The organism is Parasutterella muris, assembly GCF_009767915.1.
Classification (GTDB): Bacteria; Pseudomonadota; Gammaproteobacteria; order Burkholderiales; family Burkholderiaceae_F; genus Parasutterella; species Parasutterella muris.
Map to the genome: position 1 here is coordinate 1 of NZ_WSRP01000023.1, position 44,619 is coordinate 44,619.

The window sequence follows — 44,619 nt, forward strand, 5'->3', positions numbered from 1 at the left end:
GGCTGTTTGAGCTCAGCAGCGGAAACAACGTCACGAGTCTGCAGTTCGTTGATGAAGCGCTTGCCGTCCTGGTTGACGAGGATGGCGCCGTTGCCGCGAACCGCTTCAGTGATCATTTCGCCGTTGTTGGGAACTACGGTCGGGTGAGTCTGGATCTGGGACATGTCGACTGTGTCGGCACCGGCCTTTTCACCAAGAGTGATACCGTCACCGGTAGCGCCCGGATGGTTGGTTGTGCCAAAGCCCTTGAGCTTGGGATTGATCTTTGTCAGCAGATCCTGATTGGCGCCGAAACCGCCCGCAGCGATAACGACAGCCTTAGCATTGATGGTCTTAACGCCGTTCTTGCCTTTGTACTGAATACCGACAACCTTGCCGTTCTTAACGATAAGTTTTTCAACTTTGGCGTTGGTTCTGACGTCAATGCCTTTGTCCTTAGCGGCAGTGGCAAGAGCCTTAACAACGTTGGCACCGACGAAGCCTCCGCCCACGGGACGGTGAGCGCGTTTGTTGGTGGCGCCGGCGAGCATGCCGACGTCAGTCAGATCGCCTTCTTTCAGGCTGTTGATGAAGTCAACAGAGTATTTGGCGTTGTCTGTGAGGACGTGTACGAGATCCGGATTGTTCAGGTACTTGCCGCCCTTCATTGTGTCGTTGAAGTGTGTCTCGATGGAGTCTTTGATTCCGGCCTTTTCCTGCGGTTTGGTTTCAGCAGCGTTCAGACCGCCGGCTGCGCGGTTTGTGTTGCCGCCGACAAAAGCCATTTTTTCAAGAACGATGACTTTTTTGCCCAGATCATGAGCAGTTACAGCGGCAGAAAGACCTGCGCCGCCTGCACCGACAACGACGACGTCCGCGTTTTCAGCGGCGACGGCGGGTACAGCGAAAACAGCAGATACAGCAGCAGCCAGAATTACCTTTTTCATTGTTTCTCCTCTTTGAGAATGTGTTGAGAATGGTAATGATTTTAATTACCGCGCTGAGATTAATCCATATGCAGATTGTTGAAAAAACAACAGTTACAGAAGGAATTAGAAGAAAATTTTTGAGAAAAAACGAATATCACGAGGCGGGTGTCATTTACTTTGTGTTCCTCTCATGAGAGGGAGGGTGTTTCTTTTTTGAGACTGAAAAGCGCATCCGCTGCGGCCCTGCTGAGCGGATTGGCGTCGGAAAATAATCAGATAGGATTATTGCTGAGTAGACTGACTGAGCTGCTGAGCAGAAGACATGAAAAAAAGCCGCACTCTGGAGGATAAGTGCGGCTTAATCGGCTGTATCGGATTAAGTGTTACTTTTGCCAGCCGAAGTACTCACAAACCGTGTCCCAAGCCACGTTCTGGAGAAATCTTGCCGTTTTTTCATCGACTTTTTCGATGCCGAAGAAATTCAGCCCGACCGGAGAGCGGTGGTACATAGAAGCAAAGACGACGCAGGCTTCAAGGTAGGTACCTTCCGGAGACGGATGAGTTTTATCCGCGCGGTAGAGTTCCAGTTTCGGATCCTGTTTAATCGCTTCGGCAAAAGCTAGGCCAACCGGGATGACCATGGCGTTAGCCTCGTTGCCGACCTTGGTCGTAGCATCCGCAAGCTGCTGAGTCATTTCCGGCTTGTTCTTGCGCGCCCAAGTCATCATTAAGAGCGGCTGAATGCCGATGCACTGCAGATCATAGGAATGCTGCTTGGCATATTTTTCGAAAATGTCTTTGCGCTGCGGGTTAATCGGTCCGGTGCTGTTGTCCTGAAGCACAACGGCGTCAAAGACTTTTTCCTTGCGGAAATCAAAGGTTTTGATCTTGCCGCCGTCGCTGTGGTCAACATAGGTAGACGCCATGCCGGAGGGACGAACGAGTTCCCAGACATTGAACCAGCCGAGATCGGCTGCACCGATGGTTACCATGCGGTTTCTGCGGACCTTTAAGCCGGCGGCCTTGATCAGTCCGTTAACGTTGCCGGACAGGCCGCTTGAGTAATAGGTATAGGAATTGCCGACAAGCATGTAGCTTTCGGGCGCTTTGATCTCTGTGACTTTAGGTTTAATAGAGCATTCCAGAGATTGTGCGGAAAAAGGCAGAATGCAGGCAAAAGCAACCGCTGCGGCTGTTAGGATTCTCATCATCGCTCCTTAGGAAAGTGTAAGCAGTATGATTGTCGTCACGACAGCCGCGGCAGAAAAGGTCTGATTCACAAACTGATTTTGCAAAGCATGCAAAATTTCAGATCTTTTCGCAAAATATAAAAATCCGGTTATTTTCCGAAAATAATTTTTTCCAAGCCCTTGGTATCCGTTCCGGAGAAGATGGGCAGATATTTGCCGTCGTTGTTTTTGAAGACGCCGAGCGGCACAACTGTCAGACCGCTCCATCGTGCGATTTTGGCATTTGACCATACTTCAGCGCGGAACTTCTTGTCGACCTCTTTGCCGGCAGGATTAATGCCGCGGAAGTCCGGATCCTTAAAGTGTTCTTCATGTTCGGCAAGAGCTGCCCAAGGATTCTTTGAGGAGAGAATCAGCGCGGCCTGATCAAGGCTCAGATCGTTCAGCACGGGAATCGGGAACCAAACAAAATTGACGTTGCCCTGCAGAGGCAGAGAGGCATGCCACAGCTTTGAACACCAGGGACACTGTGTGTCGGACACGATAACGACAGTAGGTTCGTCGGGTTTGGCATCCGGATTTTTGATGCCGAAGCCGTTGGCAAGCATGGACTCGTAGAGATGTTCAATCTGAGTGCCCGCCCTTAACTCTTCGTATTCGGGATGAGACGGCACGCTGTTCGGACGAATACCGACTTTTTCTTCAGCCAAAGCGAAGGGTGATAACAATAGAGATGAAGCAAAAAGACAAGTACGACGAAGCATGGTATTCCTCCAAAAACTGCCTTCATTGTATGCGTATGACCTGACAAAAGACGGGTCGGCGGGTGAAATTTGGGACATCCCAAGGGAAATATTCTTCGATATATGTTTCGTCGGATATTTATTGAAGTAAAAGCTAGCTACAATGCAAAGGTTAAAGTGCGCTTGAGCAGAGGAAAAAATGAGCTATTCCATTGGAGAACTTTCAAAAAAATTTAATATCGCGCCGTCTACACTTCGTTACTACGAAAAGGAAGGGCTCCTGTCTCAAGTGAAGCGCAAAGCATCCGGTGTTCGCGAATTTGGCGTGGAAGACTGCAGAACACTGCTCTTGGTGGACTGCCTTAAACAAAGCGGCATGTCGATCAGAGAGATTTCGCAGTTTTCCGAACTTATGCGATGCGGCGACAGAACACTTCCAGAACGAAACGCGACGCTGCAGACTGTGACGGAAACTGTCAAAGAAAATCTGAAGCGGCAGAAACAAAACCTGAAACGACTGCGCTATGAAGCATGGCTTTACGAAAAAGCCTGCCAATACGGGAGTATGGAGAAAGCGAAAAATCTGCCGCTTTCAGCTATGCCGAAGAAGATTCGCAAAGTGAAGCAGGAGCTTGACGAGCTCCTTGAAGACTAATCGGTTCGGAGACATCAATATGAAAATTGTCATCACCATCGCCAACTTTTGTGACGACGCTTTAAATTACCTCAAGGATAAAGGGTTTGATGTACACCACTACAGCGGGCCTTCGCTCGGTGCGGGCGTCGCTGACGACACGCTCTTTGAAGTCGTGAAGGACGCGGATGTCATTATTGCCGGAACCGAAACGTATCGTCCGTCTCTGCTTGCTCGTCTGCCCAAGCTGAAACTGATTTCCAGAAACGGTATCGGCTATGACGCAATTGATCAGGAGGGTCTTAAGACCAACGGCATTGGACTCACGCACACCAGAGGGTTTGTAGAAGGAGCGGTTGCCGAGCAGATCATGGCTTACATCCTGTATTTTGCGCGCCGCATTGATCAGCAGAATGCACTGATGCACGCGCATCAGTGGAAGAGCAAGCTCGAGCCCGGTGCAAAAAACCATACGCTTGGTCTGGTCGGGTTCGGCGGAATCGGTACTGAAACCGCTAAACGCGCGGTTCCTTTCGGCATGAAGGTGCTTTATTACTGTCGCCATCCCAATCCGCAGGAGCCGACCTACGGAGCTGAGTATGCTGAGCTCGACGAGCTGCTTGCACAAAGTGACTATGTCGCGGCCTGTGTTCCGCTGACGGATGAGACGTATCACTTTTTTGATGCGAAGAAAATCGCGAAGATGAAAAAAGGCGCCTGCCTGATCAATATCGCCAGAGGTCCGGTTGTGGATGAACACGCCCTGGCTGATTCGCTCAAGTCCGGACATTTATCTTCCTGCGCGGTGGATGTCTATCCGAAGGAGCCCTGTACGGATTCTCCGCTCGCTGACTGTCCGACTGCGGTTCTGACGCCGCACACTGCCTCATCGACCGTGGAGAACATGCGTGAAATGAATTTTGCGGCCGCTGACAACGTGATTAATTATCTGAACGGCGCATTAGATCCTAAATATCTGGTGGTGCAGGGCAGTCGCGCGTAAAATCTGTTCTGCGGCACGGGAATAAATGACAGTCCGAGAAAACGTTCGTTAGAACTCGACGTTGTCTTCAAACTGTCCGCTCACTGTGTAGTGGTATTTCCGTGTGACGCAGAGCTGGTGTCGATATTCAATCGGCTTATCATTGACAGAGTAGGCAAGACGATTGATTTCGATGACCGGAGTCGGATCCGGGAGCTTAAACATGAAGCATAGATTGCTTGGCAGCAGCGCTGCCTTGATTGTTTCTTCGACCCTTCCGATTGAGACGCCGAGTTCGCTTTGATAGAAGGAATAAAGCAGTTTCTCTTCGTGCTTCATTAAGTTTTCTTCTGTCAATTTGGAAAATACGGTTTCCGAAGCCCAAATTTCATCAAAAGTCACCAAACCGGAAGACGCAAGAAGTGCTCTGCCGGCGTGTATCACCATATCCTGAGGCTCAAGACAGAGTTTGCTTTGAATTTCAAGCGGCGGTGAAACTTTCACAAAGAATAAAAGTTTTGAGGTTGTCGGCAACGCTTCATCAGTTAGGGGATCATCAGGAACAAATTTGACATAGCGGCGTTGGAAGAGCTTCTCATTTCTCTTGAAATCCGAAACAAAAGTGCCTCGTCCCTGGCGTCGAATCAATATGCCTTTTTCAACAAGAAGATTTAAGGCTCTGCGCATGGTTCCCTGGCTTACAGAGAACTCTTTTGCGAGTTCGGTCTCGCTTGGGAGCATCTCCCCGGGAGTCCACTTTTCCTCAGAAATGAGTTGAGACAAGGCATTGCTGACTTGTAAAAAAAGCGTTTGTTTTTGAGGACTGAAAAAAATATTTTCATTGAGCGAAGTGTTGTTCACATTGTCCTCCCGGGGCAAGGATTGTCGTACGAGGGCTGAATCTATTCTACAAAGCGGCCGCTCCATTGACAATTAGCGCAGTTTCCCTATAGATATCAAACCCGATGGGGAGGCTTTTCTCATCCTGAATATCAAAATTCGAGCGGTGGTGACCTCCGTGGTTGCAGCCGTAAAGGACAAAAGCAGCTTTGCCTCCGTTGTCGATCACACGCTTAAGGAATAGAGCGCAGTCTTCTGATCCCGACGGGCAGTGAACTCTATCCATGACTTTGGTTCCGGGGACTTTTTGCATCGCGCCTTCCAGTGTTTCGAAAAATTCCGGACACGGAGTCAGGCTGGTTGACTCTCCTGCCAGTGTGATGGTGGACTGAACGCCGTAAGCTTTATCAATGCCTTCGAAGATGTTCTGCACTGAGTTTTTCAAAAACTCGTTGATTTCATGGGTTTCGCCGCGTACTTCCATCTGTAGTTTGGCGGTTGCCGGAATCACGTTTCTGCCTTCTCCTGCGTGCAGGGTTCCGACGCAGATGCGGGTTGCGCCTTCTCCGTGTCTGGAAATTCCCTGAATCATCATCGATGCAGCGCACGCTGCCATGAGTGCGTTATTTCCAAGTTCAGGGCAGTTCCCGGCATGAGCCGCTCTGCCTTTGATGGAAACGTCAAATTTTGAAGAGGCGAGGAAACCACCGTCCATAATGGCGATTTCGCCGAGTTTAAGAACGCCGCCGATGTGTCCTCCGACAAAGTAGTCAACATCGTCAACAATTCCGGCAGCGGTCATTGCACGGGCACCTCTGACGCCTTCTTCTGCCGGTTGGAAAATGATTTTGATTTTGCCACAGAATTTATCCTTGTGATCATTGATCCAGTGTGCCAGGGTGAGCCCGACAGCAGTGTGGGCGTCATGTCCGCAGGCATGCATAAATCCGGGGCGTTCGGAACGGAAGCCTAATTTGTTCGGCAGATGCTCCGGGTCGTCAGTTTCGCGAACAAGTACGCAGTCAATGTCGCATCTAAAGGCAGTAGTTGGCCCCGGTCTGCCGGTGTCAATGACTGTGACGGCGCCGGTGTAGCCGCCGCATTCATCGATAAAGGACTGAGGAACTCCGGCTTTAAGCGCACGTTCGATAGCGTCTTTTACCAACGTTTCATCTCGACCGAGCACCTCTTTTTCATTGACGTTGGCGATGCCGACAGTAACTGGCAGTCCAAGTTCGCGCAGAAATTTTGTGATGAAGTAGGTTGTTTCAAATTCAGTCCATCCCTCTTCAGGGCGTTTGTGAAGCTGTCTGCGAATTGCAATCAGTTCTTTTTTATACAGTTCTTCCATTTTTAGTTCCTTTAAGAAAATGAAGCAGCCGAAAGCTGGTGCTTCTTGATGAGCAGATAGATGACGCCGCAGATAATTCCGAGCGCTGCGGCTGTGATACAGATCAAATAGGCTCTGTCGTAAGAGCCGGCCTGCTGAGCCCACTTGAGCAGCTGCGGGCCGCCGAAACCTCCAATGCTGTAGCCGAGCATCATTACGGAGAAATTGACACTGTTGTTCTTATTGCCGTACTCATCAGCTACGAGGCTTGGGTATGTGCCGATAAACGAGCCGTAGCAGATTCCGACGAAGATGGTCCCAGTAAAGAACAGCCATGCACTTGTCGGTGAAGCCCAAAGTAAAAGGACAAATCCGGCAATTGCCAATAGAAGCATGAACATTAAAGTAGGGACTCTTCCGAACTTATCGGAGGCGGTTCCGGAAATAAAGCGGCCAAGGGTATTGGCGATCGAGATGACGGATACAGCCATTGCAGAAGCGGTCATGCCCAGACCGATTTGGTGATTGGCAATGCCGGAAATGCTCGAAATCAGCATGAGCCCCATGGTTGAACCGGTTACAAAGAGAACGAAGAGCGGAATGAAAAGAGTGGACTTAATCATTCCGATCCAGTTTGTTTCAATGCCGGAGACAGATGCTGCTTTTGGAGAGTCGCAGAACTCGTTAGCGAAATCATCAGGGCACTTTGCTGTGAAAAGAGTCAGCAGGCAGATCAGGATGGCGGAGCCCAGTCCAAAGATGATGCATGCGTCACTAATGCCAATGCTGACAACCAGCGCATTGACAAGGAAAGGCAGCGCAGCAGCGCCAATGCCGAGGGAGGCGGTGACGAGTCCGCCGGCAAATCCTCGTCTGTCAGGGAAGAATTTCACGGCGCTGTTGATTGTGCAGCCGTTGACCATCCCGGTGCCGACACCGACAAAGAATCCGTATCCGATATAAAGCAGAGAAGGTGAATCAGCATATCCGCAGATGAGATAGCCGACTCCGATGGCAAGGCCGCCAAGCGCGACGACAAGTTTGGGCCCCATGCGATCGTTTATGTAGCCGCCTGCGAGCATCAGAAATGGAGTTAATCCTGCCGCTAAGCCGAAAACCGAACTTAAGTCCGAAGAGGTCAGCTCAGTTCCGTTGAGCTGATTGAAGTAAGACGCGAACGGAGCAGCGAAAACGCTCCAAATATAAAGCGCTCCGGAAATAAAGTTGATGAGACAGAAAGACAAAAGATAAATCCATCTTTTGTTTTTTAATTGAACGGGGTTATTAGACATTAAATTCTTCCTTTTTATTTTCAGATTGAATTTTGATCTAAAACCTGCTCAAAAATAATCTTGAATTTCCCTGAAAAAGCAATACGTTAAAAGTTATCTTATATCCGATATCCGATATAGGACAAAGATTTTGACGCTTTTCCGAATAGGACTGACACATTTGTTTACCTAGACTGATGAGGATTCTTAATCAATCACTCACCCTCATTCAATCAGGTTTAATTATGTCCTTAAATATTGCATTCGCATTGGTTACAGTGCTGGTGACTATCTATGCCTTGATAAAAAGGTATGAAACTCGCTGCGTGCTTATTGTTGCGGGCTTTGCTATGGCGATCTTTTCGTTAAAGCCCATGATTGCTTTTCAGCAATTCGACGCATCTATGACAAAAGCGTCGCTGATTATCGCGATCTGTTCAGCGATGGGTTTTGCCGCAGCGATTTCGTTAACGAAATGCGACGTTCATTTAGTTGCATTGCTGACAAGACCGTTAAAAAGTTTAGGTGTCTTTCTTTTGCCGGCCTGTATGGCTGTTACCGGCATTTGCGCTGTGGCGATCCCCTCGACTGCAGGTTTGTGTGCAGCGGTTGGTCCTTCGATGATCCCGATCCTGATTCGCTCGGGCTTTAGGCCTGCAATCGCCGCAACTGCTATTGTGTGTTCAACCACCCCAGCGCTTCTTAATCCCGGTGTTGCGCACAATGTGTTTGTGTCCAAGCTCGCCAATATGGAAGTGATGGAATTCATCGGTCAGTTCACACTGCCGCTTGTTTTATTTGCGGCAGCGACGATTGCCGGACTAATGATTGTCTGCGTGGCATATCGCGACTATAAAAAACCCCAGGTTCAAGAGAAAGGAGAGATGCAGACCGCATCAAATCTGCCGGAAAAGGTGAATATCTTCTACGCAATCGCACCGCTCGTTCCGGTTGTCATTCTTCTTTATGTTTCTCTTTACACAACGATGAAGATGAGTGTTGCTACCGCAATGCTTATTGGAACAGCCTATGCTCTGGCTGTCACACGTTCCAACCCGGCTGAAGTTACCAAGAAATTCTTTGACGGCATGGGCAAGGGCTATGCCAACATCTTGGGCATCATCATTGCCGCAGGTGTATTTGCTGCCGGTTTGAAAGCGGCAGGCATCATCGATTTAGTGGTTGAGTCACTGACCTCGGCTAATCATCTCGCACGCATCGGCGGAGCGTTTGGTCCCTACATTATGGGCGTTCTTACCGGTTCGGGAGATGCGGCAGCCTTCGCGTTTAATGAAGCCGTCACGCCGAACGCACCCAATTTTGGACTTCAGATTGCAGACCTCGGCTGGCTGGCCGTCATCTGCGGCTCCTTCGGGCGCCTCTCTTCTCCGCTTGCCGGCGGTGTAATTCTCGTAGCGGGCATGGCAGGCGTCAATCCGATGGAAGTGGTTAAAAGAAGTGCGCCTGTGATGGTCTGTCTGCTGTTTGCTGCTTATTTCCTTCTGTAATTTTCCCTTCTTACCCAAAGAGTAAAAAATGAAAAAATCCCACATCTTTCTTCTCTCGTCCGCTGCGTTATTGTCGATGTCCTCTGCCTGGGCCGGTCCGATTATGATTTACGGCCGTATTGATACCGGCATTGCTTATAACAACTATGGCGGCGATACGCACAAAGACAACACAATTTCCATGAATTCCGGTCTCAATACCGCGTCACGAATCGGTATTCGAGGCTCTGAAGAGATTACCTCTGACTTTTCCGTCGGTTTCCGTTTGGAGAATCGTTTTGATTCCACAACCGGTGAACTTAAAGGCGGTTCCTCCGGCAATAAATTATTTGAAGGTTGTTCATATCTGAGCATGACGAGCAAGAAATTCGGTGAGCTCTCAGCCGGCCGTATCTCAGGTATTGTTTCCGGCTCCGGCGCGTATGACTTGGAGTTCTTTATGGATTCATTTGGAGGCGGCACATACGGTACAGGTCTGGCGCCGGTGAAATCATCCCGCATTGACAATATGTTTACCTATCGTTCTCCCATGCTTTCGGGTGTGCAGGCGACTCTTCAGTACTCCATGAAGACGGAGTCGAGCGAAGAGGGAAATGAAGCAACGAGTGAAGTTGATCGTTTTTATGCCGGCGGACTGAGATACAACCTGGGTAAACTAAACCTGATTGCCGCCTATGAGGAAACTGATTGGGGCTCTAAGCAGAAGGCCAAAGCGACAACAAGCAAAAAGATTGTGACACTTGGCGGAAGCTATCGCTGGGAACCGGTGACTGTTTATCTTCAGGCGCAGTACTTTAACGGTGTGAACAAGCTCGACGGATTCTCATCGGCCGGCAATATTAAAGGCTATGGCTTATACGGAGGCACGCAGTTCTGGTTTGGGCTTTCGTCCTGGCAGTCGATGGTTTACTACCGCGACTACAAAGTCGATACAGATAACGGCATTAAGAATCACAGCGCGTCAATGATTGGTTTTGCAACGAAGTATCTCTATCGTCCGTCTAAGAGTGTTGATATTTATATCGGCGGCGGTATTTCTCGTTGGGACGGCCAGAATAAATCAACGAAGAAATTTACCAAAGACCATGCTTTTAACATTATTACCGGCGTTACCAAGTACTTTTAATTGTGCATTGGCAGCCTAAATAATATTTAATAATTTCATACCCTTCTCCTCCGGGCACTCACAAATCCGATGATTTGTGAGTTTTTTTGCATGGACGCTAGTCCGGATAAAAGAAACGGCCGAAATTGATTCGGCCTCAAGGTCTTATCCACATGACAAGAGGAAAGCCTCCGTTTCGGAGGCTTTAGCGTTAAGTTCGCGCTTTAGCGGTGCATCTTATAGCGCAGCCACACAAAACCGGAACCTACGGTTTCACAATCAATCAGCTCGAGGCGATTGTTTTTGAGAGGAGACGGCTCTTCGGTACGGCATTCGATAACAGAAGGATGAGCGCTGTTTCCGTCGAGTCCCGGATAAATAATCAGGCTCAGTTCGTCTACAAGGCCCATACCGATGAATGTACCGCAGGTAAGGGCGCCGCCTTCAAGGAGGAGATGCTTGGCATTGAAGTCGGATTCAAGATGTTTTAATGCACTTTCGGTTTCTTCTTTCTTAGTGCCGGGCGTGCGCATGATGTAAGAGACGCCTACGTCTTCAAGTTCTTTCTGATAAGCGCGTGTGACATGGCTGCCCAAAATCGCGACGATATGTTCGCCGCTCGGAAGGGTCGGGGATTTGTAATGGAGGCGTCCCTGAACGTCAAAAACGACTGCGAGCGGGCGGCCTTCGCGTTTGCCGACGAAAGTCATGGTGTGCATGGTCTTCGGACCTTCCATCGGTTCGCGTTCTTCGATCAGATCCTCACCATATTCGGCCATCGTGTTGCGGCCTACGATCCATCCGTCAGCGGGCATCTTGGCAGCGGTCGCTTCGTAAACATCGCCGACGCCGCAAGCGTCGTTATAAAGGGGGCTCCAATATTTAGATAAGAGACGTCCGTCGGCGGACATGATCATGTGGCAGGTAATTTTCATTTTCGGTCTCCTCAATATGCTTGATTGCGCAGGACCTACAAGATAAGCAATTCCGGCTAGGAACTGCGGGGCAGATCCCTATCCTTAGTATGCTCCAAATAGGTTCATAAAGGAAGAGAAAAAAACGCTGAGATCGGTCTTTTTACGGCATTGAGCGCCAGGATGGTGCGTCTTTTCAGTGTGATTTGTTGAGAAATATTTCTAAGAAAGAAAAAAGCTCCTGATTTTCAGTCTTTCCTGAGTTGGCACGGTTTATGCATGTGAGTGGTTAAGCCCTTACGGGAAACTATAACCATCAGGAGAAATTATGAAACTCATCATTGCGGTGATTAAGCCGTTCAAACTCGACGAGGTGCGCGAAGCGCTGACCGATATCGGTATTACCGGTATGACCGTCTCGGAGGTCAAAGGATTCGGCCGTCAGAAAGGACACACGGAACTGTATCGAGGCGCCGAATATGTGGTGGATTTTCTGCCGAAGATGCAGATTATGGCCGCAGTGCCGGACAATCTTTTGGATCTTGCCTCGGAGGCGATTTCCAAAGCCGCCTACACAGGAAAAATCGGCGACGGAAAAATATTTGTTCTGCCGCTTGAAGAAATCATCAGAATCCGTACAAGTGAAACCGGGGAGGCTGCGATATGAAATGCTTGATTTTCTCTCTAATGCTTCTTTCAAGCCCCGCGGTAATGGCAGAAGAAACAGCGATGAATGCCGCGGATGTGTCCTGGATGCTGGTTGCGACCACGCTGGTGCTATTTATGACAATCCCGGGCATTGCACTCTTTTACGCCGGCATGGTCCGTAAAAAGAATGTACTTTCGGTCGCGATGCAGAGTTTTGCGATTTGCTGCGCATGCACCATTGTTTGGTATGTGTCCGGTTACTCACTTGCATTTACAGAAGGAAGTTTCTTTATCGGCGGTTTAGATCAGGTATTTCTGAAGGGAATCGGCATTAAAACGATGCACGGCTCCATTCCCGAAATGCTGTTCATGATTTTTCAGATGACATTTGCGATTCTGACGCCTGCGCTGATGTGCGGCGCCTTTGCCGAACGAATGAAATTCTCCGCGCTGTTTCTGTTCATGGTTCTTTGGTCGCTCTTTTGCTATGTGCCGGTCTGTCATTGGGTATGGGGACCGGACGGCTGGCTTGCTTTGGCGGGAGCACTTGATTATGCGGGCGGCACGGTTGTTCATATTAATGCCGGCGTCGCGGGTCTGGTCGCCTGTATTGTTCTTGGCAAGCGTGTTGGTTACGGACGGGAGGCGATGGCGCCGCACAACCTCATCATTGCATTAGTCGGCGCCTGCTTCCTCTGGATCGGTTGGTTCGGCTTTAATGGCGGAAGCGGTTTGGCTGCGGATGAAAGAGCGGTAATGGCGATTGTGGTTTCTCAGATTGCCGCGGCGGCTGCGGCGCTTACTTGGATGGCCTGTGAGTATGTCCAGAATCGCCGCTTCACCGTTCTTGGCGCGATTTCGGGTGCAATCGCCGGGCTCGTGGCGATTACTCCGGCCTCAGGCTTTGTAGAACCGATGGCAGCTCTCTTAATCGGCATCTGCGGAGGTTTCGTGTGCTATTTCGGTGCAACCTGGCTCAAATTTAAGCTTGGCTATGATGACTCATTAGACGCTTTCGGTGTGCATGGCGTGGGCGGAATTGTAGGTGCGATTCTCACCGGAGTGTTTGCCACGGAAAGCATTACCGGAGAGGCCATGCGTCCGATGCTTGAGCAGGTCTGGATTCAGGCAGAAAGCGTTATCGCGACGATGGTTTATGCAGCGATCGTAACTTATGTTCTGCTGAAGATCGTTGACAAGCTGATTGGAATTCGAGTTTCTCTCGAAGAGGAACGCATCGGTCTTGACCTTAGCCTTCACGGAGAGCGGGTTGAGTAACTGAGGCGTGGAAATCCGGGGTGCCTTGGGTGCCTCGGATTTCATCCGTTTGTATGAAGTAATTCGTTGGAGGAAAAAGAGTTTTTTAATTTTTTTTTCTACACTTTATTTATGCCCTCATTTTTAATCGGGAAAAACCTAACCACAAATTCGGAGATTTAGATGTTTAGAAGAAATTTACTTGCCTGTGTTTCTGCGGCGCTGCTTTTATCCTTCTCTGCGGTACAGGCAAAGTCGCCGACACTTGAAGATGGTGTGCTTCTTGTCGGTACCGATTCAAGCTTTGCACCGTTTGAATTCCTGGCTGAAGACGGCAAAGAATTTACCGGTTTTGACATGGAGTTGATCCGTGCGATCGGCAAGCAGCTCGGCTATAAAGTTGTGATTCAAAACATGGGTTTTGACGCCACGGTTCCCGCGCTGCGCACAGGCATTGTCGACGCGGTGATCGCGGGCATGACAATCAATGAAAAACGTAAAAAATTCGTTGACTTCTCAGACCCGTACTACACCTCCGGTCTGATTATCATGGTTCCGACGACAGACACAACAACAAAGTCGATTAAAGATCTGGAAGGAAAGAAGATTGGCGCTCAGATCGGCACAACCGGCATGTTCCGCGCCGAACAGGTCCCCAACGCCAAGGTCGTCACTTTTGCGAACGCCGCGGAAACTTTCCTGGAATTCCAGAACGGCGGTGTTGACGCCGTGATTCAGGACTTCCCGGTTGTCGCCTATTACGTCGCTCAGGGCGGAAACCGCGGCAGACTGGTCGGACCGAAGATGCAAGCTGAAGAATATGGAATCGCAGTTCCAAAAGGCAATGCAGAGCTTCTGAAGCAAATCAACGGTGCGCTTGTCGAATTGAAGAAGAACGGCGAGTTCGGCCGCATTTATAAGAAGTGGTTCGGTGACGAACAGTAAGCGTTAAACGTTCAGGCGGCTCCTTAATCGGAGCCGTTTCTGTTTTTAAGTCAATAATTCATCCGTCATTCGTCGGACGGCTTCATCGATAATTTTTCTGCCGTTAAAAACTCTCTCAAGCGCGGATGAGGCTTCGCTTTTATTCCACCACAGCGCGAAATTTTTGAGCTCCGCATTCTGAAGTTCCTGATCCTGCCTTGTGACCATTGCCATTACCCAGGGCTCACGCTCCCATCCGGGCAGAATCGGAACAATATCGCCGCGTTTGATTTCTTCCAGAACGTGTCCGAAATACAAATCAACGGTAATCCCCTGATGGTTTAGTAAAAGACGCTTCAGTGTCAGCTGATCGTGACTCAGAAAGAGCGTTTTCCATTTCAGGATTCCGGATTCTTCTCCTCCTTTGTACAGAAACTGCGTGTTGTGTCGGTTTGCAGTTTTAAGAAGAAGTCCTGTGTGTCTCACCAGATCCGAAGGAGATTTCGGCAGCCCAAAACGGCGGATGTATTCCGGTGTGCAAAGTACCGGCGTTGCGGTCTGCATAAAGGGTCGAATGATGAGATTTGTAGTGTCGGTCGGCCACTGATTGACTACGGCAAGATCCGCTTCGCCCCGCAGCAGTGCGTTGGCAGAGTGCTCCGGAATGATTTCAAACTGTACGCTTGGGTGCGTGCGCGAGTAGGCGAGCAGTTTTTCGCTGTAAAACTCCTGCGCGATTTCAATCGGGGAAGAAATTCGGAAGAGCTGCTTTTGAGCGGTACCTTCTGAAAATTCGATCATCTGTCGAAATCCGCGCACGAGCGGTGTTGCGACACTGACGAGCTGTGCGCCCTTGCGTGTGGGTTTAAAGGGACGGCAGTTTTTTTGAAGCAGGGCGTAGCCGAGTTCTTTTTCCAAGCCGGAAATTAAGCGTGAAACTTTCGCGATATCCAAGTCCATTAAAAGCGCTGTCTGCGAAATGTTGCCCGATTTTGCCGTATGCAGAAAGGCTTCCCAAGCCTGAAGGTTTTCTAAGTTTCGCATGGTGTCGAGGAGATGCCGGATGGTTTTCAAAAACTGCAAGGTCTTCACATTTTATAAAGAATCCCTATTTGTCTCAAAATTTCAATAAATATAGATAAAACCACTAAAACAATGATTTTTAAAGGCATGCCAGATGCCTTGACCGATTTCCGAGGGGCGCAATTTAGACGAAAAAATCCGAGACTCAATTTAAAGATGTCTTAGAAACAAAGTGGTTTTATCTAATATCTATTTGATTATCAATTATTTTGTAGAAACTGAAAATTTCTTTTCAGAAATGCCGACGGTGGAAAGACGAAATTTCAAGAGAATGGAATTAAAGCTTAAATTCCATCCCACACCTAAGGCTATAAAAATGAAAAACATCAAGAGACATCTGTCTTCGGCTCAGCCGGCCGAACAAACACGGACTCGACTCGCCATTTCTCATGAGAAGGCCGCTCTCGGATTCTGATTAAACGAGGGAGCGTCGCCGCTGAAATCAGCGCAGGGTTAACGCGGCTGAAATCAGCTTTTTTACACACAACGCAGAGAGCTACGCGCACGCGACTGCTCCCGATATCCATTGTACGTTGCGCGGGCCTCAATATCTCATGGAGAACTCTCATCATGAAAAAACTTTTAGCTTTGCCGATTCTTTTCGCGGCAGGCACAGTTAGCGCCGCTTCCAGCGTAACGCTTTACGGAATTATTGAAGAAGGCGCCATGGTTATGAAGCCTAAGCACGCTGATACAACCGTGCAGCTTAAAGACGCGTTTGACCTCGGTTCCCGCTGGGGCATTAAAGGCGTAGAAGAATTAGGCTCCGGCACCAGCGTTGGTTTTAACCTGGAAGCGGGGTTCCATCCCGAAGACGGCTCTATTGCCAACAATACGTACGGAGCAAATGCCTTCGGACGAGAATCCGTGCTTTGGATTCAGAATGAAAAGCTCGGACGTTTAGCGATGGGTCGTGCAGCAGCGCTGGGTTCCGGCCTTGGCAGCTATGACATGCAGACCGGTTATGCTTTCATGAACGGCTACGGCCTGATCGGCTGGGACAACTGCATGAATAACTTCCTGCGCGTGAACAACGCCGTCATCTATATGTCTCCGAACATAGCCGGATGGACACTCGGTCTGATGTACAGCAACGGTATCTCAGGCGATACCAACAGATGGTCTCATGATCGTCATTACTGGGGCGCAGGCCTCAAGTATCAGGCGGGCGCGATCAAGTCTTCTCTTATCTTGGAAGCGGAAAACAAAGCGACCTATGCGACGGTGAACGGCGTGCAGGTAAAAGAAGCGCCGATCACAGCTAAATACACAGTGAACTACGGCCTTGAATACAACACCGGCAGCTGGACGCCGATGTTCACTTATCGCTATGTCACACAGGATGAAGGCGTTAAAGCGCATAAATTCGGTTTAAGCGCCCTGATCCCGTATGCGGGCGGAAGATTTAAAGTTGCCGCAGCCTACATGTTCGGCAAGGACGAAAGCATCAAGGCGGGTGAAGACAAGATCAACCATTGGCAGGTCGGCGCAGCGTACGAATATCCGCTCTCCAAGAGAACCGTTATTAAACCCTTTATCGGCTATGCGGGAAGCGGCAAAGGCTGGAAGAACCTCGGATATGCCAACGACGGCAATATCTACAACGCCTGGCAGGCCTACATCGGCATGCACCATTTCTTCTAAACGATCAACACTGATTTTCACCTCTTAGGGAGAATCTCATGGATTTATCTAAATTAACTCGACGAAGCTTCACCAAGAGCTTAGCGGCTGCGGTCGGATCGATTCCTGTTGCCAAACTTGGCGGCGGACTCGTCCGCGACGCTAAAGCTCAGGCACCGCAGGCAGCCGATAAAGATGAAGTCAAGATTGTAAAGACAAGCTGCCGGGCCTGTATTCACAACTGCGGCGTGCTTGCGCATGTTCGCAACGGACGCGTTGTCAAACTTGAAGGCAACCCTGAATATCCGATGACCAAAGGCGCAATGTGCCTGAAGGGTCTTTCCGGAATTAACGCGCTGTACCATCCCAATCGCAACAAGTATCCGATGATTCGTGTCGGCAGCAAGGACGAGAATAAGTGGAAACGCATTTCCTGGGAAGAAGCGATTGACACGATCGCCCGCAAGCTGATGGATACACGCGCCAAGTACGGCGCCGAAGCGGTCTTCTGTTCGACCGGAGGCGGCGGCAACCCTGCGTTCCGCAGTATTTCGCGCTTCTGCAATATCTTCGGCACACCGAACTGGTACGAGCCGGGATGTGCGCAGTGCTATCTTCCGAGAACTCTGGCTTACGGCATTATGTACGGCGGTCCCTCAACGTCAATTGCCGACGAAAGCGCTTTGGAAATCTATGTGCCCAACACGCCGATGAAGTCCTTTGTCTGCTGGGGTACCGATCCGTCTTACAGCTGCCCGGCCGGCGGCGGCCGAGCCCTTGCCGACTTGCGCGCCCGGGGCGCCCGCTCTGTCGTGATTGATCCTCGTCTGACACCGGATGCCGCACGAGCGGATGTTTGGCTGCCGATTCGTCCGGGTACAGACGTAGCGCTGATGCTTGCCTGGATCAAATACATTATTGACAACGACATGTACGACAAGGATTTCGTCATGAAGTGGACGAATCTGCCGTATCTAGTGGATGTCAAGACGAAGATGTTTGTTCGCCCCAATGAATTATTTGACGGCGCTAACCCGAAAGAATACGTGGTCTGGGACGCAAAGACCAATGCACCTAAGACAATGAAGTATCCGTGGGATGACGCGCTGGATCCGAAGCTTGAAGGTGCGTTTAAGCATAACGGCCGCACCTTTAAGACGGGCTTTACGATGCTTCGCGAACAGTGCGAACCGTACACAATTGAGAAAGCCGCAGAAATCTGCTGGCTGGATCCGAAGAAGATCGTTGAAGGCATTAAGATTTTCGCGGACGGTCCTTCAGGCCTTTCTCTCGGCGTTGCGACAGACCAATTCCCGAATTCTGTTGAAGCGGCGATGGGCAGCGTGATTCTGAACAGCATCATGGGCTACGTTGAAAAACCGGGCACGATGATGCAGCGCTTCCCGAATGGCGGTACGGCGCCGGCGGGTTCTCTTGCCCCGCGCGCTCAGAAGTGTCTGCCTCCGAGCCAGCTCGCAAAACGCTTAGGTGGTCGTGAGTTCAAGGGTCTGCTTCAGTGGGATGCGGCTTCGCCTCAGTCTATTCTGAATGCGATTCTGACGGAAAAGCCTTATCCGCTGAAAGTTTGGATTGAACGCTCGGGCAACAAGTTCGGTGTGCTTGGCAACGCTTCTTCGTGGGAGCCTGCAATCAAGAAGCTCGACTTTGTGGTGCATATGTACATGTATCCCACATCGTTTACGACTTATGCCGATATGATTCTGCCGACGACCGAGTGGCTTGAGACCAACATGCTGATCGACTGCTGTAATTACGTCTTTGCCCGTCAGGCGGTCACTCATACCTATGAGACACAGGACGAGACGCTGATTTGGTCGTGGATTCTGCGCCGCTGCGGCGAGCTTGGCCACGAAATGTGCCAAAAAGCGATGGATCCGGAATTCATGGGCGACGATCTGCCGCTTTGGAAGACGATGGAAGAGCTGCTTGACGCCAAACTCAAGCGCCACAATGTCACCTGGGAAGAAGTCAAGAACGGTCATAATCCGATCAAGTTTATGCCGGATGACAAATGGGCCGGTTATTACGTCTACAAAAAGACTGATTCGAAGACCGGTCTGCCGAGAGGCTTCAGCACACCCTCCAAGAAGCTCGAACTTTACGGAGAGGTATTTATCAATCTCGGAAGAACCGGAGCTCCGTATGCTAAGCAGCCGCTCGCGCCCGCAGATAAGGATTACTCGCCTCTGCCGTTCTATATGGAACCGGTAGAAAATCCGAAAGCTGAGATCGCCAAGAAGTATCCGCTTGTGATGACTAACGGTCGTCTTCCGATCTACCACCACGGCACGCTCAGAAACAATCCGTATTCCCGCGAGGTTTATCCGCTTCCGGAAATCTGGGTCAACCCGAAAGACGCCGAGAAGTACGGTGTTTCTCACGGTGACTGGACCTGGGTGGAAAACGATCGGGGCAAGATTCGCGCAATCTGCCGCGTCACGGAAGGTATTCCTCAGGGCATTGTCTATCAGGAGCGCTTCTGGAATCCGGAAACGCTGAATACTCCGACCCGCGGCTGGAAGGAAATGAACGTTAACGTTCTGACAAAGAATACGCCTCCATACAACGATGTTGTCGGAACTTACACGCTGCGCGGCTTCCAGGTCGCTATTTCCAAAGCTGACAAGGGACCGGAAGGTGTGCTGAGAAAACCGGAAGACTTCAGTATTTGGATGCCGGACGCGACCGTCACGGAAAGCGCTGAACCAGTCTATCCCACCTATAAGAACGAGGGCAAATAATCATGACACAGAAGACACTCGTTATCGATTTAGACCGCTGTATCGGCTGTCACGCCTGCGAAGCGGCCTGCAAGCTCGAGAATAATGTGCCGATGGGCGTGTATTACAACAAAGTGCTGACCATCGGTCCTGTCGGGAAGTATCCCGACATGAAGCAGTATTTCCTTCCGACCGTCTGCCAGAACTGCAGAGACGCGCCCTGCGTGAAGGTCTGTCCGACCGGCGCCTCCTATAAGACAGAGGACGGTCAGGTTCTGGTCAACAAAGAGAAGTGTATCGGCTGCAAGATGTGCATTGCGGCATGCCCTTACGGCGCGAGATCGTTCAATCCGGAGAATAAAGTTGTCGAGAAATGCACGCTCTGCCGTCATCTACAGGAGGTTAATGAAGAGCCTGCCTGTGTGAAGGCGTGCTGTGCCGGCGCTCGCTTCTTTGGTGATATTGATGATCCTGAGAGCAAGGCAGCCAAGGCTGTTGCCGCGGCCGGCGAAGAAAACGTTCATTCGATGCCGGATGCGGGCAACCACCCGAGCGTTCGCTACATTCTTCACGCGAAGAACGGGGAGTGGCTTGCTCGTCAGCCGAAGATGATCGAGTAAGGAGGAACTCAGATGGGTACAGAAGCAACGATAGTTTTATTTACCGCCTTCGCCTGTCTGAGCGCCGAGCTGTTCTGTGCGCTCGCAGCGGCTGAGTTTGGGGATCAGCCGCACGGGCGCCGGTTTGCAATGGCTGCTGCCGGAGCTGTTTCTCTTGCAGCAGCGGCCGTTTCCGGTCTGATTAACCTCGGGCGCCCGGAAATGTTCTTTGCGGCGCTCGGCCACCCGGGTACGGGAATTTTTTGGGAACTGACAGGCGCGCTTATTGCTCTCTTTGGCGTAATCGGCTATGCGGCTGCTCAATATCGACAGCTGGAAGGTTCGGCATTGAAGATTTTTGCGTGTCTGGCGGCTGCGGGGTCGGTTTTAATCCTGTTTGGCGTCGGACGAAATTTTTGGATGCCTTGGCGCCCCGCGCTCGACTGCTTTTTAATCCCTGTGATTTTTGTACTTTGGGCTGTGCCCGGCGCTTCTCTTTTGGGCTTTGAGAAAAAGCCGCGGGCTGCCGCTGTGTCTGCGCTGGCTTTGGCAATCGTTATCGCCACTTATCTTATCCGGCTGCAGTGCATGTCGGATCTCTCGTACGCGGTGGATGCGGTGCTGTTGGGAAGTGCCTCGTTTTACTTCTGGAGCAGCGTAGTTTTAGGTGCAGTCATTCCATTTGCCGCCTCCATCCTTCCGCAGAATCTTTTTAAAGGATGGGTTTGCGCGGTCCTTTCCGCTGTCGGGTGTGCCGCTTTCCAATGGGTGATTTATTTCCTTGGGACACCTGCTTGGCAGTTCTTTGAACAATAAAAATCAGGAGAAGAATCCATGGAGAAAACAGAATTAGCTGAAATGATGCAGGCGCGGTCAAACATTTACCGTCTGCTTGATCGTTTGTTCAGACGAGAAATTGACGAAACCTTCCTTGAGGTGCTGCGAAGCATTGCGGCAGAGGATGCGCACTTGCCAGACACAGCCGCAGCCCGGGCTTCTCTCAGGAAAGCGCTCAGCAGCGACTCTCAGGATATCCTGACGGACTTTGCGGTTGATTTTGCCCGCATCTTTTTAGGGGCGGGTATCGCTCAAGGCACGGTCGCGTATCCCTATGAATCCGTCTACACCAGCCGAGATCAGTTAGTGATGCAGGATGCTTATGAAAAAGTTCTGAAGATTTATCGCCGCCACGGAATTACAAAGACGGAAGCCGATTTGTATGAAGATCATATTTCACTGGAGTTGGAATTTATGGCCTTCCTTTGCGATGAGGCCGTGGCTTTTCTGGAGAAGGATGGTCAGGCGTCTTTTGAGGAGAATCTCAAGGAGCAGAGAAATTTCTTTAAGGAGCACCTTGCCAATTGGGTATTTAATTTCACAGCAACGATCCGTGAGGTTGCAGGCGATTCGATATACAGTTCGGCTGCCGACATTCTGGACGGATTCATTGAAGAAGAAAAACAGCTTCTATCTTAATTTCTAAGTAGAGTAAACAAAAAAATCGGGCCCCTCGGGGCCCGGTTTTTTTGCAGAGCCGATTAGAAAATCTGTCCGCGAACGTTCGTGTTCTGGATGATGTTTCCGATCGGATCATCAGCAGACGAATTGTCGTCAACGCCAAGACTCGGGATCGCGTCCTTACGGTTTGTGTAGTACAGGTTGCCGTTGGACTCGGTGACGCCGGCCGGCGCCTTGCGTACGACGTTAGGCTCGTTTTTGATCGCGTCCTTCATATAGTCGATCCACACGGGGAGCGCCAAACCGGCGCCCTGAGCCCTGCGGCCGAGCGTTCTCGGCTGGTCAAAACCCATCCAGACCGCCGCGCACTGATCGCCGCCGTAGCCGACAAACCAAACGTCAAACGAGTCGTTGCTGGTGCCGGTCTTGCCCGCGAGGTCGGTGCGTTTGAGCATCGCGGTCGCTCTTGCGGCAGTGCCGCCCGTGGCGACGCCGTGCAGCATGGAATGCATGATGTAGGCGTTGCGGGGATCGAGTGCTTCAACGCCGGCGACCTTTTCGGCTTCCGCGGTGGACTGCATCAGAACTTTGCCGGACTGATCCGTGACCTTGGAAATCAAATACGGTTCCGTACGGCGTCCGAGGTTGGCGAAAACAGAGAAGCCCTCCACCATCTGCCACGGAGTGACAGAGCCCGCGCCAAGCGCAAGGGAAAGGTGCGGAGGATGCTTGTCCGCGTCAAAGCCGAATCTCTGGATAAAGTCGACCGCATAGCGAGGCGTAATGGCCTGAAGAATGCGGATGGAAACCAAGTTCAGGGATTTTTTGAGCGCGTCCTTCATCATGATCGGGCCGTGGAACGTACGCGAGTAGTTCTTCGGATCCCACTTCTTAAAGCCGGTTTCCGCCGGATCAAGAACGATCGGCGCGTCGTTGATGATGGTCTGCGGGGAGAAGCCCTTTTCAATCGCGGCCGAGTAGATAAACGGCTTAAAGGAGGAGCCGGGCTGACGCCAGGCCTGTGTAACATGGTTGAACTTGTTCAGCGCGAAGTCATAGCCGCCGACGAGCGCCTGAATGGCGCCGGTATCGTATTTCGTCGCGACGAAAGCGGCTTCAGCCTGAGGAATCTGCGTGATTTCCCATGAGCCGTCTTTGTTTGCGGCAATGCGCAGGACCGAACCCGGAACGATCTTCAGATCTTCCTTAGCTTTGGGCTGGAGCGCCTTCTTAACAAAGTCGAGTCCCTTTCCTGTGATGGAGACGACTTTGCCGTGCGCCATCTGCACTTTAACTTCCGTCGGAGAAACGGAGAGCGCGACCACAGCCGGCATGTCGGTTGCGATTAAAGCTTCCTGTAGGGCGTTCTTGATGTTTTGCTCGCGTGTCTGAGGATTGGAGATGTCAACCTTAGCTTCGGGGCCGCGGTAGCCCTGAGAGCGGTCGTACTGCTGCAGGTGCGAGCGAAGCGCGCGGTAGGCATAGCCCTGATCTTCAGAATTGATTGTCGTATAAACGTTCAGACCTCTGGTGTAGGTTTCCTGCTGGAAGATGTCGAACATGAGCGTTCTGACGAGTTCGGCCACGTATTCCGCGTGCAGCGAAGCGTTCATGCGGGTCGGCGTGCCGACCTTTTCCGCGGCGACCGTCAGTCGGGTCTTGATCGGCTCATTGACCTCATGCTCATACTCTTCGTTCGTGATATAGCCGAGATCTCTCATGCGGCCGAGCACGTAGTCGCGGCGAATCTTCGCGCGCTTCGGGCTGGCAAAGGGGTTGTAGACGGAGGGCGCAGCCGGAAGTCCTGCGAGCGTGGCGGCTTCGCCGACCGTGAGCTGCTGAATATTTTTACCGTAATAAGTTCTGCCCGCGGCGGCAAAACCGTAAGCTCGGTTGCCTAAGAAAATCTGATTCATGTAGATCTGAAGAATCTCATCCTTGCTGAGATTGGCTTCGATCTTGAAGGCCATGGCGACTTCATAAAGCTTGCGGATGTAGCTTCGTTCGCTCGAGAGGAAGAAGTTTCGCGCCACCTGCATCGTGATGGTGGAAGCGCCTTGACTTTTCTTGCCGGAGGCAAGATTAGCCAGCGCAGCTCGTACAAAGCCTTTGGGCTCAATGCCGCTGTGCTTGTAAAAACCGTCGTCCTCGGCGGAGATAACCGCCTGCTTAACCCGATCGGGAATTTCGTCAATCGTGACGAAGTCTCGTCTTTCTTCGCCGAATTCGGCAATGAGTTTGCCGTCAGCCGTCCACACACGCATCGGAACTTTCGGTTTGTAGTCAACGACGGTGTCAATCGGAGGCAGCTGCGAATAAACCAGCGCAAATACAAACAGCGCTAAAAATCCGCCGCACAAAAAGAGTGCGATGCACGTCGCGATGACTCCTTTAAACAGGGAGCCGATAAAGCTTCCTGAGGATTTTTTTACCGGCGCTTTGCGTGCCGGACGTTTCGTGCTCTTAGCTGCAGGCTTTTCAGAGGTTGCCACGTTTCTCTCTCAAAATACATACGGGATGGGAACATTAGATTTTACATTTCTGAGTGCGCGATTTCCTTCTTAACTCGGCCTCGTCTTAGAGAATGTCACAAATATGGGCAGAAAACAGTCCTTTTATAAACCGATTTAGTGCATTGGGTTGGATATCATAAAAAGACGGAGGAAAATATGTGGGCGCTTATTTGGCCGATTGCCTTAATCACATTAGGAAACTGTCTTTATAATGTTTGCGCGAAATCGACGCCTCTTCAGGCGGACGCGTACCTTTCCATGTCAGTGAGCTATCTCACGGGGGCGCTCGTTTCTTTCTTCATTTTCTTTTTCTTTCAGCCAAAAGAGGCTTTTTCCTTGGAGCTTTCCAAACTGAATTGGACGGCGCCGGCGCTCGGTTTTTCCATCGTTGCGCTCGAGGTCGGCTATATCTTCGCATACCGAGCGGGCTGGAAAATCAACACGGCTTCACTGGTGACGAATATCGCCTTGGCGATCATTCTGCTTTTCATCGGTCTGATTTTCTATCACGAACCGGTGACTCCGACCAAGCTTGTCGGCGTGGTCATCTGCTGTATCGGACTCTTCTTTCTGGTCAAATAAACTTTTTTCTCCTTCTTTGAAGTCCTTTCATTACAGATGATTAGTTAAAATCAATGAGTTGTAATTGGAAGGATATCCATGTTGAATAAAGAGGCCAATCCGATTTTTCTAGTCGGCATGATGGGCGCCGGAAAATCCACCGTCGGCAGGTGCCTTGCCGAGCGTCTGGGAATGGATTTCGTTGATTTGGACGAAGAGCTCGAACGCCGCTGCGGCGTATCGATTCCGTTTATCTTCCGCGAGGAAGGAGAGGAAGGTTTTCGCCGCCGTGAAAGCGCCCTGATCGAGGAATTTACCCGAGCCAAAGGACTGGTTGTCGCGACCGGCGGCGGAGCGGTCACACAGGAGAAAAATCGGACTCTGCTGAAAAACGCACCGATTTTCACCGTTCATCTCAAGGTCAGCGCCGAGCAGTGCTATCGAAGAACTAAGAATTCAGATCGTCCGCTGCTTCAGTGCGAGAACCCGCTTGAAAAAATAACGCTTCTGCTTGAATCAAGAAACCCGCTCTACGGCGAGGTTGCTTCGCTTACCGTCGATACCGACGGGAAAGCTTCTAAACGTGTGGCAGAAGAACTTAACCAAACGCTCATCAATCTGCAGGTAATCAAATGATCAAAGTTGCTGTAAAAGCTAAATCCCATAGCTACGATATTTTTCTCGGAGAAGGATGCGTCGGTTTGCTTGCAGAAGAGCTGAAGCGGCTTAATCCTTCCTCGGTTCTGATTGTGACGAACGCGACGGTCGGACCGCTTTATCTCCAAGAGGTGAGCAGAATCTGCGCCGAAGCGGCTTCAGTCAGCAGCGTGATTCTGCCCGACGGAGAAAAGTACAAAGACTGGCAGAGCGTCTCTTTGATTTTGGAAAAGCTTGCGGCAAGCGGCGCGGACCGCAAGTCTGTCGTGATCGCGCTTGGCGGCGGCGTGGTTGGCGATTTGGCCGGTTTTGCGGCCGCGATTTACATGCGCGGCATCCGTTTTATTCAGGTTCCGACGACGCTGCTCGCACTTGTGGATTCTTCGGTCGGTGGCAAGACCGGAATGAACATGCGCGCAGGTAAGAATCTGGTCGGCGCGTTTCATCAGCCCGAAGCGGTCATCGCCGATACCGCCTTTTTAAAAACGCTGCCGAAGCGGGAGGTCGCCGCTGGTATCGGAGAAATTATCAAGCACGGCGTTCTTGCCGATAAAGCGTATTTTGAGCGTCTTGAGCGGGATATCGAGAAGCTCTCTGCGCTGGATCATCAGACGGTAGCGGAAGTTGTGGCGCGCTCATGCGAAATTAAAGCCGATGTGGTTTCACGAGACGAAACTGAAAAAGGCGAAAGAGCCAAACTGAATTTAGGCCACACGTTTGGTCATGCGATTGAAAAGCTCTGCGGTTTCGGAACATGGCTGCACGGCGAAGCCGTCGGAGCGGGACTTGTTCTTGCCGCGCAGACCTCAGTGGCGCTCGGAAAAATGAGCGAAGCGGATGCATTAAGAGTTGAAAAGTTAGTTCAGTGCGCGCATCTGCCTGTGAGAATACCCGGTTTATCCGCTCAGGCCGCTATTGATGCGATGAAGGGTGATAAAAAGAGCACGAAGGGCGTTCCTAAATTTATTCTTCCTGAGGGCATCGGGAGCGCTGTAATTCAGGAAGTCCCGGAAGAGGTTATCCGGGAAGTGCTTCTGAAAGAAGGATATGAACCATGATTACTGAAGGCTTTGAGCTTGCCGATTATGCATGTCGGTCCGCCCAGTCGCGCGGACGAGCGATTAAGGAGCAGAACAGTACCTCCCGCACCGAATTCCAGCGCGATCGCGACAGAATTATTCACAGCTCCGCGTTTCGTCGGCTCGAATATAAAACTCAGGTCTTTGTGAACCATGAAGGCGACTTGTTTCGCACGCGGCTGACGCATACGCTGGAAGTTGCTCAGATCGGAAGAACGACCGCCTCTCTTTTAAAGATCAATCCGGATTTAACTGAGGCGATGGCGCTTGCGCACGATCTCGGACATACGCCGTTCGGACACGCGGGTCAGACGGCCCTCAACCGCTGCATGCAGGACTGGGGCGGCTTTGAGCATAACCTTCAGTCGCTCAGAATTGTGGATCTGCTGGAAGAACAGTACCCGACATTTGACGGGCTGAATCTGACTTGGGAGACCCGTGAAGGTATTCTCAAGCATTGCAGCCGGGAGAACGCACTTCGGCTCGGCGCGCTCGGTGAGCGCTTCCTAAAGGGCGAGCAGCCTTCGCTTGAAGCGCAGCTGGTGAACATCGCGGACGCGATCGCGTACAGCACGCATGATATCGATGACGGTCTGCGTGTCGGCTACCTGGATGCGGCCGGTCTCGAATCTTCGGTTCCGCTTTATGAGCGCTTTGCCAAAGAGGTCAGAGCCGAGTACCCGAATATCGCCGAGAGGCGTGTACAGAAAGAAATCGTGCGCCGAATCATCGGCTGCATGGTCGATGATCTGGTGACGCAGAGTCAGAAAAATATCGATGAGGCCTCTCCCAAGAGCGTTGATGAAGTAAGAGCGCTCAGCGAACCGCTTGTTTCCTTCTCGGAGGATATGCTTCAGCAGGTTAGAGGACTCAAGAGTTATCTCATGGACAACCTCTATCGGCACTACAAGGTGCTTAGAGTGACCAACAAGTCGGCAAAGCTGATTAAAGACTTATTTGACGTGTTTTACGCGCATCCGGAGCTGCTTCCGCCCGCGTATCAGAAAAAGGTTAAAGAGCAGGGCGCGCCCCGCGTCATTGCCGACTATATCGCCGGTATGACGGACCGCTACGCTCAGCTTGAATACAGCCGAGTGCTTGATCCGACATTCGAAATGTAAGAAAAAGGCCGAGACCCAAACGGGATCGGCCTTTTAAGTCAGAGAGTCGACTAAACGATCGTGTTCATTTGTCCTGCGTAAAGAATGAACAGACGCAGACACATCATGCCCGCGATGGCGCAGAAGCCGGCAAAGTAGAAGGACATCTTCGACTCTTCCCCTTTTCCTGCGATGATCGACGCGACAAGCGGGATACCAAAGCCCACGAGGACCGCGCCGCCTCAGAACACGACAGCCCAGACGCCGTCCGTAAACGCGCTGAAAGCGAGTTTGGCGGATTCATTGCCGCTCAGAAGCGCGATGGCGATCATGAAGAGACAGAAAGTTTCTGCCGCCATGACGGGCCATTCGGCTTTATGCAGCGCATGCATGTCCGGATCGGACTCTTTCGCGCCGAAGCAGGCTGCGGCCAGAATCTTCGCGGCCGCCATACCGGCAGATGACGGAGCTGCGTTCAGTTCTTCTCTTCCGTTTGTCTGCGCAAGACTTGGAAAATCCTCACTTCAGGGGCTTCCCGGAAATCCGCTCGGGTTTACCGCGCTCTCTCAGCGTCTTGCGCTTCCCCTGGTGTGGCAGGCGTTTCGTACCGCCCCTTATCCCAGACGCTTTGTCTCCGTCATCATGGGGTTTGACGCCGAAGCAAAGGCCGGTGATATCTGCGTGCAGCTTGCGCCGCACGGCGCGGATATCGTTGCGCTGCCGATCCAAAAGGCGACAGGGCGCAGCTGCGTTTTTCGGGACATGCGGGATTTTATCCCGAATGCGGGAGGGCAGGCGCTGCCTGCGGGCGCACGCGTGCAGGCCGAGCTCTTCTTTAACAGTCTTTTGTTCTGAAAATTAGTGACAATATAGTTTTCTGAAAGCGTCGTGTTTTAAACTTCTTCGGACAAACGCCCAAAAATCCCTATGACACGATTAACCCGTTTATCTATCGCAGGACAAGCTCATTACGTTGTGCTTCGCAGCGTTAAAGACATATCGCTGATTCCGTCTGAGCAGGATATTGCCGCGCTTTTTCGGCTTTTTGGCTTTGCTTCTGAGCGCTGCTATGTGGACGTAAATGCCTACGCGCTCTTTACCGAACAGATTCATATGCTTCTGACGCCGCGTGAAAGCGGCGACGATCTCTCGCGATTCGTTCAGATGGTCAGCCGGCTCTACGGCAGATATTTCAATGACGCCTATTCGCGGGACGGAAAAATCTGGCAGAGCCGATTCGAATCCGCGGTACTTCAGGGCGAGGGACGCCTCCTCAAGGCCGTCGTATACATGGAGTGGCTGCCCTTTATTCTGGGTTTTGGAGAACCGCAGTTTTACCATTGGTCGAGTTACTCGCACCACAGCGGCTATCGCAGCGATATCTTCATGATGCCTGTCAGAGAATATTGGCAGCTGGGCAATACGCCTTTTGAACGGCAAAAAAAATATCGGGATATTTTTGAACAGGGACCGGATAAGGCATTTGGTGAGCAGCTGCTTGCGGCGGTGAAGCGAGGCTGGCCGGTCGCTGACAGCGACTTTCTGGATTACTGCGACATCTCCGCTGAAAGGCGCGCGCCCCTCAGAGGCAAGGGAAGACCTAAGAAGACACCATCTGCACATTTATCTGACACTAATTAAATTTTAGGTGAGAAATTTATTTTCTTAATTAGTGTCAGTTTAGAAAAAATATTCTATTTTGTTCGGTTATTTCGCTTTATAAATATCTTCAGTCACTTCATTTTTATAAATCAAATCCTACTGGAGATGTTATGAACGAGCTTTCTCGAGCAAGAGAAAAAGCTTCAGAACTCGGCCTTTATGATCCGGCATATGAACATGATGCCTGCGGCCTGGGTTTTGTGGCGAGCGTAAAAGGGCTGCCCAGCCACGAAATCGTGCAGCAGGGGCTGCAGATCCTGAAGAATTTGGATCATCGCGGCGCGGTTGGCGCCGATCCGCTCTGCGGCGACGGAGCGGGCATTATGGTGCAGGTTCCGGACGAATTCTTCCGCGCCGAAATGGCAAAACAAAATGTCAGTCTCCCGCCGCCCGGCGACTACGGCGTCGGCATGGTATTCCTGCCGCGAGAACATGCTTCAAGGCGAGCATGCGAACAGGAGCTGGAAAGAACCATTAAAGCCGAAGGCCAGATCCTTCTCGGCTGGCGCGATGTTCCCGTAGACAACAATATCAAAATGTCGGGAACCGTCAGAAAAACGGTTCCGGTGATTCGTCAGGTATTTATCGGACGAGGCCCTGACGTCATGGTTCCGAACGCGCTCGAGAGAAAGCTCTATGTGATCCGCAAATACGCGGGTCATAAGATTCAGGCTCTGAAACTCAAGCACGGCAAGGAATTTTACGTGCCGTCCATGTCCACCAAAACTCTGGTTTACAAAGGTCTGCTGTTAGCCGATCAGGTTGGTGCTTATTACAAGGATTTGTCGGACCCGCGCTTTGTCAGCGCGATCGCGCTCGTTCATCAGAGATTTTCAACCAATACGTTCCCGAGCTGGGAACTTGCGCATCCCTATCGCATGGTGGCGCATAACGGTGAAATTAATACGGTTAAAGGAAACTTTAATTGGCTCAGAGCCAGAGAACGCGCGGTGGAAACCGCGGTGCTCGGTGACGATGTCAGAAAACTTCTTCCGATTATTTACGAGGGTCAGAGCGACACTGCCTGCCTGGACAATATGCTCGAACTGCTGGTGATGAGCGGCTATCCGCTGGCCCAGGCCGTCATGCTGGTGATTCCGGAAGCGTGGGAGCAGGCTAAAGAGTCGATGGATCCGTCTCAGCGCGCCTTCTATGAGTATTACGCGGCAATGCTTGAACCTTGGGACGGTCCGGCTGCTATCGGGTTTACCGACGGTGTTCGAATCGGCGCGACGCTTGACAGAAACGGACTGCGTCCTGCCCGATATATTCTGACCAACGACGATATCGTGATTCTGGCTTCCGAGAGCGGCACGCTGCCGGTCCCGCAGAGCCGTATCAAAAAGAAATGGCGCCTGCAGCCCGGGAAAATGCTGCTGATTGATACAGAACAGGGCAGAATTATTCCGGACGAAGAAATCAAACGGACATTGGCGCTCGGCAATCCCTATAAGGAATGGACTAAGAGACTGAACGTGCATCTCTCGGACATCTCGGTTCCGCCGCTCACGCAGAGCGATAATCCGGTTCCGCTTTTAAGACGTCAGCAGGCCTTCGGTTATGGTGAGGACGACATCAAGTTTATTCTTCGTCCGATGGCTGAAAAAGCGACCGAGGCCGTGGGGTCTATGGGCAACGATACGCCTTTGGCGATGCTTTCTCATCGAGCTAAACCGTTCTATCAGTACTTCCGTCAGCTCTTTGCGCAGGTGACCAATCCGCCGATCGACCCCATTCGAGAGCAGCTCGTGATGTCGCTCGTCTCCTTTGTCGGCCCGCGCCCCAACCTGCTGGACATTAATAACGTCAACCCGCCGCTTCGTCTTGAGCTCTCGCAGCCGATCCTCGGATTCGAAGAGATGGCCAAGATGCGCAGTATCGAAAGGTACACGGATGAGAAATTCCGCTCTTACGAGATCGACATCACGTACCGCGCCGAATGGGGGGAAGAAGGCGTTGAGGCTCGTCTTGCCTCGCTGTGCGCCCGTGCGGTGGATGCGATCAAGGACGGCTACAACATTCTTATTCTGACCGACCGCAAAATGAGTAAAGAGCGTGTCGCGATTCCCGCGCCGCTTGCCATCAGCGCGATTCATCAGCATCTGATCGCCAACGGCCTGCGTACCAACGCGGGCATTATCGTAGAAACCGGAAGCGCTCTGCAGACGCACCATATGGCGGTTCTTGCAGCCTACGGCGCTGAGGCGATCCATCCGTATCTGGCGCTCGAAACCATCAAGGAACTCTATCGTGACGGACGTCATGAAGGGCTTGATGTGGAAACCGCGACCAGAAACTACATCACCGCGATCGGCAAGTCCTTCAAGAAGGTGATGAGTAAGATGGGCATCTCCACTTATATGAGTTACCGCGGTGCTCAGATTTTTGAAGCGCTCGGCCTGAAAAAGGAATTTGTGGACCGCTATTTCCAGGGTACCAGCTGCAAAGTCGGCGGATTGGACATCTTTGACGTCATGCGCGAAGCGATCGAGCAGCACCGTGCAGCCTTTGACGAAGAAAATCATCGGCAGAAGCTTCTGCCCACACTTGGCGAGTACCAGTGGAGAGCCAGAGGCGAAGAGCATATGTGGACGCCGGAGGCGATCTCCAAGCTGCAGCATGCGACGCGCGGAAATTCTTACCAGACTTATAAGGAATATGCGGAGATCATCAATGATCAGAGCGAGCGTCAGATGACGCTGCGCGGACTGATGGAGTTCGCGGTGGATCCGACAAAAGCGATTCCGCTTGAAGAAGTGGAGCCCGCAAAGGAAATCGTCAAGCGCTTTGCGACCGGTGCGATGTCACTCGGCTCGATTTCAGCTGAAGCGCACGCGGTTCTTGCTGTCGCAATGAACCGTATCGGCGGAAAGAGTAATACCGGCGAGGGCGGAGAAGATCCGAAACGCTATCGTGAAGAAATGCGTCTCGGTCACTCTCCGATCAAAGCGGGCGATACGCTCAAAGACATTCTCGGCAGCGACCGTATTGTCGCGGACGTCGCGCTTGAGGCGGGCGACTCTCTGCGCTCCAAGATTAAGCAGGTCGCCAGCGGACGCTTCGGTGTGACAGAAGAGTACCTCGCGAGTGCCGATCAGATCCAGATTAAGATGGCTCAGGGCGCTAAACCCGGTGAAGGCGGCCAGCTGCCGGGCCATAAAGTGAGTGAGTACATCGCTCAGCTGCGTTACTCGATCCCTGGCGTCGGTCTGATTTCGCCTCCGCCGCATCACGACATTTACTCCATTGAGGACTTGGCTCAGCTTATTCGCGACCTAAAGATGTCCAATGACAAAGCCGACATCAGCGTGAAGCTCGTGAGTGAACAGGGTGTAGGCACGGTGGCAGCCGGTGTTGCCAAGGCAAAAGCGGATCATATTGTGATCGCGGGCCACGACGGCGGTACAGGCGCCTCTCCGCTTTCTTCAATCAAGTTTGCGGGTACACCTTGGGAGCAGGGGCTTTCGGAAACGCAGCAGACTCTTGTGATCAACAGTCTCAGAGACCGAGTTCGCGTCCAGGTGGACGGTCAGATTAAGACCGGCCGAGATGTTGTGGTCGGCGCGCTCCTTGGCGCGGACGAGTTCGGCTTTGCCACGGCACCGCTCGTTGTCGAAGGCTGCCTCATGATGCGCAAGTGCCATCTGAACACCTGCCCGGTGGGCATTGCCACACAGGATCCGGAACTGCGCAAACGCTTTAAAGGCGAACCCAAGCATGTGGTCAACTACTTCTTCTTTGTTGCTGAAGAAGTTCGTGAAATCATGGCGAGCCTCGGATTCAGAAAATTTGAAGACATGGTGGGCCGTACCGATCTGCTCCGACAGAAGAAAATGCACCCGGCCAAGTGCGGCTATGTTGATCTTTCCCGTGTGCTTTATATGCCAGAGACAGAATCCGCTGAGCTTCGCCGCAACAGCACTGTGCAGAACCATGCGCTGGAAAAAGAGCTCGATTACCAGCTTCTCGATCTCTGCCGCAGCGCGATCGAAAAGGGAGAGCCGGTCAGTTTCCTTTCTCCGATTAAGAACATCCACCGTACGGTCGGTACCAAGATTTCTTCGGAAATCGTCCGCCGCTGGGGCGCTCAGGGACTCAAGGACGATACGCTGCATATTCAGCTGACCGGCACAGCCGGACAGTCCTTCGGCGCGTTCCTGGTGAACGGCGTCACTTTGGATCTGATTGGCGAGGCCAATGACTATGTGGGCAAAGGTCTTTCCGGCGGCCGCATCATTGTGCGCTGTCCGACGGATTTCAGAGGCCGAGGCGACGAAAACATCATTGCAGGCAATACCGTACTTTACGGCGCGACAAGCGGTGAGGCCTTCTTTAACGGCGTCACCGGCGAGCGTTTTGCGGTTCGTCTGTCCGGAGCGAGTGTTGTTGCCGAAGGCTGCGGAGACCACGGCTGCGAATACATGACCGGAGGTACTGCGGTGGTTCTCGGCTCTGTCGGCCGTAATTTCGGCGCCGGCATGTCAGGCGGTATCGCCTTCGTCTATGACGAGGACGGAACGTTTGCCGGACGATGCAACCGAGAAGGCGTTGAACTCGAATCAGTGCCTGAGGATAGAGAGCAGGCCGCGGCCGGTGACCATGCGTCATGGCATCTGGGACGCACCGACGAGAGTCTGCTCAAAGAGCTGGTGGAAAAACATTTCCGCTACACCGGAAGTCTGCGCGCAAGAGAACTGCTCGACGATTGGCCGCACGCTCTGAAGAAATTTGTGAAGGTCTTCCCGAAAGAATATAAGCAGGCGCTCCTTAAGGGACTGACACGCACCGCCGGAGAACAGTAATGGGAAAAATTACAGGATTTATGGAATTTGAACGTCTTGAGCAGGCGCATGAGCCGGTCAAGCAGCGCAAGACGCATTTTCGCGAATTTATTACGCCGCTGAATCCTCAGCAGGCGAAAAAACAGGCAGCCCGCTGCATGGACTGCGGAACACCCTTCTGCACATTCAGCTGTCCGCTGAATAATGTCGCGCCGGAATTTAACGATTTGATCTACAACGAGAAGTGGGAAGAGGCCTACCGCGTTTTAGCCGCTACCAACAACTTCCCGGAATTCACGTCCCGCGTCTGTCCCGCACTTTGCGAAAACGGCTGTGTGATGAATTACACCAATGTCGCGATGGGTGTGAAGTCGATTGAGCGCGCCATTATTACCAATGCGTGGAATCAGGGCTGGGTTAAACCGGAACCGGCAGCCGGCAGCCGCGAAAAGTCCGTCGCGGTGATCGGCAGCGGCCCTGCGGGGCTCGCCTGCGCTCAGCAGCTGGCACGAAAAGGATATGCCGTCACGGTGTTCGAAAAGAACAAACGCCCGGGCGGACTCCTGCGCTACGGCATTCCGGATTTCAAGCTGGATAAGAGCCTGATCGATCGTCGTATCGCGCAAATGGAAGCCGAAGGCGTGCGCTTTAACTGCGGAACCTCAATCGGCATCAAGGAGCACCCGGACGGTGTTTGGTCGGATGCAGAGCGCGTGATCGACCCGCAGGAGCTGCTACGCGACTTCTCCGCGGTGGTTCTTGCGATCGGTTCTGAAACGCCCCGCGATTTGAAGGTAGCCGGGCGCGAACTCAAGGGCGTTCACTTCGCGATGGAGTATCTGCCGTCTCAGAACAAAATTAATGCGGACGAGGCCGCGCACAAAGAGATTTCGGCTCAGGACAAAAAAGTGCTGATCATCGGCGGCGGCGATACTGGCAGCGACTGCTTAGGTACCGCGATTCGTCAGGGTGCTTCTAAAGTTCTGCAGATCGATCTGGGGCCGAAGCCTCCGGAAACTTACGATAAGTCTTCCGTCTGGCCCAATTGGCCTAATGTGTATCGTGTCTCCACTTCCCAGGAAGAAGGCGGAGAGCGTGCTTATGCGATCAGCACAACGGAATTTATCTCCAATAAGAAAGGCTCGGTAAAGGGCGTGAAAGCCGTACGCCTTGAGTGGACATCGGATCCGATCACCGGACGCCGCATGAAAAAAGAAATTCCGGGAAGCGAGTTCGAGATTGAGGCGGACTTGGTTCTTCTCGCGATGGGTTTTGTGCAGCCGAGCGAGCCGGTGCTGAAGGCGTTTGGCGTGCAGACCGATATTCGCGGCAACGCGAAAGCGGCTTATGAAGGAGTCGACGCGTTTAAGACAAATGTGCCGAAAGTCTTTGCCGCGGGCGACTGCCGCCGCGGACAGAGCCTGGTTGTCAGGGCTTTGGCAGAAGGCCGCCGCTGCGCCGAAGCTGTCGACAAATACTTGGAGGAGGAAGATAATCTCTAAGTTTTTTAACTGAGATCAGACCAATGCTGAGAATTTACCGCCTGCCGATTACTGTGACTGAGGACTGCATCGATGTGCTCGGTCACACGAACAACAAAGAGTATCTTCGCTGGATGGAAGAGGCGGCGATTTCTCATTCGGACGCGCTCGGCTGGAATATGGAACGCTACCTGAAGCTGGGCGCGGCCTTCGCAGCAACGGTTCATAAAATTCACTATCTTCGTCCGACGCATGTGGGCGACGAGCTCATCATGAATACATGGGTCGAGACCCTTGAAAAGACAATCAGCCGCCGTGCCTTTTATCTGACACGCGGCGGCAAAGTCTGCATGAACGGGACAACGGAATGGACTTTTATTAATTTGAAGACCGGCCGGGCCGAAGAAATCCCTCCGGAGGTTGCCGAGGCATTCCCAATTGTTCCGAAAGGAGACCCCTTATTGAGGGAAAACGGTATTCGATGGCTGGAAATTCCTTAAATTCTGAACGCCCGGCCGCTGTGGCATAATCAATTATTTAATGGGAACTTATCCCAGGCTGGGTTTTATTTATATGGGAAGCAGCGATTACATTGTCGAAATAAAGGATATGAGTTTTGCCTACGACACGGGCAGACTCATTCTGGACGACGTAAGCCTGAATTTCCGCAGAGGACAGGTAATCGCCATTATGGGCGGATCGGGTATGGGCAAAACCACACTGCTCAAGCTGATCGGCGGCCTTCTTTCCCCGGATAAAGGCTCCGTGACGATTAACGGACAAAAGCTGGATCCGAAGAACCTTCAGTCGCTTTACCGCATCAGACGAAAAATGGGCATGCTGTTTCAGTTCGGCGCCCTTTTTACCGATATGACGGTTTTTGAGAATGTGGCTTTTCCGCTACGCGAGCACACGGATCTTCCGGAAGAGTTAATTCGGGATTTGGTGCTTCTGAAACTCGACGCGGTGGGATTGAGAGGCGCAGCTCCTCTGTACCCGTCAGAGATTTCCGGCGGCATGAGCCGCAGAGTGGCGCTTGCGCGTACCGTTGCGCTGGACCCGGACCTGATTATGTATGACGAGCCGTTTGCGGGCCTTGACCCGATTTCGATGGGCGTGACCGCGCAGCTGATTCGAAATCTTAACGATGTGCTCGGCTCAACGAGTGTCATCGTGACGCACGATGTGCAGGAAACATTCACCATTGCCGATTACGTTTATATGGTGTCGAGCGGCAAGATCGCGGCACAGGGGACTCCGGATGAACTTCGCCAAAGCAAGGACCCGTTTGTGGTTCAGTTTGTGAACGGACTGCCTGACGGTCCTGTGAAGTTCCAATATCCGGCGCCGTCTCTAAATGAAGAACTTGGAATCAAACCATGAATGTCTATGAATTAATCAGCGCGTTTGGCGCATGGTTCCTTGACGTCGTTCGCTCGCTCGGAGCGTTCGGACGGTTCTTCTGCCGGCTTTGCCTGAATTTAGGACCTTCGTTTACGCGATTTCAGGCGACGATCAAGCAGCTCTTTTTTGTCGGCAACTACTCTTTAGTCATTATCCTTGTCAGCGGACTTTTTGTCGGCTTTGTGCTTGGCCTGCAGGGCGACTATGTGCTTTCGAGCTACGGCAGCGAGCAGGCGCTCGGCGTTCTGGTGGCGCTGTCTCTTTTGCGCGAGCTCGGTCCGGTCATAACCGCGCTTTTGTTTGCGGGTCGGGCCGGTACGTCGCTCACTGCGGAAATCGGTCTGATGAACGCCGGAGAGCAGCTCTCCGCGCTCGAGATGATGGGTGTTGATCCAGTTCGCCGAATCCTCGGACCGAGATTCTTGGCCTGCGTGATCGCGATGCCGATTCTTGCGACGCTTTTCTCAGCGGTCGGTATTTTCGGCGGCTGGGTGGTCGCCGTCCCGATGATCGGACTGGATACCGGTGCTTTCTGGGCGCAGATGCAGTCCGGCGTCGAAGTGGTACAGGATATTGGAAACGGACTTCTGAAGGCCTTCTTCTTCGGAATTGCCGTCGGCGCAATCGCGCTCTATCAGGGCTATACGGCTCGTTCGACGCCTGAAGGCGTCTCTAATGCGACGACTAAGACCGTCGTGGTTTCATCACTTGTTGTTTTAGGGTTGGATTTCATTCTGACCGCCATTATGTTTACGAACGGTTAGGAAGGAAAACAGTCATGGAAAATAATAATTCGAGAACTAATTTTTTCGTCGGCCTGTTCGTCCTGGCCGGTATCATCGCGCTGCTTTTTCTGGCTCTTAAAGCCGCGAATTTGAGTACTGTCGGCTCCTCAGGCAATTACGAAGTGTCGGCTTACTTTGACAACATTGGCGGCCTGAAAGCGAGAGCTCCGGTTCGAAGCGCCGGAGTTTTAGTGGGCCGTGTGAAATCGATTACTTACGACAACAATACATTTCAGGCCAAAGTTGTTATGGCCTTGTCCGATAAATACAAATTCCCTGCTGACTCCTCCGTCAAAATTCTGACCGCCGGCCTGATCGGCGAGCAGTACATCGGCCTTCAGCCGGGCGGAGACGATAAGGACTTAAAGGACGGAAGCAGAATAGAATTTACCCAAAGCGCGATCGTTCTTGAGAACTTGATCAGCCAGTTCCTGTTTAACAAGGCCGAGGATAATAATTTCGAAGGCGGAAATAAATAATTTAGAGAATCCCCATGAAAAAAAAGCTTTTAACTTTAGCGGCGGCCGCATCAATTGCGCTCCTTTCCGGCTGCGCTTCTGTTCCTAATGACTCCGGCAAGAATCCTGCGGACCCTTGGGAGTCGTTCAATCGTCAGACATTCGCATTCAATCAGGGACTGGATTTCATTCTGTTCCGTCCGATTGCCAAAGGCTACGAATTTGTGACGCCCAAACCCGTTAGAGAAGGCGTGACACGCGTTTTTAAGAATACGATGGAACCCGCTAACGCGGTTAATAATATCCTGCAGGGCAAAGTAGAAGACGGTATTCTTTCTCTGTTCCGTCTCATGATTAACTCGACCGTCGGCGTGGTCGGTATCTTTGATGTTGCCAAGCAGGTCGATATTCCTCGAATGGAGGAAGACTTCGGACAGACGCTTGCTGTCTGGGGCGTACCTTCAGGCCCGTACTTTGTTATTCCGGTTCTCGGCCCGTCAACGGTTCGTGACACAGCCGGACTGGTTCCGGAACTGTTCCTCGACCCCAATACCTATGTGGGCGAAGCTTGGTTCACATGGCCGTGGTGGGGCGCGAAGTTCATCAACGCCCGCGCAAATCTGCTGCCTGTGACCGACATGCTCGACAACACGGTCGACCCGTATGTGGCAACCCGAAATGCGTACCTGCAGCAGCGTCAAAGCGCGCTTCAGGACGGAGACGGTCCTGCTATGATTCAGGAGCCGACGCTGAACCCGTTCGATGACGAACCAAGTGCAGATGCGGCTAAAAAGGAGAACGCTCAATGAAAAAAATTCTGAATCTCATCTGCTCGGCTGCTGCCGCACTGATGATCAGCGGTACAGCGATGGCCGCTGATATGAACCTTCCGCCGGAGCAGCTGGTTGAGTCGGTTTCTGTTGAAGTTCTGGAACAGATCAAAAAGGATCCGGAACTGAGCAAAGCGGATCCGATGCATGTGAACCGTCTGGTGGACGAAAACATCCTGCCGTATACGGATTTTGAGACCATGACCCGCATGGCGGTCGGTCCGTCCTGGCGCAAAGCGACAGCCGAAGAAAGAAAAGGGATCATGACTTCTTTCCGCAAGCTGCTGACAAACGTCTATTCGGGAGCGCTGAAAGAGGCTTCCGGCTACAGCGTTAAGATGGGTACTGCTCAGAAGGGCGGAGACCCGCGTTTAGTGATCGTCCGTACTCAGCTTGTTTCCTCCTCACACGATCCGATCAAGCTCGATTATCGCCTGATGGATAAGAACGGTCAGTGGAAAATTTTCGATGTGAATGTTGGCGGCGTCTGGCTCGTAGAAAACTATCGTTCACAGTTCGCGTCCGTGATCAGCAACTCCGGGATTAAGGGATTGATCGCGCAGCTCAGTGAGCGAGCATCCAAGGTCGGAACAGGCAAATAAATGATTCTTTCCGAAACAGAAATTCGTTTTGAAAACGCCGGGACGGTTTTAAAGACTGGTCTTAGCGCGATTTCGAACGGCGATACCGTCATTGACATGAAGAATGTCCGCAGGGCAGACAGCTCGGCGGTCGCGGTTGTGCTCGACTGGATACGCAGCGCGCAGAAATCCGGTCAGCCGCTTCATGTGATCAACCGGCCGGGCTCATTTGACAAGCTCGTCAGGCTGTACGGTCTTAGCGGTATCGTTCGGATTGACTAAAAAATAAGCCCGGGAGCAGCCCGGGCTTTTTCTTGCGCTCAAATTACTGTTTTGCTTCTGCTGCGTCTTTCTGCAGCGTCTCTACGGCCTGCTGCTGACGAACTTTGTTCAGCTCGATCTGAGTCTGAACGTTAGAACGCTTAGCTTCAAGATCGAGTCGTTTGCTCTCGAGTTCGATCTGACGCATCTCATCCTGATACTGTTCGGCTTTCAGCTGTTTTGCCTTAGCTTCGGCCTCTGCGGCTTCCTGTTTGTTTTTTTTCTCGGCTGCGGCTTTGGCTCTGGCTTTTGCCTGACGGCTTTCAGCTGCGGCTTTTGCCTTAGCGGCCTGCTGAGCCTGACGCGCCTTTTCGAGAGCGACGGCCTGCTCATTTGCCTGAATCTGCTGCTCTGCGGCTCGGACGTTATAGATCTGCTGGTCAGCCGGAGAGACCGGAGTGAGGGGTGTCACGGTTTCCGTAATCTGTGCGGAAGCGGCTCCGCTAAATGCGAGCGCGCATGCAAACGAAAGTATGCTGAGTTTCATCTGAGGCTCCCGATAAGAGAATTATTTGCATCCGTAAGGATTGTTCGGCTGGATTCGTGTGCTGGAAGGGCCCGTGGAAGTCATGATGGCCGGGCCGTATTTGAATTCACACATCTGGCCGACCTGAGCGGAGTTGAAAATACGCCCGTTCAGTTTAAATGTCAGCTGAACACCGTCCACAAGTGCGTTATCCGGAGAGGCCGCGCTGGAAGCGCCCGCACCGAGCGCCGCGCCTGCGATTGCGCCGATTGTTGTGCCTGAGGAGCCGTGGTGTGTTACCTGATTTCCGATGACAGCGCCCAAGATCCCGCCAAGTGCGGTGCCGACAAGCTGAGAAACCTGGCGGTCAGACTGATTGTTTACTGCGACGCGCGCAGGCTGAATCGCGATAATGTCAACGGTCTGAACCTGCTGGGCCTGGTTGACTTGATTGCTGCCGTACACGTCGGAGCGATATATGTCTCCGCTCGTCTGGCAGCCGGAGAGGATAAGGGCGGATGCCGCGATGGCGGGCAGCAAGATTCTGACTTTTTTCATGATCCCTCTTTCATAAAGATTTTATTTACGACAAGGGAACATGATAAATGAACCCTTAATTAATTCTTCAGGCTAATGCCCCGCCTTGATCATGTGAATTGTTAAAGTGTTCGAATTTGTTATGCAGAATTCCTTTTAGATGTTTGAGTTAGAGCTAAAGGTTCGGTTCACTTCCTCGTTCTCAAGGGCAGTAGCTGCGACTCTATCGTCTAAAAATATTTGGTTTTGATTATCTCTATGAAGTTTCAATAGATTTTAATTGAACAGCTAATAATGGTAGACACTCATTGGGATATCTTCTGGATGAAGCGTTGTTTTATTCTTTATCAGATGACGAATGAAAAATAAGAATTAAGGGTTTCTATGGAGTCATTTGTTTGTTATATGAGTACTTTTTTTGGTTCGTCAGTAGCATAATACTAACAGAATAAGGCTAAGGAACCCGAGGATAGAATGAAAGGCTTTTCTTTTGATAGTTTCTCGACTCACTTTATACATAGCCATCGATACATTAGTTCATATGGTTAAGGTCGTGGGCTAGCACCTAACCTCAATAAGTTTCTTAGAAAACATAAAGACGTTCGTTATATCTACCGTCATTGAAATTAGTTATCTCAAATTACAGGAAGCCAATTATGTTATGCAATTCTTTCTCAAGAATTGGTACTGTTCGAGTTGCATTACCAAAACGAAATACTAGGTCCTCCGAATCTTCTTTTTATAGATCGCCTTTGCGCAAAAGGGCTGTCACCTGCTCTGCGACATTGTATAGTACAAAAAAAATCCGAGCTGGAATGAAGAAGGGTTATAGTTTTAGCAGAGGTGAGGGGGGGTGTTTTGATTATAGCAGCCTCTTTGCTCCCTTTTCTTTCAACACCGGCTATTTCGGCCGAGTTGACTGTAGATAAGCAGATAGAAGAATCCTCTGAAAGCTTTAGGGATTTAGAAAATCTGACAGGAACAATGTCATCGGGAAGTTTTTTCTATTGGAAGAAACCAGGTCAGCAAAATTTAGAATTTGATAATGTTAAGGCAATTGAGTGCACAAATCTAAAGAATACTGCCTCGGGATCAATCTTTAAGACACTTTCATCGGGGAAAACGGAATCTCAAACTCAATTGATTTCTTTTAAAAATTTTGCTCCATCTATTTATTCTTCTTCTGGCGTGATATTTAGCGCTTCAGGAATTCAAGACTCTGTTATAAAAGTACACCAGATCGTCGAGGGGGATATGGGCGATTTAACAGTGCTTGGGAATACGTACACCGCTTCAATGAAGCCCATAGTTAGCCTAAATCCACCTCAAATGGGCGTATTTAATGTAACTCAGGGAAGCGCTCAGTACATCAGAGGAAATATTAGATCAATTACCCCTAAAAATAATGGCAAAGGAACAGTTATCTTATTAAGAGGGGACAATACAGACAGCAATGCATATCCTTATCCTACAGAACAAGCTTTCCTGGGTGCGATTGGAGATGTCGGCGATGATGAACATAGGTTTTATCAAGGAATTGTAATGGTTAGACAGGGGGATCAGTACATAGAAAAAATGGGAACATTGTACGCGACCCTCTACGGGATCAGAACTTTTGAATCAGAAAACGGGAGCGATGAAAAACTAACCTCTCTTGGACTGCCAACGGGGCAATACATAAAGTCGATTGAAAAGATAGACCTGAAAAGTACTGATAGTAGGAATGCGTCGTACGGCATCTACAGTTGGACAGATAATGGAAATAAAGGTTCTGGACGCTCGTATGTAGGTATTCGAGGAAAGAAAAATACAGCGGGTGAATATGTAGGTATTGAGATCAACAACCCTAATCATCTGCAGCCTATTGCAGTACTTAACATGGGAGGAGTGCAAGAGGTAGAAGCACTAAACAGTGAAGGAGTATCCATAATAGCAAAAGGAAAACCTAAAACAGAAGTTGGGAAACCTGATGTAGACTTGGCTTTAACAGCACGCATTCAAGGACAAATCCACAAAGACAGAGCGGACAGGTCTTCTATTCTTACAAAAACTAAGTTTATCGGTCCCTTCATAATTAACAATAGGGTTCTTGTGCAAGCTTCTGTTCTTCAAGGGAGTGTGACGAACCCGAAACCGCCGTTAGAAAAAGGTGTCTCAGTCGTAGAATTCTCCTCAAATAGCTATGGAACGGGGAGTGTCTTCAATCCTGGCTCATACATTGAGGTTCAGGCAGGAACCAATAAGACAGCATTAGATGGAGATGTGAATCCGTACAATAACACTCGGTTGCTTTTAACAAACACTAAACTGACTTGGACTTATAACACCTATATTTCCAATCTCGGAGTATTGCGCAGTTCTCCTTTGGTTAATCCTTCGTTAAGCACATCCTATGCAACCTCTGCTTTCGAATTTAATACAGTTCACGTTTCGGATAGACATGTTAGTCCCGAAAACGAACCTAAAAAAGAGTTTGACCCTGTGAAACCTGATCCTGATAAACCAGACCCAGATACACCAGACTCAGAAGATAAAGAGCCAAGTAAAGATATATCCTTGATTACTCCGATTGCTCTGGCTAGCGGTAGCTCTTGGATTAATGCGTCTGCTGGAACTTCATCCATGAACGAGGCGAGTTCTTGGAGTGTTCTTGATAAGCGAGCCCTAACCGATATAACAGATCCAACGAATCCCGATTTGGTTAGCCCAGGCCCGACCGATCCTGATCCGGTTGATCCTGATATTGATAAGCCGGATCAACCGGATGAGCTACCCTATAAGTATCCTTATGGTAATGGTCCATACATGAATTACTGGGCAATAGGATCCACCGATAAGGCTGCTCCATACTTTTATTTTGCAAAAATTGAAACTTCTGATGGTAAAGCCATTCAGTCAGATCGCTCTAATGCATCTTCTCTCGACTTCTACGTCAAACCTACGAATTTTTATCGAAACGGAACTAAGATTACAACCCTTTCCAGCTTAAATGCAGATAACCTCTGTGCAGGAGATAGTTGTGAAGGAGGCGACAGGGAAATTCCACCAGGTTGGAAAGGAGCCCGAAACGATAAACGACTGGCCGCTGCATTTTGGCTTCTTAGAAGTGCTGCCAATTCTATCTATGCAAAGGAAGGTATAGAAAATGTTGGTTCTCAAAGCGATATTATGATTAAAGATGACTTTGAGGACGGTTACAACAAAGGGTTATCCAAAGGAACCAAATGGCACATCCTTAAAGATGCAGACGGTAATGAGTTAAAAGACGATAGTGGAAATCCCATTATTCGCCGCTGGGATCCAAACGATCCGGATGCTGAGTTTGCTAAAGCTGCCGGTTGGGTAGTTATTCCAGAAGGTGTTGTTAATCATGCTCTGAGAGCTCAATGGTATTTCGAAGATATCGAATTAGTGCAGGATTCTGCGAGTGATGTGCCCTCTAGCGTGATCGGAGAAGGCGCCAAATACAGAGGAGAAATTATTGATTTGGCTACTTGGTTCCCGCAGTATCCTTTGGAACCGGGTTTTACTCATCCTCTTCCCTTGTTTCCTGCTACACCAATTCCAAAGCCGAATCCACAGCCGACACCTACAATGAAGTCAATAGAGGCAGTTTCACTCAGTCATTATTTTACATGGCGACAA

Annotated in this window: 42 protein-coding genes; 29 read left to right on the forward strand and 13 right to left on the reverse strand. The window is 51.1% G+C overall.

Annotation, left to right across the window (positions count from 1 at the left end):
- Positions 1 to 926: flavocytochrome c (locus E5987_RS07965; protein ID WP_160335569.1), on the reverse strand; the 926-nt coding region annotated here is incomplete at its 3' end.
- 35 nt (positions 927 to 961) lie between these two features.
- Here E5987_RS07965 and E5987_RS07970 point away from each other — a divergent pair.
- The gene (locus tag E5987_RS07970) at positions 962 to 1,102 is read left to right on the forward strand and encodes a hypothetical protein (RefSeq protein WP_160335570.1); all 141 of its coding nucleotides are present in this window, start codon (positions 962 to 964) and stop codon (positions 1,100 to 1,102) included.
- 189 nt (positions 1,103 to 1,291) lie between these two features.
- On the opposite strand, the gene E5987_RS07975 is transcribed toward E5987_RS07970, so the two are convergent.
- Together E5987_RS07975 and E5987_RS07980 are read right to left on the reverse strand one after the other, a co-directional pair.
- A complete protein-coding gene (locus E5987_RS07975) occupies positions 1,292 to 2,116 on the reverse strand; it encodes a hypothetical protein (RefSeq protein ID WP_237178770.1) in 825 nt (274 codons plus the stop codon).
- A gap of 131 nt (positions 2,117 to 2,247) precedes the next feature.
- On the reverse strand, positions 2,248 to 2,862 hold the full coding sequence (locus tag E5987_RS07980; protein WP_160335571.1) for a hypothetical protein: 615 nt from the start codon (positions 2,860 to 2,862) through the stop codon (positions 2,248 to 2,250).
- Positions 2,863 to 3,040: 178 nt separating this feature from the next.
- Between E5987_RS07980 and E5987_RS07985 the strand changes: the two genes are divergently transcribed.
- Complete coding sequence (locus E5987_RS07985) at positions 3,041 to 3,496, forward strand: MerR family transcriptional regulator (protein ID WP_160335572.1); 456 nt, start codon at positions 3,041 to 3,043, stop codon at positions 3,494 to 3,496.
- Positions 3,497 to 3,515: 19 nt separating this feature from the next.
- Entirely contained in the window at positions 3,516 to 4,478 is a 963-nt protein-coding gene (locus E5987_RS07990; RefSeq protein ID WP_160335573.1) for an NAD(P)-dependent oxidoreductase, read from the forward strand.
- A 48-nt stretch (positions 4,479 to 4,526) separates the two neighbouring features.
- Here E5987_RS07990 and E5987_RS07995 read toward each other — a convergent pair whose 3' ends face one another.
- The 3 genes from E5987_RS07995 to E5987_RS08005 are packed head-to-tail and all read right to left on the reverse strand — an operon-like array spanning position 4,527 to position 7,919.
- Positions 4,527 to 5,384 carry a GntR family transcriptional regulator gene (locus tag E5987_RS07995; protein WP_255453150.1) on the reverse strand — a complete coding sequence of 286 codons (858 nt, stop codon included), beginning with the start codon at positions 5,382 to 5,384 and terminating at the stop codon, positions 4,527 to 4,529.
- Entirely contained in the window at positions 5,365 to 6,648 is a 1,284-nt protein-coding gene (locus E5987_RS08000; protein WP_160335575.1) for an amidohydrolase, read from the reverse strand. Before E5987_RS08000 ends, E5987_RS07995 begins: the two co-directional genes overlap by 20 nt.
- Before the next feature lie 11 nt (positions 6,649 to 6,659).
- Positions 6,660 to 7,919 (reverse strand): OFA family MFS transporter, encoded by a 1,260-nt coding sequence (locus E5987_RS08005; RefSeq protein WP_160335576.1) that lies wholly within the window; start codon positions 7,917 to 7,919, stop codon positions 6,660 to 6,662.
- A 224-nt stretch (positions 7,920 to 8,143) separates the two neighbouring features.
- Between E5987_RS08005 and dcuC the strand changes: the two genes are divergently transcribed.
- On the forward strand, positions 8,144 to 9,406 hold the full coding sequence (gene dcuC / locus E5987_RS08010; protein ID WP_160335577.1) for a C4-dicarboxylate transporter DcuC: 1,263 nt from the start codon (positions 8,144 to 8,146) through the stop codon (positions 9,404 to 9,406).
- Positions 9,407 to 9,434: 28 nt separating this feature from the next.
- A complete protein-coding gene (locus E5987_RS08015; protein ID WP_160335578.1) occupies positions 9,435 to 10,532 on the forward strand; it encodes a porin in 1,098 nt (365 codons plus the stop codon).
- Between the two features lie 203 nt (positions 10,533 to 10,735).
- Here the strand turns inward: E5987_RS08015 and E5987_RS08020 are convergent, their stop codons facing one another.
- Complete coding sequence (locus E5987_RS08020; RefSeq protein WP_160335579.1) at positions 10,736 to 11,446, reverse strand: dihydrofolate reductase family protein; 711 nt, start codon at positions 11,444 to 11,446, stop codon at positions 10,736 to 10,738.
- A 307-nt stretch (positions 11,447 to 11,753) separates the two neighbouring features.
- Here E5987_RS08020 and E5987_RS08025 point away from each other — a divergent pair, with 307 nt between their 5' ends.
- From E5987_RS08025 to E5987_RS08035, 3 genes are all read left to right on the forward strand, one after another.
- A complete protein-coding gene (locus tag E5987_RS08025) occupies positions 11,754 to 12,092 on the forward strand; it encodes a P-II family nitrogen regulator (protein ID WP_160335580.1) in 339 nt (112 codons plus the stop codon).
- Entirely contained in the window at positions 12,089 to 13,351 is a 1,263-nt protein-coding gene (locus E5987_RS08030; protein ID WP_160335581.1) for an ammonium transporter, read from the forward strand. The genes E5987_RS08025 and E5987_RS08030 overlap by 4 nt, the downstream gene beginning before the upstream one ends.
- A gap of 162 nt (positions 13,352 to 13,513) precedes the next feature.
- The gene (locus tag E5987_RS08035; RefSeq protein ID WP_160335582.1) at positions 13,514 to 14,275 is read left to right on the forward strand and encodes a basic amino acid ABC transporter substrate-binding protein; all 762 of its coding nucleotides are present in this window, start codon (positions 13,514 to 13,516) and stop codon (positions 14,273 to 14,275) included.
- A 45-nt stretch (positions 14,276 to 14,320) separates the two neighbouring features.
- Here the strand turns inward: E5987_RS08035 and E5987_RS08040 are convergent, their stop codons facing one another.
- Positions 14,321 to 15,298 carry a LysR family transcriptional regulator gene (locus E5987_RS08040; protein WP_160335583.1) on the reverse strand — a complete coding sequence of 326 codons (978 nt, stop codon included), beginning with the start codon at positions 15,296 to 15,298 and terminating at the stop codon, positions 14,321 to 14,323.
- Between the two features lie 609 nt (positions 15,299 to 15,907).
- On the opposite strand from E5987_RS08040, the gene E5987_RS08045 reads away from it, so the two are divergent.
- The 5 genes from E5987_RS08045 to E5987_RS08065 are packed head-to-tail and all read left to right on the forward strand — an operon-like array spanning position 15,908 to position 21,776.
- Positions 15,908 to 16,981, forward strand: coding sequence for a porin (locus tag E5987_RS08045; protein WP_202074588.1), 1,074 nt, complete (start codon positions 15,908 to 15,910; stop codon positions 16,979 to 16,981).
- A 38-nt stretch (positions 16,982 to 17,019) separates the two neighbouring features.
- Positions 17,020 to 19,722: a molybdopterin-containing oxidoreductase family protein gene (locus E5987_RS08050; RefSeq protein ID WP_160335584.1), complete on the forward strand. Its 2,703-nt coding sequence runs from the start codon at positions 17,020 to 17,022 to the stop codon at positions 19,720 to 19,722.
- 2 nt (positions 19,723 to 19,724) lie between these two features.
- The gene (locus E5987_RS08055; protein ID WP_160335585.1) at positions 19,725 to 20,321 is read left to right on the forward strand and encodes a 4Fe-4S dicluster domain-containing protein; all 597 of its coding nucleotides are present in this window, start codon (positions 19,725 to 19,727) and stop codon (positions 20,319 to 20,321) included.
- 12 nt (positions 20,322 to 20,333) lie between these two features.
- On the forward strand, positions 20,334 to 21,116 hold the full coding sequence (locus E5987_RS08060) for a hypothetical protein (RefSeq protein WP_160335586.1): 783 nt from the start codon (positions 20,334 to 20,336) through the stop codon (positions 21,114 to 21,116).
- Positions 21,117 to 21,134: 18 nt separating this feature from the next.
- Positions 21,135 to 21,776: a TorD/DmsD family molecular chaperone gene (locus tag E5987_RS08065; protein WP_160335587.1), complete on the forward strand. Its 642-nt coding sequence runs from the start codon at positions 21,135 to 21,137 to the stop codon at positions 21,774 to 21,776.
- Positions 21,777 to 21,838: 62 nt separating this feature from the next.
- On the opposite strand, the gene E5987_RS08070 is transcribed toward E5987_RS08065, so the two are convergent.
- The gene (locus E5987_RS08070) at positions 21,839 to 24,166 is read right to left on the reverse strand and encodes a penicillin-binding protein 1A (RefSeq protein WP_370528059.1); all 2,328 of its coding nucleotides are present in this window, start codon (positions 24,164 to 24,166) and stop codon (positions 21,839 to 21,841) included.
- Positions 24,167 to 24,427: 261 nt separating this feature from the next.
- Here E5987_RS08070 and E5987_RS08075 point away from each other — a divergent pair, with 261 nt between their 5' ends.
- The 4 genes from E5987_RS08075 (at position 24,428) to E5987_RS08090 (ending at position 27,689) form a co-directional block, all read left to right on the forward strand.
- On the forward strand, positions 24,428 to 24,853 hold the full coding sequence (locus tag E5987_RS08075; RefSeq protein WP_160335589.1) for a DMT family transporter: 426 nt from the start codon (positions 24,428 to 24,430) through the stop codon (positions 24,851 to 24,853).
- 78 nt (positions 24,854 to 24,931) lie between these two features.
- A complete protein-coding gene (locus E5987_RS08080) occupies positions 24,932 to 25,468 on the forward strand; it encodes a shikimate kinase (protein WP_160335590.1) in 537 nt (178 codons plus the stop codon).
- The gene (gene aroB, locus E5987_RS08085) at positions 25,465 to 26,547 is read left to right on the forward strand and encodes a 3-dehydroquinate synthase (RefSeq protein ID WP_160335591.1); all 1,083 of its coding nucleotides are present in this window, start codon (positions 25,465 to 25,467) and stop codon (positions 26,545 to 26,547) included. Before E5987_RS08080 ends, aroB begins: the two co-directional genes overlap by 4 nt.
- On the forward strand, positions 26,544 to 27,689 hold the full coding sequence (locus E5987_RS08090; RefSeq protein ID WP_160335592.1) for a deoxyguanosinetriphosphate triphosphohydrolase: 1,146 nt from the start codon (positions 26,544 to 26,546) through the stop codon (positions 27,687 to 27,689). Before aroB ends, E5987_RS08090 begins: the two co-directional genes overlap by 4 nt.
- A gap of 50 nt (positions 27,690 to 27,739) precedes the next feature.
- Here the strand turns inward: E5987_RS08090 and E5987_RS13070 are convergent, their stop codons facing one another.
- The gene (locus E5987_RS13070) at positions 27,740 to 27,895 is read right to left on the reverse strand and encodes a hypothetical protein (protein WP_237178771.1); all 156 of its coding nucleotides are present in this window, start codon (positions 27,893 to 27,895) and stop codon (positions 27,740 to 27,742) included.
- Between the two features lie 15 nt (positions 27,896 to 27,910).
- Positions 27,911 to 28,120 carry an NrfD/PsrC family molybdoenzyme membrane anchor subunit gene (gene nrfD / locus E5987_RS13075; RefSeq protein ID WP_237178772.1) on the reverse strand — a complete coding sequence of 70 codons (210 nt, stop codon included), beginning with the start codon at positions 28,118 to 28,120 and terminating at the stop codon, positions 27,911 to 27,913.
- On the opposite strand from nrfD, the gene E5987_RS08100 reads away from it, so the two are divergent.
- The 11 genes from E5987_RS08100 (at position 28,059) to E5987_RS08150 (ending at position 39,932) form a co-directional block, all read left to right on the forward strand.
- Positions 28,059 to 28,523: a molybdopterin-binding domain-containing protein gene (locus tag E5987_RS08100; RefSeq protein WP_160335593.1), complete on the forward strand. Its 465-nt coding sequence runs from the start codon at positions 28,059 to 28,061 to the stop codon at positions 28,521 to 28,523. The genes nrfD and E5987_RS08100 overlap by 62 nt on opposite strands.
- Positions 28,524 to 28,595: 72 nt before the next feature.
- Positions 28,596 to 29,309: a transposase gene (locus E5987_RS08105; RefSeq protein WP_160335594.1), complete on the forward strand. Its 714-nt coding sequence runs from the start codon at positions 28,596 to 28,598 to the stop codon at positions 29,307 to 29,309.
- A gap of 131 nt (positions 29,310 to 29,440) precedes the next feature.
- Positions 29,441 to 34,132, forward strand: coding sequence for a glutamate synthase-related protein (locus E5987_RS08110; RefSeq protein WP_160335595.1), 4,692 nt, complete (start codon positions 29,441 to 29,443; stop codon positions 34,130 to 34,132).
- Positions 34,132 to 35,613 carry a glutamate synthase subunit beta gene (locus E5987_RS08115; RefSeq protein ID WP_160335596.1) on the forward strand — a complete coding sequence of 494 codons (1,482 nt, stop codon included), beginning with the start codon at positions 34,132 to 34,134 and terminating at the stop codon, positions 35,611 to 35,613. The genes E5987_RS08110 and E5987_RS08115 overlap by 1 nt, the downstream gene beginning before the upstream one ends.
- A gap of 23 nt (positions 35,614 to 35,636) precedes the next feature.
- Entirely contained in the window at positions 35,637 to 36,092 is a 456-nt protein-coding gene (locus E5987_RS08120; protein ID WP_160335597.1) for an acyl-CoA thioesterase, read from the forward strand.
- A gap of 73 nt (positions 36,093 to 36,165) precedes the next feature.
- Positions 36,166 to 36,975, forward strand: a complete 810-nt coding sequence (locus tag E5987_RS08125) for an ABC transporter ATP-binding protein (RefSeq protein ID WP_160335598.1) — start codon at positions 36,166 to 36,168, stop codon at positions 36,973 to 36,975.
- Positions 36,972 to 37,760, forward strand: coding sequence for a lipid asymmetry maintenance ABC transporter permease subunit MlaE (gene mlaE / locus E5987_RS08130; RefSeq protein WP_160335599.1), 789 nt, complete (start codon positions 36,972 to 36,974; stop codon positions 37,758 to 37,760). Before E5987_RS08125 ends, mlaE begins: the two co-directional genes overlap by 4 nt.
- A gap of 14 nt (positions 37,761 to 37,774) precedes the next feature.
- On the forward strand, positions 37,775 to 38,260 hold the full coding sequence (mlaD, locus tag E5987_RS08135) for an outer membrane lipid asymmetry maintenance protein MlaD (protein WP_160335600.1): 486 nt from the start codon (positions 37,775 to 37,777) through the stop codon (positions 38,258 to 38,260).
- 14 nt (positions 38,261 to 38,274) lie between these two features.
- Positions 38,275 to 39,048 carry an MlaA family lipoprotein gene (locus E5987_RS08140; protein ID WP_160335601.1) on the forward strand — a complete coding sequence of 258 codons (774 nt, stop codon included), beginning with the start codon at positions 38,275 to 38,277 and terminating at the stop codon, positions 39,046 to 39,048.
- Positions 39,045 to 39,671, forward strand: a complete 627-nt coding sequence (locus tag E5987_RS08145; RefSeq protein WP_160335602.1) for an MlaC/ttg2D family ABC transporter substrate-binding protein — start codon at positions 39,045 to 39,047, stop codon at positions 39,669 to 39,671. The genes E5987_RS08140 and E5987_RS08145 overlap by 4 nt, the downstream gene beginning before the upstream one ends.
- Entirely contained in the window at positions 39,672 to 39,932 is a 261-nt protein-coding gene (locus tag E5987_RS08150; RefSeq protein WP_160335603.1) for an STAS domain-containing protein, read from the forward strand. It begins immediately after the preceding gene.
- Between the two features lie 43 nt (positions 39,933 to 39,975).
- Here E5987_RS08150 and E5987_RS08155 read toward each other — a convergent pair whose 3' ends face one another.
- Together E5987_RS08155 and E5987_RS08160 are read right to left on the reverse strand one after the other, a co-directional pair.
- The gene (locus E5987_RS08155) at positions 39,976 to 40,458 is read right to left on the reverse strand and encodes a hypothetical protein (RefSeq protein WP_160335604.1); all 483 of its coding nucleotides are present in this window, start codon (positions 40,456 to 40,458) and stop codon (positions 39,976 to 39,978) included.
- A 21-nt stretch (positions 40,459 to 40,479) separates the two neighbouring features.
- Positions 40,480 to 40,995, reverse strand: a complete 516-nt coding sequence (locus E5987_RS08160; RefSeq protein WP_160335605.1) for a glycine zipper 2TM domain-containing protein — start codon at positions 40,993 to 40,995, stop codon at positions 40,480 to 40,482.
- An 837-nt stretch (positions 40,996 to 41,832) separates the two neighbouring features.
- Here E5987_RS08160 and E5987_RS08165 point away from each other — a divergent pair.
- Positions 41,833 to 44,619, forward strand: a 2,787-nt coding sequence (locus E5987_RS08165; protein ID WP_202074589.1) for a hypothetical protein, incomplete at its 3' end; no start/stop codon positions are given.

What these genes read in the sequence shown, in the direction of transcription:
- E5987_RS07970 (WP_160335570.1), top strand. Translation starts at nt 962, where the DNA reads ATGATTTTAATTACCGCGCTGAGATTAATCCATATGCAGATTGTTGAA.
- E5987_RS07975 (WP_237178770.1), bottom strand. Translation starts at nt 2,116, where the DNA reads ATGAGAATCCTAACAGCCGCAGCGGTTGCTTTTGCCTGCATTCTGCCT.
- E5987_RS07980 (WP_160335571.1), bottom strand. Translation starts at nt 2,862, where the DNA reads ATGCTTCGTCGTACTTGTCTTTTTGCTTCATCTCTATTGTTATCACCC.
- E5987_RS07985 (WP_160335572.1), top strand. Translation starts at nt 3,041, where the DNA reads ATGAGCTATTCCATTGGAGAACTTTCAAAAAAATTTAATATCGCGCCG.
- E5987_RS07990 (WP_160335573.1), top strand. Translation starts at nt 3,516, where the DNA reads ATGAAAATTGTCATCACCATCGCCAACTTTTGTGACGACGCTTTAAAT.
- E5987_RS07995 (WP_255453150.1), bottom strand. Translation starts at nt 5,384, where the DNA reads ATGGAGCGGCCGCTTTGTAGAATAGATTCAGCCCTCGTACGACAATCC.
- E5987_RS08000 (WP_160335575.1), bottom strand. Translation starts at nt 6,648, where the DNA reads ATGGAAGAACTGTATAAAAAAGAACTGATTGCAATTCGCAGACAGCTT.
- E5987_RS08005 (WP_160335576.1), bottom strand. Translation starts at nt 7,919, where the DNA reads ATGTCTAATAACCCCGTTCAATTAAAAAACAAAAGATGGATTTATCTT.
- dcuC (WP_160335577.1), top strand. Translation starts at nt 8,144, where the DNA reads ATGTCCTTAAATATTGCATTCGCATTGGTTACAGTGCTGGTGACTATC.
- E5987_RS08015 (WP_160335578.1), top strand. Translation starts at nt 9,435, where the DNA reads ATGAAAAAATCCCACATCTTTCTTCTCTCGTCCGCTGCGTTATTGTCG.
- E5987_RS08020 (WP_160335579.1), bottom strand. Translation starts at nt 11,446, where the DNA reads ATGAAAATTACCTGCCACATGATCATGTCCGCCGACGGACGTCTCTTA.
- E5987_RS08025 (WP_160335580.1), top strand. Translation starts at nt 11,754, where the DNA reads ATGAAACTCATCATTGCGGTGATTAAGCCGTTCAAACTCGACGAGGTG.
- E5987_RS08030 (WP_160335581.1), top strand. Translation starts at nt 12,089, where the DNA reads ATGAAATGCTTGATTTTCTCTCTAATGCTTCTTTCAAGCCCCGCGGTA.
- E5987_RS08035 (WP_160335582.1), top strand. Translation starts at nt 13,514, where the DNA reads ATGTTTAGAAGAAATTTACTTGCCTGTGTTTCTGCGGCGCTGCTTTTA.
- E5987_RS08040 (WP_160335583.1), bottom strand. Translation starts at nt 15,298, where the DNA reads ATGCGAAACTTAGAAAACCTTCAGGCTTGGGAAGCCTTTCTGCATACG.
- E5987_RS08045 (WP_202074588.1), top strand. Translation starts at nt 15,908, where the DNA reads ATGAAAAAACTTTTAGCTTTGCCGATTCTTTTCGCGGCAGGCACAGTT.
- E5987_RS08050 (WP_160335584.1), top strand. Translation starts at nt 17,020, where the DNA reads ATGGATTTATCTAAATTAACTCGACGAAGCTTCACCAAGAGCTTAGCG.
- E5987_RS08055 (WP_160335585.1), top strand. Translation starts at nt 19,725, where the DNA reads ATGACACAGAAGACACTCGTTATCGATTTAGACCGCTGTATCGGCTGT.
- E5987_RS08060 (WP_160335586.1), top strand. Translation starts at nt 20,334, where the DNA reads ATGGGTACAGAAGCAACGATAGTTTTATTTACCGCCTTCGCCTGTCTG.
- E5987_RS08065 (WP_160335587.1), top strand. Translation starts at nt 21,135, where the DNA reads ATGGAGAAAACAGAATTAGCTGAAATGATGCAGGCGCGGTCAAACATT.
- E5987_RS08075 (WP_160335589.1), top strand. Translation starts at nt 24,428, where the DNA reads ATGTGGGCGCTTATTTGGCCGATTGCCTTAATCACATTAGGAAACTGT.
- E5987_RS08080 (WP_160335590.1), top strand. Translation starts at nt 24,932, where the DNA reads ATGTTGAATAAAGAGGCCAATCCGATTTTTCTAGTCGGCATGATGGGC.
- aroB (WP_160335591.1), top strand. Translation starts at nt 25,465, where the DNA reads ATGATCAAAGTTGCTGTAAAAGCTAAATCCCATAGCTACGATATTTTT.
- E5987_RS08090 (WP_160335592.1), top strand. Translation starts at nt 26,544, where the DNA reads ATGATTACTGAAGGCTTTGAGCTTGCCGATTATGCATGTCGGTCCGCC.
- E5987_RS08100 (WP_160335593.1), top strand. Translation starts at nt 28,059, where the DNA reads ATGTCCGGATCGGACTCTTTCGCGCCGAAGCAGGCTGCGGCCAGAATC.
- nrfD (WP_237178772.1), bottom strand. Translation starts at nt 28,120, where the DNA reads ATGGCGGCCGCGAAGATTCTGGCCGCAGCCTGCTTCGGCGCGAAAGAG.
- E5987_RS08105 (WP_160335594.1), top strand. Translation starts at nt 28,596, where the DNA reads ATGACACGATTAACCCGTTTATCTATCGCAGGACAAGCTCATTACGTT.
- E5987_RS08110 (WP_160335595.1), top strand. Translation starts at nt 29,441, where the DNA reads ATGAACGAGCTTTCTCGAGCAAGAGAAAAAGCTTCAGAACTCGGCCTT.
- E5987_RS08115 (WP_160335596.1), top strand. Translation starts at nt 34,132, where the DNA reads ATGGGAAAAATTACAGGATTTATGGAATTTGAACGTCTTGAGCAGGCG.
- E5987_RS08120 (WP_160335597.1), top strand. Translation starts at nt 35,637, where the DNA reads ATGCTGAGAATTTACCGCCTGCCGATTACTGTGACTGAGGACTGCATC.
- E5987_RS08125 (WP_160335598.1), top strand. Translation starts at nt 36,166, where the DNA reads ATGGGAAGCAGCGATTACATTGTCGAAATAAAGGATATGAGTTTTGCC.
- mlaE (WP_160335599.1), top strand. Translation starts at nt 36,972, where the DNA reads ATGAATGTCTATGAATTAATCAGCGCGTTTGGCGCATGGTTCCTTGAC.
- mlaD (WP_160335600.1), top strand. Translation starts at nt 37,775, where the DNA reads ATGGAAAATAATAATTCGAGAACTAATTTTTTCGTCGGCCTGTTCGTC.
- E5987_RS08140 (WP_160335601.1), top strand. Translation starts at nt 38,275, where the DNA reads ATGAAAAAAAAGCTTTTAACTTTAGCGGCGGCCGCATCAATTGCGCTC.
- E5987_RS08145 (WP_160335602.1), top strand. Translation starts at nt 39,045, where the DNA reads ATGAAAAAAATTCTGAATCTCATCTGCTCGGCTGCTGCCGCACTGATG.
- E5987_RS08150 (WP_160335603.1), top strand. Translation starts at nt 39,672, where the DNA reads ATGATTCTTTCCGAAACAGAAATTCGTTTTGAAAACGCCGGGACGGTT.
- E5987_RS08155 (WP_160335604.1), bottom strand. Translation starts at nt 40,458, where the DNA reads ATGAAACTCAGCATACTTTCGTTTGCATGCGCGCTCGCATTTAGCGGA.
- E5987_RS08160 (WP_160335605.1), bottom strand. Translation starts at nt 40,995, where the DNA reads ATGAAAAAAGTCAGAATCTTGCTGCCCGCCATCGCGGCATCCGCCCTT.